We start from the raw sequence: 55,881 nt of genomic DNA on the forward strand, positions 1-55,881 counted from the left end.
CCACGATCACGGCCGGGCCGGTCATCTCGATCTCGCCGTCGGGCCGCTCGGTGATCACCAGGGTGCCGCCGGGGACGTCCACGGTGTACGTCGCCGGAACGCCGGTGGCCGCGGGGTCGGCACCGTCGCGCCGGGCGGTGGCCACGGCGACCGCGCACGCGCCCGTGCCGCAGGAGCGGGTCTCGCCGGAGCCGCGCTCGTGCACACGCATCGCGACGTGCCCGGGGGCTCGGTCGATCACGAACTCGACGTTCACACCGTCCGGGTAGGCGGCGGCCGGGCTGAAGGGCGGCGGGGAGAGCAGGTCACCCGCGTGGGACAGGTCGTCCACGAAGGCGACGGCGTGCGGGTTGCCCATGTTGACGTTCCGCGCGGGCCAGCTGCGCTCGCCGACGCTCACCGTGACATCGCCCTCGGGGAGCAGCGCCCTGCCCATGCCCACGGTGACGTCACCGTCCTTGGCGATGTGCACGGCCTTCACGCCCCCGCGCGTGGCGACGGCGATGTCTCCTTCGGTCACGTGCCCTGCGCGCTGGAGGTAGCGCGCGAACACCCGCACGCCGTTGCCGCACATCTCCGCGATCGAGCCGTCGCCGTTGCGGTAGTCCATGAACCACTCCGCCTCGGCCGCCAGGTGCCGGGCCTCGGGGTGCGCGGCGGAGCGCACCACGTGCAGCAGGCCGTCGCCGCCGATGCCCGCGCGGCGGTCGCACAGGGCGGCGACGGTGGCCGGGGGCAGGTCGATGGTGTTCTCGGGGTCCGGGACGATCACGAAGTCGTTCTCGGTGCCGTGGCCCTTGAGGAAGGCGATCCGCGTGCGCGTGCTCATGCCTCGATCGTACGGGCTGCTCCACGGGGAGGGCCTTGGGAGGGGCCGGAGCTGTGAGTCCGTGCGGGTGCGTCGTGGCTGGTCGCGCCCACGCGGCGGAGCCGCGTATTCGATGCAGCCCCGCGCCCCTTAAGGGGCGCGAGCTAGCGGAGCCTTGCCACGCGCCAGACGGCGAGGACCACCACGACGCCCACGACCAGGGCGTACGCGAGGGCGACGCGCCAGTCCGGTCTGCGGCCGGAGCCGCGGGCCGGCAGGCCCGGCCAGGTGTAGCCGACGCGGCGGGCGGCCATCATGCCCCAGCCGGCCGCGCACGAGCAGATCAGCAGTCCGAGCATGGCGATGACGGCCCCGCTGTCGCCGAAGTCGAAGGCGAGCGGGAACGCGAACATCAGGGAGCCGAGGGCGGCCAGGCCCACGATGGGCGCGAGCTGCCAGATGCGCATCCGGCGCTGCGGGCGCAGTTCGACCTCGACCTCCTCCGCGAACATCTCGTCGGGCTCGGGGCCGTCGTCCGTCACACCCTGCGTCTCGTCGTCGGGCCCGTCGGAGCTGAGACGGTCGGTCTCCTGCTCGGGTCCGTCCCGGTGCTCCGGTCCGTCCAGACGCTCCGGTTCATCCCGGTCGGCGGTGATGTGATCGGTGCTATGTGCGGTGTCGCGAGGGCCGGCCTCCATCGCCACGCGCCCTCCCAACTAGGACTCACTCGGTCGATCGAAGCTCGATGATGGCACGCCGCCGCAGGCCCGGATGACGGCCTGGGCGTCCCGATGCCATGACGTGATCAGGCTGTAACCGGTCGTTCGACCAAGGACAGTGCGAGCTGCGGAAGTTCTGTGAGATCGGCCGCAGCCCCACTCAACCAGTGCACCCGCGGGTCGCGCCTGAACCATGAATCCTGACGGCGCGCGAAGCGCTTGGTGGCACGTACGGTCTCGGCCCGCGCTTCCTCGATCGTGCACTCCCCGGCAAGCGCCGCGAGGACCTGCTGGTAGCCGAGCGCGCGCGAGGCCGTACGCCCTTCTCGCAACCCCTGCGCCTCCAGTGCGCGCACCTCGTCCACGAGGCCGGCGTCCCACATCCGGTCGACCCGGCGCGTGATGCGCTCGTCGAGCTCGGGGCGGGCCACGTCGACGCCGATCTGGAGGGTGTCGTAGACCGAGTCGTGGCCGGGGAGGTTGGCGGTGAAGGGCTTGCCGGTGATCTCGATCACCTCGAGGGCCCGGACGACCCGGCGGCCGTTGCTCGGCAGGATCGCGCGAGCGGCCTCGGGGTCGGCGGCGGCCAGACGGGCGTGCAGCGCGCCCGGGCCGCGCAGCGTGAGTTCGTCCTCCAGGCGGGCGCGGACCTCGGGGTCGGTGCCGGGGAACTCCATCTTGTCGACGGCCCCGCGCACATACAGTCCGGAGCCGCCGACCAGGATCGGCCAGCGACCCTCGGCGAGCAGCACGTCGATCCGCTCCCGGGCGAGGCGCTGGTACTCGGCGACGGACGCCGTGACGGTCACGTCCCAGATGTCCATGAGGTGGTGCGGGACGCCACCGCGCTCCTCGGGCGTCAGCTTGGCGGTGCCGATGTCCATCCCTCGGTAGAGCTGCATGGAGTCGGCGTTGACGACCTCGCCGCCGAGACGCTGAGCCAGGAAAACGCCCAGATCGGACTTTCCGGCCGCAGTTGGTCCGACGACGGCGATGACGCGGGGGGCGGGGGGTGCACTGCTCACCGACACAGTCTCGCAAACCTCGAACCCCGGCCTCGAACGAGTTACGTGACGCGACGGCTCTGGGGTCGTTGCCCGTTGCGAGGTTCCTGCCGCCGGATCACGGAGGCGGTGGCCCGGGTCGCGCAAACGGACGCACCGGGCAACGCGGGATTTCGCCCGCACGAGTAACGTATGGAGTGGATATGGGCGTTTTTGCACGACTTCTCCGGCGGTCGAAGGCCACGCCTGAGGCGCCTGCCGCCGAGGCTCAGGCAGACACGGCGAAGGCCGGGCCAGAGGCGGAGGCGGCGGCCGAGTCCCCGGAGACGAAGGGGGCCGACGGAGCCACGGAAGCAGCCGAGGCGAGCGCCGAGGCCCCCGCCGAGGCCACCGAGGGCGAAGGCGTCGACATCCCCAAGCAGCAGTCCACCGACAAGGCGGCCGACAACGAGGCCGGCGAGGGCGCCCGTACGTGATCGCCCCGCGCGAGGGAAGGTGAAGCGAGTGGGTCTCCTGGACAACATGAAGGCCAAGCTGGGCCCGGCCAAGGGCAAGGTCTCGGACCTCGCGCAGCGGCACGAGGGCAAGGTCCACCACGGTCTCGAGAAGGCGGCGCATGCCGTCGACAAGAGGACCAAGGGCAAGTACAGCGACAAGATCCATTCGGGCACGGGCAAGGCCAAGGACGCCATGGGCCGACTCGCGCACCAGGGCGACAGCGGACCTGACGCGGCGGGCACGACACCGCCGCGGGATGCGGGTGGCACGACGCCACCGCCGAACGCGGGCGGCACCGCGCCGCCGGACGGACCACCGCCCACTTCCTGAGTGCGCCTCGGCGTACCGCAGGTTCTGAACGCATTAAGTCGACAACGCAATAACGCAATGCTGAAGGGCACATCGGCGGACGGCCGCGGAGCACTGGGGCTCCCGGCCGTCCGCCGTTTCCCGCGCCCTGCCGCCCGGGCTACGACCAGCCGGCCACGAGGTATCCCACGCCGTACGGCGCGTCGTCGTACAGCAGTGATCCGCCGAGGTCCGCGCCCTCGGCCGCGCCCGCCAGGACCTGCCAGGGGGCCCGGCCGGACGCCTTCAGTTCGTGCGCCAGCCGCGTGTCCAGCGTCATGAGGCCGGCCGTGTCCGCCGCGCCGAGCGCTCGCGCGACCTCCGCGTCGAAGGGCGCCGACCGTTCGTCCAGATAGCCCGGGGCCTTGAGCGTCCGGCACGCGCCGGCGTCCCCCATCACCAGCAGCGCGACCCGCTCGGCCCGTGCGGCGATGTCCCGTCCGGTCCGGGCACAGTTCTCGGGCGTGAGGGATTCCCCGACACCGAGCCCCTCGACCGGGGTGTCGGACCACCCGGTCCGCTCCAGCAGCCAGGCGGCCACGGCCAGCGAGTACGGCAGCCGCTGTTCCCCGTGCGGGCTCGCGGCCGACCCCAGTCGTACGTCGAGATCGACACCGAAGCCCCGGAACGAGCCCCGTGTGCCCTGCGGGTAGGGCTCGGGCCCGGCGTTCTCCCCCGGCCCGACGACCACGAGCCGGTCGGGCCGTGCGGCGGCGAGCACACCCAGGGCGTCCGTGCAGGCGGCCCGCGCGGCGTCCAGCTCCGGTGCGGCGCCCGCGGCGACCTCGGGGACCAGAAGGGGCGGGCAGGGGCAGACAGCGGCGGCGACAAGCATGATCGGCAGGGTAACCCCGGGGACCCGCTCGCACGCATCCCGTGCCCGGCGAACGGGCTGTGGGTCGCCCCGGGTGGGACCGGTCAGTCCAGGGCGCAGCCGCTCGTCGCGACCGGGAGCGGCTCGGGCACGCCGATCTTCGGCAGGCCGAGCAGCACTCCGGCCGGTGCCGGCTTGCCCGCCTTCTCGGCGTTGCGCTTCTCCCAGGCGTCGCCCGCGCGCGTGCGGCGCACGTCGACCACGGCGCCCTCGGCGAGGAGGTGGTGCGGAGCGGCGTAGGTGATCTCGACCGTCACCACGTCACCGGGGCGGACCTCCTGGTCCGGCTTGGTGAAGTGGGCGAGGCGGCTGTCGGGGGCGCGGCCGGACAGGCGGTGGGTGGTGTCGTCCTTGCGGCCCTCGCCCTCGGCGACCATCAGCTCCAGGGTGCGGCCGACCTGCTTCTTGTTCTCCTCCCAGGAGATCTCCTCCTGGAGGGCGACGAGACGCTCGTAGCGCTCCTGGACGACCTTCTTGGGGATCTGGCCGTCCATCTCGGCGGCCGGGGTGCCGGGGCGCTTGGAGTACTGGAAGGTGAAGGCCTGGGCGAAGCGGGCCTCGCGCACCACGTGCAGCGTCTGCTCGAAGTCCTCCTCGGTCTCGCCGGGGAAGCCCACGATGATGTCGGTGCTGATCGCCGCGTGCGGGATGGCGGCGCGGACCTTCTCGATGATCCCGAGGAAGCGCTCCTGGCGGTAGGAGCGGCGCATGGCCTTCAGGACCGGGTCCGAGCCGGACTGCAGCGGCATGTGCAGTTGCGGCATCACGTTCGGCGTCTCGGCCATGGCGGCGATGACGTCGTCGGTGAAGTCGCGCGGGTGCGGGGAGGTGAAGCGGACGCGCTCCAGGCCGTCGATCCTCCCGCAGGCGCGCAGCAGTTTGCTGAAGGCCTCGCGGTCGCCGATGTCGGAGCCGTACGCGTTGACGTTCTGGCCGAGCAGCGTGATCTCGGAGACGCCCTCGCCGACCAGGGCCTCGATCTCGGCGAGGATGTCGCCGGGGCGGCGGTCCTTCTCCTTGCCGCGCAGGGCCGGGACGATGCAGAACGTACAGGTGTTGTTGCAGCCGACGGAGATCGACACCCAGGCCGCGTACGCGCTCTCGCGGCGCGTCGGCAGCGTCGAGGGGAACTCCTCCAGCGACTCGGCGATCTCGACCTGCGCCTCTTCCTGCACGCGGGCGCGCTCCAGCAGGACCGGCAGCTTGCCGATGTTGTGGGTGCCGAAGACGACGTCCACCCAGGGCGCCCGCTTCACGATGGTGTCGCGGTCCTTCTGCGCCAGACAGCCGCCGACCGCGATCTGCATGCCGGGGCGGCTCGCCTTCTTCGGCGCGAGGTGGCCCAGGTTGCCGTACAGCTTGTTGTCGGCGTTCTCCCGCACCGCACAGGTGTTGAAGACGACGACGTCCGCCTCGCCGTCGGAACCCTCGGGGGCGCGCACATAGCCCGCGTCCTCCAGCAGACCGGACAATCGCTCCGAGTCGTGGACGTTCATCTGACATCCGTAGGTGCGAACTTCGTATGTCCTGGATGTCTGCTTATCCACTGCCGGGCTCCGGTCGCTGCTGATGGTCATGGCACAAGGGTAGGCGCTCCCGGACGAGGCCCGCGTACGGACCGGTTCAGGACGCCTGCAGCACCGACGGTCCCTCCTCGAGGATGCGGTCGACGACCTCGGGCGGAAGACCGTCGTCCGTCACGATGGTGTCGAGCCCGTTGAGGGGGGTCACGTTGAACCGCTCGACGATGCCCCACTTGGTGCTGTCGGCGAGCAGGGCGACCGAGGTCGCCGCCCGCATCGCCGTCTGCTTGAGCAGCACCTTGTCGGTCGAGGGGCTGGTCACGCCGTGGGCCAGGTCCCAGGAGCCCGCGCTCAGGAAGCAGACGTCGATGTTCAGCGCCCCGACGGCCTGGGCGGCGAGCGGCCCACTGCTCGATCCGCTCGACACGTCGATCTCGCCCCCGGTGTGAATGGCGCGGATCTCCGGATGGCCGCAGAGGGCGATCGCGGCGTGGAAGTCGTTGGTGACGACGGTGAGGTCCTTGCGGCCGGCCAGGAACGGGACGGTGGACTGGCAGGTCGTTCCCGCGTCGAGGAAGACCGCCATGCCGTCCTCGACGAGGCCCGCCGCGGTCTCGGCGATGGCCTGCTTGCGGGGAAGTTCCAGCTGGGCCCGGGACGCCCGCTCGCGGGGCGGGGCGTGCCCCGTCCAGTCCGCCAGCCTGACGCCGCCCTGGACCGAGATCACCTGGCCGCTCTTCTCCAGGGCGGCGATGTCACGGCGCACCGTCATGTGGGAGACGTCCAACCGCGTCATGAGCTCGCGGATGCTCAGCACGCCGGTGCTCCGCAGCAGGCGCAGCAGCTCCTGGTGCCGCTGTTCCGGAATCAGCGGTGCCCTGACCATCACGTCTCCTCCAGAACGGTACCGAGGGAGATCAGATTAACTTCCCGCTTCCGACCTAGTGACAATATGTGAATCCATGTTCTAGCGTGTTCCGCCATGGTAACGAAGTTTCAATCTCTTGACGCGATCGTCCGCACCGGAGCCCTGCTGATCGTCCGGCTGGACAGCGCGGAAGAGGCCCTGGCCGTGTCCGAAGCCGCGATCGAGGGCGGTGTGCGCGCACTGGAGATCACGCTCTCGGTGCCGGGCGCGCTGGACGTCATCTCGAAGCTGTCCGAGCGCTACGGCAAGGACGGCGTGGTCATCGGCGCCGGGACGGTCCTGGACGAGCAGGCGGCCCACGCCTGTGTCTCGGCCGGGGCGAACCTGCTGGTGAGCCCCAATCTGAACCCGGCGATGATCGCGGCCGCCAACCGCTATCAGGCCGTCACCGTCAGCGGTGCCTTCACCCCGACGGAGATCGTCGACACGATGCAGGCGGGCGCCGACATCGTGAAGCTCTTCCCCGCCGAGTTCATGGGCCCCGAGTACGTCCGGACCGTCAAGGCTCCCCTCCCCCAGGCACCGCTCATGCCTGCGGGCGGCGTCTCGCCCGACAACGTGAAGGCGTGGTTCGACGCCGGTGTCGTCGCGGTCGGCGTCGGCAGCTCCGTGACCAAGGCCGCCCGTCCCGACGGTGACTACCGGCGTGTGACCGAAGCGGCCCGGACCGTTCTGCGGTCCATCGAAGACGCCCGGGCCTGAGGCCCGGGCCCCCGACTCCGCCCACCCCCCACTCCTGCCCCTTGCGGTGTCTCGTCCCCCTCCCCAACCCTTGTGGTGATCCCCCAGGAGCCCCCCATGTCCCATCCGCTCTCCGATGCCCAGGTTCCCGAGAGAACTGACGCCGACGCCCCGCGGTCGATCAGGATCCGCTGGGTCCTGGTCGCCCTCCTGGTGATCGGCGGCGTCGTCAACTACCTCGACCGCTCCAACCTGAGCGTCGCGAACACGACCGTCGCGAAAGAGTTCGACCTGAGTTCCACCCAGATGGGACTCCTGCTCGCGGCGTTCGCCTGGCCCTACGCGCTGGCCAACCTCCCGGCCGGCTACCTCGTCGACCGCTTCGGGCCCAAGCGCATGTACGCCTGGGCGGCCGCGCTGTGGTCACTGGTGTCGATGCTCTCCGCGACCGCGAGTTCGTACGGCTTCATGTACGCGGCCCGGGTGGCTCTCGGTGTTGCCGAGGCCCCCTTCTTCACCGCCAGCCTGAAGGTCAACCAGCGGTGGTTCGCCCAGCACGAGCGCGCCCTGCCGATCTCGATCGTCAACACGGGCTCTCAGATAGCCAACGCGATCGCCCCGCCGCTGCTCACCACGCTGATGCTGCTGCTCGGGTGGCGCGGCATGTTCGTCACCATCGGCGCGCTGGGCGTCGTGCTCGTGCTGGTGTGGCTGCGTGTCTACCGTGACCCGACGGTGCGCGAGCAGGCCGCCATCCTGGGCGAGGCGTCCACGCCCCCGGCGCCCGAGGCCGAGGCGAAGGCCAAGGCCGGGTGGGGGCAGCTGTTCCGGCAGCGGAACACGTACTTCATGATCCTCGGCGCCTTCGGCATCTTCTACACGGTGTGGGTGTACCTCACCTGGCTGCCCAGCTACCTGGAGACCTCCCGCGGCTTCAGCCTCACCGCGACCGGCTGGCTGGCATCCCTGCCGTTCCTGTGCGGTATCGCGGGCGTGCTCTTCGGCGGCTACCTCTCCGGGCGCCTGATCAGCCGCGGAGTCTCCGCCGTCACCTCGCGCAAGATCCCGATCGCCGGCGGCGCGGCCCTGGCGGCGGCCGCCGTGCTTCCCGTGGCCTACGTCGAGAGCACCCCGCTCGCGATGGTGCTGCTGTCGGTGGGCTACTTCGCCGCGCAGGTGCCGATCGGCTGTCTGTGGACCCTGGCGTCCGACGTCGCGGAGCCGCACCAGGTGGCCTCGCTGGGTGCCATCCAGAACTTCGGCGGCTTCCTCGGCGCCACGCTGGCTCCGATCGTCACCGGGAGCATCCTGGATGCCACCGGAGGCAGCTACAACCTCGTCTTCCTGGTCGGCGGGGTGCTGCTGCTGGTCGGCGGTTCCTCTTACCTGTTCTTCGTCAAGGACCGCAGGTCCCCGAAGGAGAGCCTCGCATGACTGTTCCACGGGCCTACTTCGTGATCGGGCCGGCCGGGTCGGGAAAGAGCACCGTGGCCCAGGTGCTCGCCCGGCTGACCGGGGCGGCCTACATCGACAAGGACACGGCCTGCACCCGATTCACCGAGGCGCTCCTGAAGCTCGCAGGCACGGACCCGTCCGAGCGGGACCTCAACCCGTACTACCAGTCGGCGGTGATGGAGCTGGAGTACCTGACCGTCCTGGACCTGGCGCGCGACAACCTCGCGGTGGGCCGGCCGGTCGTCCTGGACGCCCCGTTCGGACGGTACTTCTCCCGCCCGGACTACCTCGCCGAAGTGGCCGAGCGTCACTCCTGGCCCCGCCACGCCGAGCCCGTGGTGGTGCGGGTCGAGACCGACTCCGACACCGCCCGGGCCCGCGTTCGCGCCCGCGGCTGCGCACGGGACCTGTCCAAGCTCGCCGACTGGGACGCCTTCTGGCGGAAGTCCCAGGACAACGCGTGCCAGTGGTCGAGCCGTCACAGCCTGGTGTTCGACAACCGGGCCGACGGCGTCACTCCTGACGTGGTCGCACGCGCTCTGGGCGGGCTCGCCGAGGACACCGCGCGGGGGCTCACGGCTCGATGAGCCCGGCCCGGATCGCGTACCGGGTCAGCTCCAGGCGGTCGCGCATGCCGAGCTTCTGGAGGAGGTTGGCGCGGTGGCGTTCGACCGTCTTGGCGCTGATGAAGAGGAGTTCGCCGATCTCCTTCGAGGTGTGGCCCTCGGCGACCAGCTTGAGGATCTCCTCCTCGCGCTCGGTGATGGCCCGTTCCGGCAGGCCGTCGCCCCGGTGCAGCCGCTCCAGGTAGGAGCGGACGAGGGCCCGCTCGGCGCCCGGGTATATGAACGGCTCGTCGCGCACGGCCGCCCGGCAGGCCTCGACCAGGTCGCGGTCGGCGACGGACTTGAGGACGTAGCCGCTGGCTCCGGCCCTGAGCGCCTCGAAGAAGTACTCCTCGTTGTCGTACATCGTCAGGATCAGGATGTGCAGGTCGGGCAGCCGGCGGGAGAGTTCGCGGGCCGCCTGGAGGCCGGTCATGCGGGGCATGGCGACGTCGAGGACGGCCAGGTCCACGGCGGTCTCCCGGGCCTTGGCGACAGCCTCGGCACCGTCCCCGGCCTCGGCGACGACCGTCAGGTCCGGCTCCCCGTCCAGGATCAGGCGCACTCCCCGGCGTACGAGGGTGTGGTCGTCGGCGAGCAGGACACGGATCGGGGTGGAGGCGGACATCACGGGGCTCCTCGGCCTGACCGGTGCGGACACATCACTGGGCTCCTCGGCCCGACGGGTGGGGACACATCAGCGGGCTCCTTCCGTCACCGGTACGCGCAGGCGTACGTCGGTCCCCCGGCCGGGGGCCGCCGGTTCGACGGTGAGGGCGGCGCCGATCAGGAGGGCGCGTTCGCGCATGCCCGTGATGCCGGCGCCCTCCGGGGCGTCACCGACGCCCGTGCCGTTGTCGCGTACGAGGAGTTCGACGCCGTCGGGGACCTGCCGGAGGCGGAGTTCGGCGCGGTCGGCGCCGGCATGGCGGGCGGTGTTGGTCAGGCCTTCCTGGGCCACCCGGTAGACGACGAGTTCCGCTTCCGGGCTCAGGGTGGGGAGGTCGCCGGTGACCTGGTGGCGCACGGTCAGCCCATGGGTCGTGAACTCGGAGGCGAGCGAGCGCAGGGCGCTGGCCAGCCCGAGTTCCTCCAGGACACCGGGGCGCAGCCGGCGGGCGATCCGGCGGATCTCGTCCAGACCGGCCCGGGTCGCCTCCTGTGCCTGGCCCACCTCCTCGCGCAGTTCCTCGGGCGCCCGGTCGGCGACGCGCTTGAGCTGGAGCAGGACGGCGGTCAGGGTCTGCCCGACCTCGTCGTGGAGCTCGCGGGCGATCCGGTGGCGTTCGCGCTCCTGTGCGGACAGGGCCCGGGCGGCGCCCGCGGCCCGCTCGGCCTCCAGCCGGTCGAGCATCGTGTTGTACGTCGCGATCAGCGCGGCCGTCTCCGCCGGGCCGGCGACCACCGGGCGGGATCCCGGACGCAGCAGATCGGCGGTGGCCATGGAACTGCCGAGCCGTTGCAGGGGCGCGAGGCCGAAGCGCAGCACGAGCGCGTTGCCCGCCAGCAGCATCACCAGGCCGCCGAGCAGGACGAGCGCCTCGCCCGCCAGGACGGGGGTGGACACGGTGACCGGGCCGAGCAGCAATGCCGTGGCCACGACCAGGCCCGCGGCGTTGAGCGAGAAGATCCGCCAGAACAGCGACACGTTCCTGGATCCGCCCCTTCCGGCCTTCGCGTACGGCACCTCCCGCTCCACCCTTTCCGGCGACCGGCCGCTGTGTATATCCGTCACAACACCCATGTCGTCACCGTACGGGCGGATGGCAGCATGCGGACTTGACCCGTCCGTTGATCTACACCGTTCACGACACCGACACAGCAACACCAACAAGACAAACAAACCAAACAAGACGAAAAAGGGGAAGCAACGTGTCAGCTCCGCGCCTGAGGGCGACGCCGCTGCCGGGGATCGGGGTCCAGTACGACCTGGAGACCCGGGAACACCGCCATCTGTCGGTGGTGGCGCACCGCGACGGCACGCGCACGGTCAACGTGTACCGGGCCGACGATCCCGACTCCTGCGCGCATTCGCTGCGGCTGACCGGCTCGGAGGCGGGTTCGCTGATCGACGCGCTGAAGCCGTCCCACCACAGCCCGAGCCTGCTCTACACCACGGACCTGGGGCTGGTGGCCGAGCGGATCGAGGTGGCCGCGACCTCGCGCTGGAACGGGCGGGTGCTGGGCGACATGAAGATGCGGACGGAGACCGGCGCGTCGGTCGTGGCGGTGCTGCGCCGGGCCGAGGCCATTCCGTCGCCCGCGCCGGACTTCCGGCTGGCGGGCGGTGACACGCTGATCGTCGTCGGGACCCGTGAGGGCGTGGACGCCGCCGCGACGATACTCGGGCGGGAGTGAGCCTGTGCACTCCGCGGTCCTGCTCATCGAGTTCGGTTCCATCATCCTCGGCCTCGGCCTGCTCGGCCGGTTCGCCGCCCGTTTCCGGCTCTCGCCGATACCGCTGTACCTCCTGGCCGGTCTGGCCTTCGGCGAAGGCGGGCTGCTGCCGCTGGGCGCGAGCGAGGAGTTCATCGCCACGGGTGCCGAGATCGGCGTCATCCTCCTGCTGCTGATGCTGGGCCTGGAGTACACGGCGAGCGATCTGGTCTCCAACCTCAAGACCCACTACCCCTCCGGTCTGGTCGACTGCGCGCTCAACGCCCTGCCGGGAGCGGCGGTGGCCCTGCTGCTCGGCTGGGGGCCGGTGGCCGCCGTCGTCCTGGCCGGTGTCACCTGGATCTCCTCGTCCGGCGTGATCGCGAAGGTGCTCGGCGACCTGGGCCGGGTCGGCAACCGTGAGACACCGGTGATCCTCAGCGTGCTCGTGCTGGAGGACCTGGCGATGGCGGTGTACCTGCCCATCGTCACGGCACTGGTGGCGGGCGTCGGGCTGATGGCCGGCAGCGTGACCCTGGCGATCGCGCTGGGCGCGGCCGGGCTCGTGCTGTTCCTGGCCGTGCGCTACGGCCGGCTCATCTCGCGGTTCGTCTCCAGCGACGACCCGGAGAAGCTGCTGCTGGTGGTGCTGGGCCTGACGATCCTGGTCGCGGGCGTCGCACAGCAGCTCCAGGTGTCGGCCGCGGTGGGTGCCTTCCTGGTGGGCATCGCGCTCTCCGGAGAGGTGGCGGAGGGTGCGCACACCCTGCTCAGCCCCCTGCGGGACCTGTTCGCGGCGGTCTTCTTCGTCTTCTTCGGACTGCACACCGACCCGTCCAGCATCCCGCCCGTCCTGCTGCCCGCCCTCGCGTTGGCCGTCGTCACGGCCCTGACGAAGATCGCCACCGGGTACTGGGCGGCCCGGCGCGCCGGGATCTCCGTCAAGGGCCGCTGGCGGGCGGGAGGTGCGCTGGTGGCCCGCGGGGAGTTCTCGATCGTCATCGCCGGCCTGGCGGTCGCGGCCGGCATCGAACCGTCCCTCGGCCCCCTGGCCACGGCCTACGTCCTCATCCTGGTCGTCCTGGGCCCGCTCACCGCGCGCTACACGGAGCCGGTGGCGATGTGGTGGAGCGGCCGCCGCGAGGCCCGTCGGGGAACCCCGGAGCCCGCGCCCCGGAAGGCCGAGGCGGAGGCGCCGGTGGGCGACTGAGGACGGGGTGGGTCACCTCGGGGGCCTCTGGTCACCGCCGGGAGCCCACCCCTGCCTCCGCAGCACCCCCGGCACATCCGGTGCCTCATAGTGCTCGCCCTTGAGGACCTTGCCGTCCTCGCGTCGGGAGACCGCCCCGTCGGGGCCGATCTTGGTCATGTTGGAGCGGTGGATCTCGGTCAGTACCGAGTCGAGGTCGATGCCGTGGACGAGGGCGGTGCCGTACGCGACGTAGACGACGTCCGCCAGTTCGTGGGCGAGCCGGTCGAGCGGGCCCCGGACCGACACCTCGGCGACCTCCGCGGCCTCCTCCGCGAGGAGTTCGCCGCGGTGGGCGGCGAGTTCCGGGGAGATCTCCGTCGGGGTACTGCGGGCGTCCAGGCCGAAGGCGAGGTGGAATTCACGGACCAGGTCAGCGGGCGAGGAGCTCATGGGAACGACAGTAGCGGCCGCCACTGACACTCCTCCCCGCCCCGTTGCCGACCGCCGCCCCTGGTCAGCGGGGCACCAAGGCTGGCAGGATCTCGCGCATGTCCAAGATGTTCCCCCGTATCGGCAGGCGCCGGGCCCTGCAGGGCGGCACCGCCTCCCTCCTGGTCCTCGGGCTGCTGCTGTGGTGGCTGCGCCCCTGGGCCGAGGAGCCTCCGGGCGGGGCGATCACCTTCAGCACGGGCACGCGCGCCGGGGTCTACCACGAGTACGGCGAACTCCTGCGCACCGAGATCGACCAGGACATGCCGGACCTCAGCGTGCGCCTGCTGACCAGCGCCGGTTCGCAGGAGAACGTCTCGGACGTGGCGACGGGCCAGGCCGACTTCGCGATCGCGGCGGCGGACGCGGTCGCCACGTACAAGCTCGACCACGGCGCGGGCGCCGGGCGGCTGCGCGGCATGGCCCGCCTCTACGACGACTACCTGCAGCTCGTCGTACCGCCCGACTCGGACATCCGCTCCGTCGCGGACCTGCGGGGCAAGCGCGTGGCCATAGGGCTGCCGAACTCCGGGGTGCGACTGATCGCGAACGGGGTGCTCAAGGCGGCCGGGATCGACCCGGAGAAGGACATCAAGCCCTCCTCGGACGGCATCGACACCGGTCCCAGGCGGCTGGGGCACGGCCTCGACGCGTTCTTCTGGTCGGGCGGACTGCCCACGGACGGGCTCAGCCGCCTGGCCAAGAAGTCGGCCTCCGCCTTCCGGTTCGTGCCGATCGACGCCGGGCTCGTCGCCAAACTGCACGACCAGGGCGGTGCCACGCGGTACTACCGCGCCACCAAGATGCCGGAGTCGGCGTACCCCACCATCCAGCGCGGTGACCCGGTGCCGACCCTGGCGGTGTCCAACCTGCTGGTCACGCGCAGCGACATGGACCCCCGGCTCACCGAGTGGCTGACCCGTACGGTGATCGACAGCCGGGACGGCATCGGCGCGACCGTCCACTCCGCCCAGCTGGTCGATGTCCGCACCGCGATCTACACCGACCCGCTCCAGCTGCATCGCGGGGCCCAGCGCTACTACCAGTCGGTCAAGCCGTAGGGCCCGACCTCGGCACTCTCACCGTCACCCGCAGCCCGTGCGGCTCGTGACGGTCGTAGGCGATCGAACCGCCGCCCGCCGTGAGCAGCGCCCGCGAGATGGACAGTCCGAGGCCCGAGCCCTTGATGTTCTGGTGACGGCTGCTGCGCCAGAAACGGTCGCCGACGCGGGCCAGTTCCTCGTCGGTGAGGCCGGGTCCGTGGTCGGTGACGACGACGGTGGAGGTGTCGCCGTTGGAGGCGACGGTCACCTCGACGGTCTGGTTCTCGGGCGTGAACTTCACCGCGTTGTCGATGATCGCGTCCAGCGCGCTGGACAGCGCGACCGGGTCGGCCCACGCGGTCGTGGGCGGGCAGTCGCCGACCAGGCGCACGCCCTTGGCCTCGGCGGTCGGGGCCCAGGCCGCGAGGCGTTCGGCGGCGAGCTCGCCGATGTCGGTGATCCTCAGGTCGGCCTCGGTGTGCTCGGCCAGCGCCAGGTCCAGCAGGTCGTCCAGGACCTGCGCGAGGCGCTTGCCCTCGCCCTGGACGGAGGCGATCTCCTTGTTGCCCTCGGGCAGTTCGAAGGAGAGCAGCTCGATGCGCAGCAGCAGCGCCGCGAGCGGGTTGCGCAGCTGGTGGGAGGCGTCGGCGACGAAGGCGCGCTGCTGCTCCAGCACGTCCTCGACGTTGTCCGCCATCTCGTTGAACGACCGGGCCAGACGCCTGAGTTCCGGCGGACCGCCGGCGGCCGCGACCCGGGACTTGAGCCGCCCGGTGGCGATGTCGTGGGTGGTGGCGTCGAGGACGCGCACCGGCCGCAGGACCCAGCCGGTCAGCCGCAGGGCGGCGCCGACGGCCAGCAGCATCGCGGCGCCCTCGCCCGCTCCGATGACCAGCCAGCCGTGCAGGGTGCGCGAGCGCATCTGACCGGTGGGCGAGTCGGTGACCACGACCGCGACGACGTCACCGTCCCGGATGACCGGCGAGGCGACCACGAGGTTGTGCCGCTGCCAGGGCCAGACCTGCTTCGGGTCGTGGCTGCGGCGGCTGAGCAGTGCCTCGTCGAACGCGTCACGCACCTCGCCCTCTTCCGGCAGGGACCACCTGGCCGGTGCATGAGCCATGGCACTGCCGCTGCGGTAGAAGACACCGGCCCGGATGCCGTAGACGTCGTAGTAGCTGTCGAGTTCGCTGCTGAGCGTGGCCAGGCGCTCGTTCTCGAACGCGCCGGAGGTTCCGGTGGGCGAGTCGGTGACGAACTGGGCGAGGGCGGCGAAGCGCGCGGTGTCGTCGATGCGGTCGACGACGACCTTCTGCTGCTGGGCCCCGGCCAGACTGACGGCGAGCGGGACCCCGAGCGCGAGCAGCACGGCCGCCATCAGGATGATCAGCAGCGGGAGCAGGCGAGTGCGCACCCGGCCCCGCTATCCGGCAGGCGCGACGAGCCGGTAGCCGACGCCGCGCACGGTCTCGATGAGGGCGGGCATGCGCAGCTTGGCGCGCAGGGACGCGACATGCACCTCCAGGGTGCGCCCGGTCCCCTCCCAGCTGGTCCGCCACACCTCGCTGATGATCTGCTCCCGGCGGAAGACCACCCCGGGCCGCTGCGCGAGCAGGGCCAGCAGGTCGAACTCCTTGCGGGTCAGCTGGACCACCGACCCGTCGACGCTGACCCGGCGCGTGGGCAGCTCAATGTGCACGGGTCCGAGACGCAGCTCGGTCTCGATGCCGCTGGAGGTGTCCTCGTGGGAGGTGCGCCGGCTCACGGCGTGGATGCGGGCGAGCAGTTCCCCGGTGTCGTACGGCTTCACCACGTAGTCGTCGGCGCCGAGGTTGAGGCCGTGGATGCGGGAGCGGACGTCGGAGCGCGCGGTGACCATGATCACCGGGGTGGCGGTGCGTTTGCGGATCTTGCCGCAGACCTCGTACCCGTCCTGGTCGGGCAGGCCGAGGTCGAGGAGGACGACACCGAAGCAGTCGCTCTCGGGGACGAGCGCCTGGAGGGCCTCCTCACCGCTGCGCGCGTGCGTGACGTCGAATCCGTGCCGCGCCAGGACAGCCGACAGGGCGGCGGCGACGTGGTTGTCGTCCTCGACGAGCAGCAGTCTCATCCGGTCCCCCTTCGGTTCACTGGCCGTACGATCTGACTGTGTACAAAAAGCGTGCACGCGCGCGTGCACGCACTGCAGTCACGCTGATGGATGAGGACGGCGTCAAGAGGGTTCCGGTTGCGGAGCGCTTCCGTTACCCGGCCGATATGAGCGCTGCTCACAAGTGCTACGACACGTGTCCGATTGCTATCGGATCGTGATGCTCAGATTCCCCTCAGATGTAATGACGCAGGTCGTAGAGGGTTACTACTGTCCTCCGAAACCGAGGAGGACGGAGCCTGAGAGCGATGACCGAAGTATCGGTGGCCAAGGAAGATGTGGCCGCGACCGGCGAACTGGTCGTCCTGAAGAGCGTCAACAAGCACTTCGGCGCGTTGCACGTACTCCAGGACATCGACATGACGATCGCCCGCGGCGAAGTCGTCGTGGTCATCGGACCCTCCGGGTCCGGAAAGTCCACCCTGTGCCGCACCATCAACCGCCTGGAGACGACCGACTCCGGCACGATCACGATCGACGGCAAGCCGCTGCCCCACGAGGGCAAGGAGCTGGCCAAGCTCCGGGCCGACGTCGGAATGGTCTTCCAGTCCTTCAACCTCTTCGCGCACAAGACCGTGCTCGAGAACGTGATGCTCGGCCAGATCAAGGTCCGCAAGAAGGACAAGAAGGCGGCCGAGGAGCGGGCTCGGGCCCTGCTCGACCGGGTCGGCGTGGGCGCGCAGGCCGAGAAGTACCCCGCACAGCTCTCCGGCGGCCAGCAGCAGCGCGTCGCGATCGCGCGGGCGCTGGCCATGGAGCCGAAGGTCATGCTCTTCGACGAGCCGACCTCCGCGCTCGACCCCGAGATGATCAACGAGGTGCTGGAGGTCATGCAGCAGCTCGCCCGCGACGGCATGACCATGATCGTCGTCACCCACGAGATGGGCTTCGCACGATCGGCTGCAAACCGCGTGGTGTTCATGGCGGACGGCCGAATCGTCGAGGAGGCTGCGCCCGACCAGTTCTTCAGCAATCCGCGTAGTGACCGTGCCAAGGACTTCCTGTCGAAGATCCTGCACCACTGACGGCGCACTCCGCGCGACGCCACCGGCGTTGCCGCCTGACGGCCCGCATCTCTTTCACCAGCCAAAGGATGTTCATCATGAAGCTCCGCAAGGTCACCGCCGCCTCGGCCACCGTGTTCGCCCTCGCCCTCACCGCCACCGCCTGCGGCGGCGACAACAGCACGGGCGGCGACTCCGGCTCCGGTGGGGGCAAGACGATCACGGTCGGCATCAAGTTCGACCAGCCCGGCCTCGGCCAGAAGACGCCGCAGGGCTACGCCGGCTTCGACGTCGACGTCGCCACGTACGTCGCGAAGAAGCTCGGTTACGACGCGGACCAGATCGAGTGGAAGGAAGCGAAGAGCGCCGACCGCGAGACCATGCTGCAGCGTGGTGACGTCGACTTCATCGCCGCGACCTACTCGATCACCCCGGAGCGCCAGGAGAAGGTCGACTTCGCCGGTCCGTACCTGCTGGCTCACCAGGATGTGCTGGTCCGCGCCGACGACAACAAGATCAAGTCGCCGAAGGACCTGAACAACGCCAAGCTCTGCTCGGTGACCGGCTCCACCTCCGCGCAGAACGTGAAGGACAAGCTGGCGCCGAAGGCTCAGCTGCAGCCGTACCCGACGTACTCCGCCTGTCTGCCCGGTCTGCAGAACGGTGCCGTCGACGCGCTGACCACCGACGACTCCATCCTCGCCGGTTACGCCGCCCAGTCGCAGTTCAAGGGCAAGTTCAAGCTCGGCGGCTTCAAGCTGACCAACGAGAACTACGGCATCGGCGTCAAGAAGGGCAGCGACCTGAAGGCCGACATCAACAAGGCCCTCGAGGCCATGGTCGCCGACGGCGCCTGGCAGAAGGCCGTGGACAAGAACCTCGGCCCGGCCAACTACAAGAACGAGCCCGCGCCGAAGATCGGCGACATCAAGAGCTGAGGCAACGCCTGACGGGTGCGCCGCCCTGCGAGGCGGCGCACCGGGGCATCCCTATACGCGGAAGCGCGGGAGATCGTGTTCGACTTTCTTGAGGATTACGACCTGCTGGGAGCCTTCTGGACGACAGTGCAACTCGCTGCGCTGTCCGCCGTCGGCTCTCTCATCTGGGGCACCATGCTGGCCGCCATGCGCGTCGGCCCGGTGCCGCTGATGCGCGGTTTCGGGACCGCGTACGTGAACATCGTGCGGAACATCCCGCTGACCGTCATCATCCTGTTCACGTCGCTGGGCCTGAACCAGACGCTGGGTGTCTCCCTCGGCGCCGATGACGTCGAGACGATCAACTTCCGGCTGGCGGTCCTGGGCCTGATCTTCTACACCTCGTCCTTCGTGTGTGAGGCGCTGCGCTCCGGCATCAACACGGTGCCGGTCGGGCAGGCGGAGGCGGCCCGGGCGATCGGTCTCAGCTTCCGCCAGGTGCTGGGTCTGGTCGTGCTGCCGCAGGCGTTCCGTTCGTCGGTCGTCCCGCTGGCGAACGTGCTGATCGCCCTCATCAAGAACACCACGGTCGCGGCCGCCATCGGTGTCGCCGAGGCGGCGGTACTGATGAAGGAGATGATCGAGAACGAGGCCCAGCTGCTGCTGATCGCGGCGATCATCGCGTTCGGCTTCGTGGTTCTGACGCTGCCGACCGGTCTGATCCTCGGTTGGGTGGGCAAGAAGGTGGCGGTGAAGCGATGAGCTCCGTTCTGTACGACGCCCAGGGCCCTCGCGCCAAGCGGCGCAACGCCGTCCTCACGGTGGTCTTCGTGGCCGCCGCGGCGGCCCTGCTGTGGTGGGTGTTCGGCACCCTCAAGGACAAGGGCCAGCTGGAATGGGCCCTGTGGGAGCCGTTCTTCTCCGGCACCGAGGCCTGGTCCACCTACATCTGGCCGGGTCTGCTGAACACGCTGAAGGCCGCCGCCCTCGCGGTGATCATCGCGATGCCCCTCGGCGCGGTCCTCGGCATCGCCCGCCTCTCGGACCACGTGTGGGTCCGGGTTCCGGCCGCGGTCGTGGTCGAGTTCTTCCGGTCCATCCCCGTGCTGGTCCTGATGATCTTCGGTCTCGCCCTGTTCGCCGAGTACACCAACGTCAGCTCCGACGACCGTCCGCTCTACGCGGTCGTCACCGGCCTGGTGCTGTACAACGCGTCCGTCTTGGCCGAGATCGTCCGCGCGGGCATCCTGGCCCTGCCCAAGGGCCAGGCCGAGGCTGCTCAGGCGATCGGTCTGCGCAAGGGTCAGCTGATGCGCCTGATCCTCCTGCCGCAGGCGGTCACGGCGATGCTCCCGGCCATCGTGAGCCAGCTCGTCGTCATCGTGAAGGACACCGCGCTCGGCGGCGCCGTTCTCACCTACTCCGAGCTGCTCTCCGCCGCGAACACGATGAGCGGCTACTACGGCGCGAACATCATCGCCAGCTTCACGGTCGTGGCCGTCATCTTCATCGCGCTCAACTTCGCCCTCACGTCTTTCGCGAGCTGGCTCGAGCGCCGGCTGCGGCAGGCCAAGAAGTCGACGGGAGCGGTCGTGGGCGCCAACGACGCACAGATCGCCGGCACCACCGGGACCGGCACCGGAGGCATCTGACACTCGGTCAACCCGGATGACATACTCAGGGGCAGTGGCATGATCGCCACTGCCCCTGGTCACTTGACGCAAGCACCGGCAATGGGTTGCATACGTTCTGTGATCGTGCACCCTGCTCCAACTTCGTGTTCACCTGCGTCCCTCAGGACGTCACCACGGGCAGGGGGCGCCGCGCCGTGGACCCGGTGATCGTCGTCGGAGCGGGGCCCGTCGGGCTCACGCTCGCCCTGGCCCTGGCGCGTCAGGAGGTGCCCTGCGTGGTCCTCGACGAGGGGCCGGGCAAGGACGAACCCCGTGCGTCGCGCACCGTGGTACTGCGCGAGGACACCACCGCCCTCATCGAACGGCTGACCGGCGTCCCCATGGACCGGGTCGGCGCCCACTGGGCCGGATGGCGGTCGGTGCGGCGCAAGCAGGTGATGCGCGAGGTCTTTTTCGACGGCACCGAGCCCGTCCCGCTGCACATCGCCCAGCACGTGCTGACCGACGTCCTGCGCGCGGCCCTCGCGGGCGAACCGCTCGTCAAGATCGCCGTGGAGAGCCGGCTCGACGGCATGGAGCAGGAGTCCTCGGGCGTCACGGCCCACACCCGCGGGCCCAAGGGCACATGGTGGCGCGGCAGTTACCTGGTCGGCTGCGACGGCCCCCGCTCGACCGTGCGCAAGCTGCAGGACATCCGCTTCCCCGGCCGTACGGCGGTGGAACGTCACGCCGTCGCCGCACTGCGGACGGAACTGCCCTGGTACAACGAGGCGTTGCTGCACCGCCTGCCGCCGTGGCGCATGTCGGGTCCCTCGGCCGGCGAGGTCACCGCGCGCCCCCTGCCGGACGGCGTCTGGCGTCTGGACTGGCTCCTGCCGCCCGGAAAGGACCTGGTCACACCGGAGCTGCTGCTGACCCGCGTCCGGGAGACCCTGGCGGGTTGGTCGGGCGGCACGACCCCGCCCTACGAGCTCCTGGACACCGGTGTGCACACCGTCCACCACCGGCTGGCCCGCCGCTGGCGCGCCGACCGCGTCTTCCTCGCCGGGGACGCGGCGCACCTCCACGGCTCGCTGGGCACGCACGGGCTGGACGAGGGCCTGCGGGACGCCGACAACCTCGCCTGGAAACTGGCCCTGGCCTGGCATCACGGGCCGCACGAGGCGCTCCTCGACAGCTACCAGACCGAACGCCGGGCGATCGTGGCGGCCCGGCTCCGCGCGGCCGACCAGGCCCTGCCCCTGCTGCGTGGCGGCGGAGGCCTGCGCTCCTACGTCCCCGGCTCGGCCCGGGGCCACGACTCGCTCCTCACGGACGGCCACCTGGGGCACGGCCAGCTGGGCGCGCCGGGGGCGTACGCCGACTCGCCGCTCGCTCCCCCACCCCTCGAAGGAGAGGTCCCGGTCCGGACATCGCCCGGCTCGTCGGTCATCGACGTACGGGTCACCGCGGAGGACGGCACCTTCGTCCGGCTGCGGGACCGGCTCGGCCGCGGCGCGCTGCTCGTCGTGCTGATCGCCCCCGGCACGGGCGTGTGGGAGCGCAGGCACTGGGTGAGCGCCGGCATCATGCCCCAGCTCGCGGCCGCGGTCATGGCGCTGCCGCACCACGCCGAGCTGCTGGTCGCCGAGAGCTATCCCGGCGCTGCCGCGCACACGGTGCTCCTGGTACGCCCCGACGGCCATCTCGTGACCGCGCTGGGCGGGGTGCGCCCGGCCGATCTGTACACGGCGACCGAGGCCGCGCTGGGCGGTCCGGCCAAGGCGCAGGCACAGGCCGGTGCCTCGGCCGGTTCGCGCTGATCTCGGGTACCGGAGGAGGACGGGGACGGGACGTGCTCTCTGTCACAGTGCGTCCGCATGGTGACAGTGAGTTGACCGGCTCGGACGGCCGTGGTGTACTCCGGTGCGTGACTGACACCTGTGTGCGCCTGTGGCGGAGGGTCCATATGGACCTCCTCCGCTATGCGGGCTGCGTGTGTCGCCCGTCCTGCTGACTTCGCATCCTTCTTTCCTCCGCGCGCGCCGCGCTCTTCATGCCGGCCGACGCGCCTCCCGTGCGAACCCCGCATCAGGACCTCCAGGACGGCACCCGTGTCTGTATCCCCCTCCGCATCCCCTTCCCCTGTCTCCACGTCCGTCTCCTCCGCCTCCTCCGGGCCCACCCAGGCCGACCTCTTCGACTTCGTCCGGCGTACGGCCGCCGACACCGAGCTGATCGACTCCCTGCCGCTCGACCCGGAAGGCCGCACCTGGGTGCGGCTGGAGGGGCCCGGCGGCAGCGAGGCCTGGCTGATCGGCTGGCCGCCCGGTTCGGGCACCGGCTGGCACGACCACGCCGAATCCGTCGGCGCCTTTCTGACCGCGTCGGGAGAGCTCAAGGAGAACTCGCTCGCCGTGCGACTGCCCAGCGACGGCTGGAAGACCCTGGAACTCTCCGACGGTGTGGACCGGGAACGCCGCCTGTCGTCCGGCCAGGGCCGCGCCTTCGGCCGGCACCACGTCCACGAGGTGCTCAACGAGTCCCCCGAGCAGCACGCGATCTCCGTCCACGCCTACTACCCGCCCCTGCCGCAGATCCGCCGCTACAGCCGCAGCGGGCCGATCCTCCGGCTCGAGCAGGTCGAGCGGCCGGAGGACTGGCAGTGAGCGCCGGAACGCACCAGCCGGTGAGCAGCGGCAGCGGCGATGCCCAACCCCCCGTCGGCATCGACGAGTTGCTGGAGCGCGTCCGCGCGGGCTACGAGCGGATCGAGCCGCAGCAGGCGTACGAGGCCGCCGAGGCCGGTGACGCGCTGCTGGTGGACATCCGCTACGCGGCGCTGCGCGAGCGCGACGGCCTCATCCCCGGCGCGCTCGTCGTCGAGCGCAACGAACTGGAGTGGCGTCTCGACCCGCAGGGCAGCCACCGAGCCGCCGAGGCCACGAGCCACTCCCTGCGTGTCGTCGTGATCTGCAACGAGGGCTACGCCTCCAGCCTGGCGGCTCAGTCCCTGCACCAGCTGGGCCTGCACCGGGCCACCGACCTGGTCGGCGGGTTCCAGGCGTGGAAGGCGTCGGGGCTTCCGGTCGTGTGATGACGCCGGAGCATCCGAACGGCCCGTCCCGGAAGCGCGGATCTCAGAACGGCTCGTCGCGGAAGCGCAGGTCTCAGAACTGCTCCTCCCCGAGAAAGTCCGTGTCCTCGCCCTCCTCCTCCAGCGCCTGCCGGACCACGCGCAGGGCCATGCCCTCGGAGTAGCCCTTGCGGGCGAGCATGCCCGCAAGGCGGCGGAGTCGCTTGTCGCGGTCGAGCCCACGGGTGGAGCGGAGCTTGCGCGCGACGAGCTCACGCGCGGTCTCCTCCTCCTGTTCGGGCTCGAGCTGGGAGACGGCCTCGTCGATCAGCGTGGAGTCGACGCCCTTGGTCCGCAGCTCCCGGGCGAGCGCACGCCGCGCCAGCCCCCGGCCGCGGTGGCGGGACTCCACCCAGGCGTCCGCGAAGGCGCTGTCGTTGATGAGGCCGACCTCTTCGAACCTCGACAGCACCTCCTCGGCGGCATCGTCCGGGATCTGCCGCTTGCGCAGGGCGTCGGCGAGTTGCCTGCGGGTCCGCGGGGTCCCGGTGAGCAGGCGCAGGCAGATCGCCCGAGCCTGCTCGACCGGGTCCCCTGGAGGCTCTCCCTGCTCGGCCCTCGACGAGGAGGGGGAGCCTCCGTCTTCGGTAATCACCTCACCGAAGCCCTGCCGGCGACGTCCACGCCCACGCCGCGCCCCGCCGTCACGCGAGCCGTCCCTGCGTGAGCCGCCTCCGCGTGAGCCCGTACCGCCCGTGCCGGGTGAGTCGCTGCCCTGGGAGCCGCCCCCGTGCGGCCCCTCGTCCTCCCCGAACGGCCCGTCGGTCCCGTACGCGCCGTCACCGTCCACGGCCGAGCCCGCGTCGTCTCCGGTGCCCCTCCCCCGTGGGGCACCGGAGGCGGCGTACTCGTACTCCGCCCAGTCGGTTCGTCGTGTCACGGGTCAGCTCTTGGCTGCGGCGGCCTTGGACTTGGCGGTCTTGACCGCTGCCGGGGCGGGCACCGCGGGCGCGGCGTCGGCCGGAGCGGCGGAGACCGCGGCGTCCGTGCCCGGCTCGGCGGCCGGCTCCTCGGGACGCACGCCGACGCCCAGCTTCTCCTTGATCTTCTTCTCGATCTCGTTGGCCAGGTCGGGGTTGTCCTTCAGGAAGTTGCGCGCGTTCTCCTTGCCCTGGCCGAGCTGGTCGCCCTCGTACGTGTACCAGGCGCCTGCCTTGCGGACGAAGCCGTGCTCCACGCCCATGTCGATCAGGCCGCCCTCGCGGCTGATGCCCTGGCCGTAGAGGATGTCGAACTCGGCCTGCTTGAAGGGCGGCGCGACCTTGTTCTTGACGACCTTGCAGCGGGTGCGGTTGCCGACCGCGTCCGTGCCGTCCTTCAGGGTCTCGATGCGGCGGATGTCGATGCGCACCGAGGCGTAGAACTTCAGCGCCCGGCCACCGGTCGTGGTCTCCGGGGAGCCGAACATCACGCCGATCTTCTCGCGGAGCTGGTTGATGAAGATCGCGGTGGTCTTGGACTGGTTGAGCGCGCTGGTGATCTTCCGCAGGGCCTGGCTCATCAGGCGGGCCTGCAGACCCACGTGGCTGTCGCCCATCTCGCCCTCGATCTCCGCGCGCGGGACGAGCGCGGCGACGGAGTCGATGACGATGAGGTCGAGGGCGCCGGAGCGGACCAGCATGTCCACGATCTCCAGGGCCTGCTCGCCGTTGTCCGGCTGGGACAGGATCAGGTTGTCGATGTCGACGCCGAGCTTCTGCGCGTACTCGGGGTCGAGGGCGTGCTCCGCGTCGACGAAGGCGACCTGGCCGCCGGACTTCTGCGCGTTCGCCACCGCGTGCAGGGTCAGGGTCGTCTTACCCGAGGACTCCGGGCCGTAGATCTCCACGACACGGCCACGCGGCAGGCCGCCCACGCCGAGGGCCACGTCGAGGGCGGTCGACCCGGTCGAGATGACCTCGATGGGCTCCTTCGTCCGGTCACCCATGCGCATGACCGCGCCCTTGCCGAATTGCCGTTCAATCTGTGCGAGTGCGGCATCCAGGGCCTTCTCGCGGTCGGTTCCTGCCATGGGTTCCACCCGATTTGCTTGAGTCGATCGCTTCACGTCAAAGACGCTAACGCCTGCCACTGACAATGCGCCCCGACGCACGTCCGGCCTGTGGATAACTCGGGCACTTCCCTACCCAAAGTACGTCGAAATGCTCGCCGTTGAACCGTGCCGGAGACTCCATAAGAATGGATGTTCGATTTTGGTGTCAAGCGCACCACGCGGCACACCCGGGACCGAGCCGGCCCGACGGCGGGATCAGACGGAGCCCTGCCCGGGCCCTCCGCCCTCCGGCCCCTCCGGCCGTTCCGCCTCCGGCCGTTCCGCCCCCGGCCGCCGTGCCCACAGCTGCCTCGTGCGCGCTATCAGGCCCGGCCCTGCGCCCCGCCAGCGATGGCCGTGCACGCGCGGGTCGTCCGTGACGTCGTAGCGCTTCACGTACGCCCCCAGGAAGGCCTGGAGGGTGGCGATGGCGGGGATGGCGATCAGCGCGCCGACGGCGCCGAGGAGCGCGGTGCCCGCGATGACCGAGCCGAAGGCGACCGCGGGGTGGATGTCGACGGTCTTCGAGGTCAGCTTGGGCTGCAGCACGTAGTTCTCGAACTGCTGGTAGACCACGACGAAGATCAGCACCCACAGCGCGTACCAGGGGTCCACCGTGAACGCGATCAGCATGGGCAGGGCGCCCGCGAGATACGTGCCGATGGTGGGGATGAACTGCGACACCAGGCCCACCCACACCGCGAGCACGGGCGCGTAGGGCACGCCCAGTATCTGCAGCAGGACGAAGTGCGCCGCGCCGGAGATCAGCGCCATCAGGCCGCGTGAGTAGATGTAGCCGCCGGTCTTGTTCACGGCGATCTCCCAGGCGCGCAACACCTCGGCCTGGCGGGCGGGCGGCAGGACGGAGCAGAGCGCGCGGCGCAGTCGCGGGCCGTCCGCGGCGAAGTAGAACGAGAACAGCCCGATCGTCAGCAGCTGGAAGAGGCCCCCGAGAACCTGGGCGGACACGTCCAGGACGCCCGTGGCGCTGTTCTGCACGTAGTTGCGCAGCCAGTCGGAGCGGAGCACACCCTCCTGGATGTCCACGCGCTTCAGGTCGGTCTTGAAGTGGGTGTTGATCCAGTGGATGACGGAGTCGAGGTACGCCGGGAAGCCCTCGATCATCTTGATGATCTGGTCCGCGAGGATGGAACCGAGCAGCGTGACGAAACCCGCCGACACGATCACCACGCCGATGAAGACGACGAACGCGGCCAGTCCTCTGCGCATGCCGCGCGAGGCCATCCAGCCCACCGCCGGCTCGATGGCGAGCGCCAGGAAGAACGCGATGAGGATGTTGACCAGCAGGCCGGTGACCTGGTGAAAGGCCCAGCTGCCCAGCTGGAACGCAGCGACGAGGGCGAGCGCCAGCACCATGGCGCGCGGCAGCCAGCGCGGCATGCGGCCGTTCGGCCCGGTGGTTCCGCCGGAGGCGGGGGGCCCGGGCGGCGGCGTCGTACCGAAGGGGGAGGACTGCTGGGCTTCCTGCCCGGTCTCGTCAGTGGGTGCCACGAACCAAGTCTCACCCACGCCACCGACAGCCGTCTGCCCGCCTGCGATCTTCGTGACCCGTCAGCGATCCGCGCGGCCGCCCGACCGTCCTCCGCGACCGGTCGACGCCCTCGGCGCCGGGTCGGTCAGCGCCTCTCCCGAGGCACGTCCATCACCGAGCAGACCACCTGCCAGACTTCCTTCGCGTCCCAGCCGGCGTCCAGCGCCCCGTGCACGGTGCGCCCGCCGAGCTCCGTCATCACGTGATCGCGCGCGAAGGTGTCGGCGTAACCCGGACCGAAGTGTTCCGCCATTCGCTGCCAGAAGACCGTCAACCGCATGACTCCAGTATCCCGCCCCTGGGGGTGGGCCTGAGCCAGGACCGCCTGCCGGCGCCGCTTTGCGCCCTACGGTCTGACCCATGGCCGAAACAGGAGCTTCCACACTCCCCCCGACGCCCGCGCCGCACAGCCCTGTCACGCGCGCGGAGCGCTTCGTCTGGCTCACCGCACGCGTGCTGGAGCAGCGCCTCTTCGCCCACCACTTCCGTGGCGCCGCCGCCGACCCGGTGGAGACGGCGCTGGACGCCTACCGCAACGAGGACGGCGGGTACGGCCACGCGCTGGAGCCCGATCTGCGCGGCCCGGTCAGCCGGCCGCTGCACATCGCCCACGCCCTGCGCGTCCTGGACGCCGTGGCGCGCTGCGCCGGCCAGCGCGTGGAACGCATGTGCCGCTATCTGACGTCCGTCTCCACGGCGGACGGCGCACTTCCGGCGATCCCTCCCGGCCGGCGCGAGGATCCGACGGCTCCCTTCGTGCCGGTCGCGGCCGACCCGCCCGGCGACCTCCTGGCCACCGGGCAGGTGGTGGGGCTGCTGCACCGCAACGAGGTGTGGCACGCCTGGCTGTTCCGGGCCACGGACTTCTGCTGGCAGGCGGTCGAGTCGCTGGAGAAGTCGCATCCGTACGAGATCGAGGCCGCCCTGACCTTCCTGGACTCCGCCCCCGACCGCCCGCGCGCGGAGGCGGCCGCCGACCGCCTGGGCCGCCTGGTACGCGCACACGGCCTCGTGGCCCTGGACCCCGACGCCCCGGACGGGTCTCCGACCTCTCCCGGCTACGCCTCCGGCGAGCAGCACTTCCCCTACGACTACGCGAGGAGGCCGCGCTCCCTCGCGCGCGCGTGGTTCACGGACGACGAGATGACCCGCTCCCTGGACCACCTCGCGGCCCGGCAGCAGGAGGACGGCGGCTGGCCCGTCCGATGGCGCCACGGGGCCCCGGCCCCCGTCCTGGAGGCCCGCCCGGTCGTGACGATCGAGGCCCTGCGCACCCTCAGTGCCCACGGCCGCACCATCGACTGATCACCACGCCCCTATGGCCCGCACCCCCGCGGTCACCACCACGGCCGCCGCGACGACGAGCAGGAACGGGGCGCGCAGCAGCAGGGCCACAGCCGCCGCTCCGAGCCCGGCGGCCCGCGCGTCCAGCACCAGCGCCTGCCCGTCGGCGAAGGTCTGCTGGGCCGTGAGGGCCGCGAGCAGCGCGACGGGCAGCAGCGCGGCGAGACGCTTGACGACGGGCCGCTCCAGGGCTCCGGCCGGCACCAGCAGCCCGGCCAGCTTGACGGCGTAGCACCCGAGGACGGTCACACCGATGGCGATCCAGACGTTCACGCCTCGTCCTCCCCGGAAGCGGGCGCACCCCTGCGCCGGCCGTCCGCCCAGAGGACGACCGGCGCCGCCAGCGCGGCCAGCAGCACCGGCACCCCGGCAGGCAGTACGGGCAGCAGCCCGAGCCCCAGCAGCACGGCCAGCCCGGCGACGGCGCGCTCGGTGCCGGTCTTCAGCATCGGCGCGAGCAGGGCCAGGAAGACCGCGGGCCCCGCGGCGTCCAGCCCCCACGCGTCGGTGTCTCCGATGGCCTCGGCGCCCAGGGCGCCGAGCAGCGTGGTCAGGTTCCACAGGACGTACAGGGTCAGCCCGGTCACGAAGAACCCGATCCGCGCACCGCGCCGGGTGGGCTGAGCCAGCGCGACGGCGGCCGTCTCGTCGATCACCCACTGGGCGGCGAACGGCCGCACCGCGCGCGGGAGGGCCAGCAGCTGCGACAGCCGCAGGCCGTAGAAGGCGTTCCGCACGCCCAGGAAGAAGGCGCCGGCAGCCGCCGTGAACGGACTGCCTCCCGCCGCGAGCGCGCCCACCAGGGCGAACTGGGACGCCCCGGTGAACACCAGAAGACTGAGCGCGCATGTCTGCATCAGCGTGAGTCCGCCGCCGGCCGACGTCACTCCGAAGGCGAACCCGGACAGCCCGACGGCCACCCCGACGCCCAGTGCGTCCCGTACGACGGCCCGGTCCTCTTTCGCACCGGTCCCTGTATCTCTGAGAGCTGTCCGATCCACCACGCCCCGCACGCTACGAGCAGCCGCTACCGCGGGTCTTGTACGTTCTTGCGCTCGCGCTGATACGCCCCCGGCGGCACCCCGACCATCCGGCTGAAGTGCCGGTTGAGATGCGGCTGGTCGGTGAACCCCACGGCCACGGCGACCTCCGAGGGCGCCGTCCCGAGGTCCAGCAGCCGCCGCGCCCGCCGGACTCGCGCGTCCGTGAGCCACGCGTGCGGGGGCATCCCGTAGGCATCCCGAAACGCCCGCAGCAGAGCGAACGGACTGGTCCCGAGATCGGCCGCCAGCTGCTCCAGGGTCGGCGGCCGCGCCATCCGTTCCTCCAGCACTCCACGCGCGCGTGCCGCGATCCGGGTCCCGGCCGTCCGCACCTCACGCCGTGGCATGGGCCCGCCGTTCAGCCGCAGCAACCTGGTCACGGCGACCCGCAGCAGCGTGTCCGCGGCCAGGGCGTTGCCCTCGTCGGCGGCCCGCAGCACCTGGTGCACCAGACCGACGGCGTACGGATCGTCCACCACGGGGCTGACGAAACCCGGCGTTCCCCGCAGTGCCGTCGTCTCGGCCGCGATCTCCGCCACCACGTCGGCCGAGGGATAGACGGCCCCGTACCGCCACCCCTCGGGCACACCGGCCCGCCCGGTGTGCGGAGTATCGGGATTCACCAGCGCGAGAGCCCCTGCCCCGGCGTACTGGTCACCCCCACCGTGGTGGAACACCTCCACCCCGTCGGCGATGGCGGCGATCACGAAGTTCTCGTGCGTATGCCGGACGAACGTCTTCCGCACGTACCGGGCCCGCAGCAGATCCACCCCGGGCAGCTCGTCGTACTGCCAGTGCCGCGCGCGCTCCGTCATAAGGCCATTGTCCGCCGCCCCGCCCGCGGCTCCCGGGCCCCCGTCCCGGCACCCGCAACGCCGAGGCCCCAGGTCAGACCGCCGCAGGGCCCCGTTGTCAGTGCCGAGGTGCACGATGGACGCATGCCCAGCAATGCGCACCGAGCCCTGGACGGCTTCTCCCCCGCGACCCGCGCCTGGTTCACGGGTGCCTTCCCCACGCCCACCACCGCCCAGGCCGGCGCGTGGCAGGCCATCCACGAGGGCTCGGACGTGCTGGTCGTCGCCCCCACCGGTTCCGGCAAGACCCTGGCCGCCTTCCTGGCCGCCCTGGACCAGCTCGCCTCGGCCCCTCCCCCCGCCGATCCCAAGAAGCGCTGCCGGGTCCTGTACGTCTCGCCCCTCAAGGCCCTGGCCGTGGACGTCGAGCGCAATCTCCGCAGCCCCCTGACCGGCATCCGCCAGGAATCCGTGCGGATGGGCCTGCCCGAGCCCGAGGTCAAGGTGGGCATCCGCTCGGGCGACACCCCGCCCGCCGAGCGCCGCTCCCTGGCCACCCGCCCGCCGGACATCCTGATCACGACCCCCGAGTCGCTGTTCCTGATGCTGACCTCGGCCACGCGCGACGCGCTGACCGGCATCGAGACGGTGATCCTCGACGAGGTGCACGCGGTCGCCGGCACCAAGCGCGGCGCGCACCTGGCGCTCTCCCTGGAGCGGCTGGACGACCTCCTGCCGAAGCCGGCCCGCCGCATCGGCCTCTCCGCGACGGTCCGCCCGGTCGACGAGGTGGCCCGCTTCCTCTCGCCGCAGCGCAAGGTGGAGATCGTCCAGCCGGAGTCGGGCAAGGAGTTCGACCTGTCCGTGGTCGTCCCGGTCGAGGACCTGGGCGAGCTGGGCGGCTCCCCGGTGGCGGACGGTTCGGAGGGCGCCGAGCGTCCGTCGATCTGGCCGCATGTCGAGGAGCGGATCGCCGACCTCGTCCAGTCCCACCGCTCCACGATCGTCTTCGCGAACTCCCGCCGCCTCGCGGAGCGCCTGTGCAACCGCCTGAACGAGATCGCGTACGAGCGGGCCACGGGCGAGCCTCTCGACGAGCACCACTCCCCCGCCGAGCTGATGGGCGGCTCGGGGGCCGCCCAGGGCGCACCGCAGGTCATCGCCCGCGCCCACCACGGCTCGGTCTCCAAGGAACAGCGCGCTCTGGTCGAGGAGGACCTCAAGGCGGGCCGGCTGCCCGCGGTGGTCGCCACGTCCAGCCTGGAGCTGGGCATCGACATGGGCGCGGTGGACCTGGTCGTCCAGGTCGAGTCCCCGCCCTCGGTCGCCTCCGGCCTCCAGCGCGTGGGCCGCGCGGGCCACCAGGTGGGCGCGGTCTCCACCGGCGTCGTCTTCCCCAAGTACCGAGGCGACCTGGTCCAGGCGGCGGTGGTCACCGAGCGCATGCGCACCGGCGCCATCGAGTCCCTCAGGGTCCCCGCCAACCCCCTGGACGTCCTGGCCCAGCAGGTCGTCGCCATGACGGCCCTGGACACCTGGCAGTTCGACGACCTGCTGGCAGCCGTCCGCCGGGCCGCCCCCTTCGCCTCACTGCCCGAGTCCGCCTTCACGGCGGTGCTCGACATGCTCGCGGGCCGCTATCCGTCCGACGCCTTCGCCGAGCTGCGCCCGCGCGTGGTGTGGGACCGCGTCACCGGCGAGATCACCGGCCGCCCCGGCGCCCAGCGCCTCGCCGTCACCTCCGGCGGCACGATCCCCGACCGCGGCCTCTTCGGTGTCTTCCTCGCGGGCGCCGATCCCAAGAAGGGCGGCGGCCGGGTCGGCGAGCTCGACGAGGAGATGGTCTACGAGTCCCGGGTCGGCGACGTCTTCACGCTCGGCACGAGTTCCTGGCGCATCGAGGACATCACCCGCGACCGCGTCCTGGTCTCCCCCGCCCCGGGCGTACCGGGCCGGCTGCCCTTCTGGAAGGGCGACCAGCTGGGCCGCCCGCTCGAACTGGGCCGGGCGCTGGGCACGTTCCTGCGCGAGGTCGGTTCCCTGCCCAAGGACGACGCCCGCCTCCGCCTCGTCGCCGCGGGCCTGGACGCCTGGGCGGCGGACAACGTGCTCTCGTACCTGGAGGAGCAGCGCGAGGCCTGCGGCCATGTCCCGGACGACCGGACGATCGTCGTGGAGCGCTTCCGCGACGAGCTCGGCGACTGGCGGGTGGTCGTGCACTCCCCCTTCGGCGCCCAGGTGCACGCCCCATGGGCACTCGCGCTCGGCGCCAAGCTCTCCGAGCGGTACGGCATGGACGCGCAGGTCATGCACGCCGACGACGGCATCGTGCTGCGCCTGCCGGACGCCGACCTGATGAGCCTGGACCTGCTGGACCAAGAGCCGGTCAAGATGGGCCGGGAGTACGACGCCGATCAAGCCCCCGTGGGCGCCGCCGACGTGGTCTTCGACAAGGGCGAGGTCGACCAGGTCGTCACCGACCAGGTGGGCAGCTCGGCCCTGTTCGCGTCCCGCTTCCGCGAGTGCGCGGCCCGCGCGCTGCTCCTGCCGCGCCGCAACCCCGGCAAGCGCACACCCCTGTGGCAGCAGCGGCAGCGCGCCTCCCAGCTGCTGCAGGTGGCGAGCGAGTTCGGCTCGTTCCCGATCGTCCTGGAGGCGGTCCGCGAGTGCCTCCAGGACGTCTTCGACGTTCCCGGACTCGTCGAACTGATGAGCGACCTGGAGTCCCGCAAGGTGCACCTCGTCGAGGTCACCACCGCCGAACCTTCGCCCTTCGCGCGTTCCCTCCTCTTCGGCTACGTGGCCCAGTTCCTGTACGAGGGCGACTCCCCGCTCGCCGAGCGCCGCGCCGCCGCCCTGTCGCTGGACTCGCGGCTGCTGGCCGAGCTGCTGGGCCAGGCGGAGCTGCGCGAGCTGCTCGACGCGGAGGTGCTGACCGAACTGGAGCGCGAGCTGCAGTGGCTCACCGAGGACCGCCGCGTCAAGGACGCCGAAGGAGTCGCTGACCTCCTCCGCCTCCTCGGCCCGCTCACGGACGCGGAACTGGCCGAGCGGGGCGCCGAACCCCAGTGGGCTCAGGAGCTGGCCGGTGCCCGCCGTGCCATCCGGGTCCGGATCGCGGGCGGAGACCACTGGGCGGCGATCGAGGACGCGGGCCGGCTGCGCGACGCGCTGGGGACGGCCCTGCCGGTCGGTGTCCCGGAAGCGTTCACGGAGCCCGTCAAGGACCCGCTCGGCGACCTCCTCGCACGCTATGCCCGCACCCACGGCCCGTTCACCTCGACCACGGCGGCGGCCCGTTTCGGCCTGGGTGTGGCCGTCACCGAGGGCGCCCTCCAGCGGCTCGCCGCTGCGGGCCGGATCGTCCAGGGCGAGTTCCACCCGGCCGGGATCGGCCAGGAGTGGTGCGAGGCGGCCGTGCTGCGCCGGCTGCGCCGCCGCTCCCTGGCCGCCCTGCGGCACGAGCTGGAGCCGGTGGCGCCCGCCGCGCTCGCCCAGTTCCTCCCGCAGTGGCAGCACATCGGCAAGAGCCACTCCCTGCGCGGCATCGACGGGCTGGTGCGCGCCATCGAGCAGGTGCAGGGCGCGTCCGTGCCGGCCTCCGCCCTGGAGAAGCTCGTCCTGCCCTCCCGGGTCGCGAACTACAGCCCGGGGATGCTGGACGAGCTCACCGCCGCGGGCGAAGTGGTGTGGGCCGGGGCCGGCTCGCTCCCCGGCAAGGACGGCTGGGTCTCCCTCTACCTGGCGGACGCGGCCCCCCTGCTCCTGCCGCCCCCGCACCCCTTGGAGCTGACCGCCCTCCACCAGTCCGTCCTGGACACCCTCTCCGGCGGCTACGGCCTGTTCTTCCGCCAGATCGCCGACCAGGTCCGCGCCACCACACACCCCGACGCCACCGATCCCCAGCTGGCCGACGTGCTCTGGGACCTGGCCTGGTCCGGCCGCCTGACGAACGACACGCTCACCCCCATGCGCTCCCTGCTCGGCTCGGGCCGTACGGCCGGCTCCACGGCCCACCGCGCCAAGCGCGCGGTCCCGCGCGGCCGGTACGGCTCCCTGACGGCCGCGGCCCGTCCCGCCGTGTCCCGCTCCGGTCCGCCGACCGTCGCCGGCCGCTGGTCCCTGCTCCCGTCCCACGAGCCGGACCCCACGGTGCGCGCCCACGCCCTCGCCCGCACCCTGCTCGACCGGCACGGCGTGGTGACCAGGGGCGCGGTCTCGGCGGAGGGCGTCGAGGGCGGGTTCTCGGCGACGTACCGCGTCCTGTCCGTCTTCGAGGAGAGCGGCCAGGCCCGCCGCGGCTATGTGGTGGAGGGGCTCGGCGCGGCTCAGTTCGCGATGGACGGTGCCGTGGACCGCCTGCGCGCGGTGTCCAACGCCCGCGACCGGGGCGAGGACCTGCCCGGCCCTCCTCCGGGCCCCGACCTCGATCCGTTCCCGGCCCATGACTTCGCCGAGCCGGACGACGCGCCCGGCTCCAACGGCCACACCGACACCCCCGGCTCCGACGGCTTCCCCGACTTCGGCCCCGCCTACGACGCCACGGCACCCCGGCCGTCCCCGGGCGACTACGTCTCGCCTCGCGACTACCCCCCGCAGGCCGCCCCGCCCTGGCAGAACGGCGGACGCGCGGCGTACGACACAGGGTTCCCGGGCCGCCGTACCCGCCCGGACCCCGTGTCCAGGGCCGTCGTCCTCGCCGCCGCCGATCCGGCGAACGCGTACGGCGCCGCCCTGCCCTGGCCCGAGCCCCCGACCGGCGCCGGGCACAAGCCGGGCCGCAAGGCGGGCTCCCTGGTGGTGCTCGTCGAGGGCGAGCTGACGCTCTACATGGAGCGCGGCGGCAAGACCCTGCTCGCCTGGGCCGCCGACCCGGACGGCGCCCCCACCGACGACCCCCGCCTGCGCACCGCGGCGGAGGCACTCGCCGCAGCCGCCCGCGCGGGCTCCCTCGGCACGGTCACCGTGGAGCGGGTCAACGGCACCCAGGCCCTGACCTCCCCCATCGGCACCCTCCTGGAAGGAGCGGGCTTCATCGCGACCCCCCGCGGACTCCGCCTCCGCGCCTGACCCCACCGCTCCCACACTCCCGGCGCACCCGCGAACGCCCCGTGCCACCCTTGACCCATGCCCGAAGGCGACACGGTCTGGCAGACCGCGAAGCGGCTGCACGGCGCCCTCGCGGGCAAGGTGCTGACCCGCAGCGACCTGCGGGTGCCCCGGTTCGCCACGGCCGACCTCACGGGCCGTGCGGTCCTCGACGTCACCCCACGCGGCAAGCACCTCCTGACCCGTGTGGAGGGCGGCCTGACGCTCCACTCCCATCTGCGGATGGACGGCGCCTGGAAGGTCTACGCGAACGGCCGGCGCTGGAGCGGCGGCCCCGGCCACCAGATCCGCGCGATCCTCGCGAACGCCGACAGCACGGCCGTCGGCTACCGCCTCCCCGTCCTGGAACTGCTGCGCACCACCGACGAGCACCGCGCGGTGGGCCACCTCGGCCCGGACCTCCTGGGCCCGGACTGGGACCCCGACCGCGCCCTCGCCAACCTCTTCCAGGACCCCACTCGCCCCCTCGGCGAGGCCCTGCTCGACCAGCGCAACCTCGCCGGCATCGGCAATGTCTACAAGAGCGAGCTCTGCTTCCTGCTCGGCGTCACCCCTTGGCTCCCCGTGGGCGATCTGCCCCCGGAACGCGCCGCGAAGCTGCCCGCGCTGGCCAAGAGACTGCTGGAGACCAACCGCGACCGCCCGGTCCGCAGCACGACGGGCCGCCGCGGCCAGGACCTCTTCGTCTACGGCCGGGCTCCCCGCCCCTGCCTGCGCTGCCGCACCTCCGTCCGGGTCGCCGACCAGGGCGACGGCTCCCGCGAACGCCCCACCTACTGGTGCCCCACCTGCCAGCCGGGCCCCGCCCCGGCCCGGTCCAGACGCATCCGGCCCGACCCAGACAATTGACGACCCGTCAGTTCCGCTCGTACGGTCCCTACATGTCCGTCACGGCGTACGACCTCACCGGACGCACCGTGTTTGTCACCGGGGCCGCGAGCGGTATCGGCCGCGCCTCGGCCCTCCTGCTCGCCGAGGCGGGCGCGACCGTGCACTGCGCGGACCGCGACACCGAGGGCCTGCACGAGACGGCGACCCTGATCAAGGACACCGGCGGCACCGCCCACCCGCACCCCCTCGACGTCACCGACCGCTCCCAGTTGAGGCAGGCCATCACCTCCTGCGAACGTCTGGACGCCCTGGCCGCGATCGCCGGCATCATGCACAGCAGCCCCGTGCTGGAGACCCGGGACGAGGACCTCGACCGGGTGCTCGCCGTGAACTTCAAGGGAGTGCTGTACGCCTGCCAGGAGGCGGCCCGACTGATGATCGCCACCGGCACCCGGGGCAGCATCGTCACCATGGCCTCGGGCGCCGTCGACACCGGCGGCCCCGGGCTGCTCTGCTACGGCGCGGCGAAGGCGGCGGTGGTCCAGCTGACGAAGACCCTCGCGACGGAGGTCGGCCGGCACGGCATCCGCGTCAACGCGGTCGCCCCCGGCTGGATCCGTACGCCGATGACCGACCGCCACGACAGCGAGGCCCAGACGCGCACGGAGTCCGTCATGGCCCGCATGTCACCCCTGGGCCGGGTGGGCGAGCCCGAGGACATCGCGCACGCGGTCCTGCACCTGGCATCCGACGCCTCGGCCTTCACCACAGGCCAGATCCTCCGCCCGAACGGGGGCGTGGCGATGCCGTGGTAGCGCGAGCCCCGCTTTCACCCCATGCGAGTCCCGCGATCCCCCCGCATCCCCCATGCCCTGCGCCACCGCCCCGAACCGACCACCCCGCTCGCCCGCCCCTTCGGCACACAGTGCACCGGCAGCACGCTCAGCCCCCACCCCCCGGCCGCGACCGCCGCCTCCAGCGCCCCGGCCCCGGGCACGACCGCCAGCCGGAGCACGGCCCACCACCACAGCACCCCCAGCCCGAGCACGGCCCCGCGGACCCCCCAGCCCCAGTCCCCCCAGCGCCCTATCCCCGCCATGGCCGCCACCTCCAGCCCGACGCTATTCGGTCGCTCGGACCCGCCGGCAGGGCGCACCCACGGCACACAGGCGCACCGCGCACCCCTCGAAGCCGGGCGGCATCGCGCCCGGCCGGCTCGTCACCGGGTTCCGTCACCTCACCCGTTCTCGGCCTGGAACATCCAGTGATGCTTCTCCAGGTCGGCGGTGATCCCGATGAAGATGTCCTGGCTCACCGGGTCCGGCTCGCCGGTCGTCTCGACCCGCTCCCGCATGCGCGCGATCACCGCGCCCAGCGCCTCGACGAGCGTCCTCACGGCGGTCGTGTCATCGACCCACCCTTCCGGGGTCACGCCGATTCCGCTGCCGACGGCCACCGTCGCGGCACGCCCGTCAGGGGAGACACCGAGCGCCGCGGCACGCTCCGCCACGGTGTCGGAGTACTTCCGCGCGGTGTCGACGACCTCGTCGAGCTGGAGATGCACGGAGCGGAAGCGTGGTCCCACCACATTCCAGTGGATCTGCTTCGCCACGAGGGCGAGATCCACCAGGTCCACCAGGGCGCCTTGCAGCGCCTCCGACACGGTCTTCAGGCTCGCATCGGACAACGGGCTCTTCACGACGTACATCCGCACCTCCGTGGACTGCCCCCCGCCATCCCCTCAACGATGACCGCCGCACGCCACACCGGCAAACGCACACGAAACGGACACCAGCGCCGGACTGGCCGCGCGCAAGCGAAAACCCCGGACGGGCACCCCTCCGGATCTCCCGGAGAGGCCCGGCCGGGGCCTCAGCACTTCTCAACGCCTGGTCGGCGCCGTTCGTCTCATGCCGCGTACGCGAGAAGGCTCACGCGGCGACGACGTCCACCGCCTCGGCGGGCGCCTTGATGGTCACCCGTTCCGGTGGCACACCGGTCACCGAAACGGAACCCAGCATCGGACGAACCGGCGTGGGTACAGGCTCGCTGGGGGTGGCCGCAGCAGACTGGGCCAGCTCGGCGAGGGCGAGCTCGTCGCTCACTTCCCGCATGAGCTCGGACATCCGTACGTCCAGCGCGTCGCAGATGGCGGAGAGCAGCTCGGAGGAAGCCTCCTTCTGCCCCCGCTCCACCTCGGAGAGATAGCCGAGTGAGACTCGGGCGGACGAGGAGACTTCGCGCAGAGTACGGCCCTGGCGCTGGCGCTGCCGACGCAGCACGTCACCCAGCAGGCGACGGAGCAGAATCATCGGTGGCTCCCTCCTCGGACCGCGTAGCCGCATCCATTACGCCCCACCGTACCGCCTTGCGCCGCGGCCGTGCGGGGAGCGATGTCGTGTTCACTCAGGGCTGCAAACATCAAAACCCCCCGTTCCGTTCCGTATCCTGTGCCCGCTCATTCCCAGTCTGTTCGCCCGCACGCCCCTCCAGGAGCAGTGCGAGTACGCTCCGTACACTCTCTCTACGAATTTCCTCGCGGTCGCCGTTCAACCGCAGAGCCTCCACTTTTCCGCCGCAGGCAGAACCGGAATCGAGCCCGGAGGGCCCGTTCCCGGCGACGAAGGCCGTCCCGACGGCCTGTTCGCCCTGCGGCTCGGGACCCGCGATACCGGTGGTCAGGCCGGTAGGACAGGCGGTCACGGAGCCCCGGAAGCCCTGGGACGCAATGGGAGCCGATGTGACCTCCGCCGCGACGCGGCCACCGGTCGGCGACTCCGCGACGGCGAGCGTCCCGCTCTTCACCGTGAGTGATCGCACCACGTCAGTGGCCGTGGAACTCACGCTTCCTTCTCCTCCAACGCGGCCTTGCGCTCGGCGATTCCCTGCCTGCGCAGCACAATGGCCTGTTTCACATAGTCGAGCCCGGTCACCACGGTCAGCACGACCGCGGCGGCCATCACCCACCACCTCAGGGTGGCCAGCCACCCCGTCAGCGCCAGCACGTACATGCCCACGGCCACGCCCTGGGTGAGGGTCTTGAGCTTGCCTCCGCGGCTGGCCGGGATGACGCCGTACCGGATGACGATGAAACGCAGCAGGGTGACCCCGAGTTCCCGCCCGAGGATGACGCTGGTCACCCACCACGGCAGATCCCCGAGCGCGGACAGACAGATCAGCGCCGCCCCCATGATCGCTTTGTCGGCGATGGGGTCGGCGATCTTCCCGAAGTCCGTGACCAGGTTGTACGTGCGTGCCAGATGACCGTCGAAGATGTCCGTGATCATGGCGATGGCGAAGGCCGCCCAGGCGAGGGCCCGCCATGCCGGGTCGTATCCGCCGTCCGCGAGCATCAGCGCCACGAAGGCCGGGACGAGGACCAGCCGGAGCATGGTCAGGAGGTTGGCGACGTTCCAGACACTGGCCTGGTTGACGGCCGCCGCCGTCAGCTTCCCGCCCCGCGCGCCCTTCTCCTCGCCCTGGGCGTCGACGCCGGCACCGTCCGAGCCCTCACCGACGACGGCCCCGCCGCCAGCCGCACCGTGTCCCGTACCGGACGTCCCGCCCTCGGCCGACCGCGCGGCCGTACGGCCGAGCGCCGACCCGGGCACCTTCCCCGAGGCCGCGCCGGACGCGGCCCTCCTCGCGCCGGAGGCGCCTCCCGCCGCGGCTGCCGGGACACCGGTCATCTGCCCGCCTCCTCACTCCACGCAGGCGACGCGAACGAGCCCTGCAGGGGCTCGGCCACCAGGTCGACACCCTCCGTACCGACCACCTTCGCCTCGACCATACGACCGCTGCGGAGCCCCGCGCCGCTCGTGAGCTGCACCTGGCCGTCCGTCTCGGGCGCCTGGTGCGTGGCGCGGCCGTACACGCCCTCCTCGTCGACGGACTCGACGAGCACGTGCACCGTCTGTCCGACGCGCTCCTCGGCGCGCTGCGAGACGAGTTCCTCGGCCAGCCGCGAGACCCGGGCCAGCCGCTCGGCGACCACGTCCTCGTCGAGCTTGTTCTCGTAGGTCGCCGCCTCGGTGCCCTCCTCGTCGGAGTAGCCGAAGACGCCGATGGCGTCCAGCCGCGCGCCGTTGAGGAACCGCTCCAGTTCGGCGAGGTCGGCCTCGCTCTCGCCGGGGAAGCCGACGATGAAGTTGGAGCGCACACCTGCCTCGGGCGCCTTGCTCCGGATGGTGTCGAGCAGCTCCAGGAAGCGGTCGGTGTCGCCGAAGCGGCGCATCGCGCGCAGCACACCGGGTGCGGAGTGCTGGAAGGAGAGGTCGAAGTAGGGCGCGACCTTCGGGGTGGACGTCAGGACGTCGATCAGGCCGGGCCGCATCTCCGCGGGCTGCAGGTAGCTCACCCGGACCCGCTCGATGCCGTCGACCTCGGCCAGCTCGGGCAGCAGCGACTCCAGCAGGCGGATGTCGCCCAGGTCCTTGCCGTAGGAGGTGTTGTTCTCGGAGACCAGCATGATCTCCTTCACGCCCTGCTCGGCCAGCCAGCGCGTCTCGTTCAGCACGTCGCTCGGGCGGCGGGAGATGAAGGAGCCGCGGAAGGAGGGGATGGCGCAGAAGGAGCAGCGCCGGTCGCAGCCGGAGGCGAGCTTCACGGAGGCCACCGGGGCGCCGTCCAGACGGCGGCGCAGGGGCGCGCGGGGACCGGAGGCCGGAGCGAGGCCTTCCGGAAGGTCGGCCGGGGCGTGCCCGGGCAGCGCGACCTCGGCTGCGGACTCCTGCCGCTCCGCCGGGCTGATCGGCAGCAGCTTGCGCCGGTCGCGCGGGGTGTGCGAGGCGTGGATGCCGCCGTTGAGGATGGTCTGGAGCCGGTCCGAGATGTCCGTGTAGTCGTCGAACCCGAGCACGCCGTCGGCCTCGGGGAGCGCCGAGGCGAGTTCCTTGCCGTACCGCTCGGCCATGCAGCCCACCGCCACCACGGCCTGGGTTCTGCCGTGCCCCTTGAGGTCGTTGGCCTCCAGGAGGGCGTCGACGGAGTCCTTCTTGGCGGCCTCGACGAAGCCACAGGTGTTCACGACGGCGACGTCCGCGTCCTCGGCGGCTTCCACGAGCTGCCAGCCGTCCGCCTCCAAACGGCCTGCGAGCTCCTCGGAGTCCACCTCGTTACGGGCGCAGCCAAGGGTGACCAGTGCGACGGTACGGCGTTCAGGCATGGGCTCAAGAGTACTTCGTCCCACTGACACCCCACGTCGACGGGGTTGGCCGATCCCGGCCAACCCCGTACGTCGGACACCCCTCGGGCGCGGTCACCCGGCCTCGGGGTCGCCCTTCGTGTACGTGAGACGTTCCACGGAGCCGGGCTGGAAGTCGTCCTCGATCTTCTTGCCGTTGACGAAGAGGTCGATCGCGCCGGCGTCCCCGAGGACGAGGTGCACCTTCGAGCTGTCCTGGAAGGTCTTGGAATCGCCCTGCTTGAGGACACCGTCGAAGATCATCCGGCCGTTGTGGTCCTTGGCGGCGATCCAGCTGCGGCCGTCGGCGGCGGCCACCCGGACCGTCACCTTGTCCTGGGGCGCGGCCGCGATGGCGCTGTCGGAGGGTTCGGGCTTGGGTTCGGCGGGCTTCTTGGACTTGGTGGTCGGGGAGACGGACGCACCGGGCGTGGAGCCCTCGGCCACATTGGCCTCGTCGGCGCCGTCGTCGCCGCCCTGGAACATGGTGAACCCGACGAAGCCGATCACGACGACGATCGCGGCGACCATGGCCGCGGTCCAGTTGGGCCCCCGCCGCTCCGGACGGATGCGTTCCGCCTCGAACAGGGGAGCTGCCGGGGTCGGTGCCGGACGTCCGCCGTGCGCGTCGCCGTACTGGGCGAGCAGCGGCGCCGGGTCGAGGTGGACGGCCTTGGCCAGGGTCCTGATGTGCCCGCGGGCGTAGACGTCCCCGCCGCAGGCGGTGAAGTCGTCCGCCTCGATGGCGTGCACGATGTTCATACGGACCCGGGTGGCGCTGCTGATGTCGTCGACGGTCAGTCCGGCGGCGATACGCGCCTGCTGCAGGACACGGCCGATGGAGGGGCGGGCTTCCTCGCGGTCGTCTTCGACGCGCTCGTTTTCGAACGGACGCTCGTCTTCAGGGGAGTTGCCGATGGACACGGGGGCGCCTTTCGAGCGTGTAGCCGCCTGTGCAGGAAGTTCAGTCTAGGGGGGGTATGAAAGGGTGGGGCAACCGGGCGGTGTCAGTTTGTACGCCATCGGAATGGCCCGACATTCCGATGGTGGGGTCGGTGCTTTTCGCCTCCCTCAACTTGACGTACGCCGGAGGGAAACGGTTGCTCAATGATCCCTAACGGGTGAGTCACGATCCGGACACCCGATCGGCGGACCCGCCCCGCGAGGCGACCACCGCTTCCCTACCCTTCAGACTCCCCCCGGATCAGCGCGAGCACGCCATCCAGCTCATCAGGCTTCACAAGAACGTCACGAGCCTTCGAACCCTCGCTCGGTCCGACGATGTTCCGGGACTCCATGAGGTCCATCAGCCGACCGGCCTTGGCGAAGCCGACGCGCAGTTTGCGCTGGAGCATGGACGTCGACCCGAACTGCGTGGAGACGACCAGTTCGGCGGCCTGGCACAGCAGGTCGAGGTCGTCGCCGATGTCCTCGTCGATCTCCTTCTTCTGCTTGGTGCCCACGGTGACGTCGTCCCGGAAGACGGGCGCCATCTGGTCCTTGCAGTGCTGGACGACGCCCGCGATCTCCTCCTCGGTGACGAAGGCGCCCTGCATACGGGTGGGCTTGTTGGCCCCCATCGGCAGGAACAGTCCGTCGCCCTTGCCGATGAGCTTCTCGGCGCCCGGCTGGTCGAGGATGACCCGTGAGTCGGCCAGCGACGAGGTGGCGAAGGCCAGCCGGGAGGGCACGTTGGCCTTGATCAGGCCGGTGACGACGTCGACCGACGGCCGCTGCGTGGCGAGCACCAGGTGGATGCCGGCCGCGCGCGCGAGCTGGGTGATGCGCACGATCGCGTCCTCGACGTCCCGCGGCGCGACCATCATCAGGTCGGCGAGCTCGTCCACGATGACCAGCAGATACGGGTACGGCTGCAGCTCCCGCTCGCTGCCCTCGGGGGGCTTGACCTTGCCCGCGCGCACGGCCCGGTTGAAGTCGTCGATGTGCCGGTATCCGTAGGCCGCCAGGTCGTCGTAGCGCAGGTCCATCTCGCGTACGACCCACTGGAGCGCCTCGGCGGCCCGCTTGGGGTTGGTGATGATCGGCGTGATCAGGTGCGGGATGCCCTCGTATGCGGTCAGCTCGACCCGCTTGGGGTCGACGAGGATCATCCGGACGTCCTCGGGGGTCGCCCGCATCATGACCGAGGTGATCAGGCAGTTGATGCAGGAGGACTTGCCGGAGCCGGTGGCGCCGGCGACCAGCATGTGCGGCATCTTCGCCAGCGAGTGCATGACGAAGCCGCCCTCGACGTCCTTGCCGAAGGCGACCAGCATCGGGTCGTCGTCCTCCGCGGACTCCGCCAGACGCAGGACGTCACCGAGGTTGACCATCTCCCGGTCGGTGTTCGGGATCTCGATGCCGACCGCGGACTTGCCGGGGATCGGGCTGATGATCCGCACGTCCGGGGAGGCGACGGCGTAGGCGATGTTCTTGGTCAGCGCGGTGATCCGCTCGACCTTCACGGCGGGGCCCAGCTCCACCTCGTAGCGCGTGACCGTCGGCCCGCGGGTGAAGCCGGTGACGCTCGCGTCCACCTTGAACTCGGTGAAGACGGTGGTCAGCGACTCGACGATGGCGTCGTTGGCGGCGCTGCGGGCCTTGCCCGGGCCGCCGCGCTCCAGCAGGTCGAGCGACGGCAGGGAGTACGTGATGTCGCCGGAGAGCTGCAGTTGCTCCGCGCGCGGGGGCAGGTCGCGGGGCTCGGAGGGCGGGGCCTTCGTGAGGTCGCGGACGCCCGCCTTCGGCTTCTCCCGCTCGGGCTCGTCATGCTTGAGAAGCTTGTCCTGCTTGGGCTTGGCCTTGTCCTGCTGGGGGCGGGCGGCCGGGACGGGCGTCGGCGTGGTCGCCTCGCGGTCCCCCACCCGCACGCCCTGGGTGAGGTCGGCGACGATCGGCGAGGGCGGCATCCCGTGCATGACGGCACCGTCGAGCGCGGCGGCGGCCGCGGCGGCGACATCCACGGCGTCCATGGGCCGGTCCATGTCGGGCTGCGGCACGGCGGACCGCCGGGGACGGCCGCGGCGCCGGGAAAGGGCCTCCTGCTCGGCGCTGTCGGGGTCGTACTCCGCGGGCGCCGGCGTGCGCCTGCCGCGCGGCCGGGCGGGCAGCGCCTCCCGCCACTGCTCGTCGTAGCGCTCGTCGTCCTCGCCGAACTCGTCCTCGGCCGGGTCGCGGACGATCCCGAGCCGCACCCCGAGCAGCCGCAGCCGCTGCGGAATGGCGTTGACGGGAGTAGCCGTGACGACGAGCAGCCCGAAGACCGTCAGCAGCACGAGCAGCGGTACGGCGAGCACATGGCCCATGGCGTACGACAGCGGCGTCGCCATGGCCCAGCCGATGAGCCCGCCGGCGTCCCTTATGGCCTGCATGCCGGCGCCGCGCGCGGGCGAGCCGCAGGCGATGTGGATCTGGCCGAGCACGCCGATGACGAGCGCGGACAGGCCGATGACGATGCGTCCGTTGGCCTCGGGCTTCTCCGGGTGACGGATGAACCGCACGGCGATGACGGCGAGCAGTATCGGCACGAGCAGGTCGAGCCGGCCGAAGGCTCCGGTCACCAGGATCTCGACCAGATCGCCCACGGGGCCCTTCAGATCGGCCCAGGTGCCCGCGGCGACGATCAGCGCGATGCCGAGCAGCAGCAGCGCCACACCGTCCTTGCGGTGCGCCGGGTCGAGGTTCTTGGCGCCCTGCCCTATGCCGCGGAACACGGCACCGACGGCATGCGCGACACCGAGCCACACCGCGCGCACGAGCCGGTAGATGCCTCCGGTCGGGCTGGGTGCCGGTTTGGGCGCGGGCTTCTTCGCCGCGGCCTTCTTGGCGGGCGCCTTCTTCGCGGGAGCCTTTTTGGCAGCGGCCTTCTTCGCCGGAGCCTTCGCTGAAGCGGCCGCCTTCTTCGCGGGCGGCTTCTTGGCTGCGGAGGAACGTGAGGCCATGGGTGTGAGGTTACCGGTGGAGACGACAGGGGACACGTGTGCCTACGGCTTCACCCGTTCGTGTCGCTCCGGGAGAGGCGCGAAACTGACGCGTATTCATGGACGGGCAACCACGCCCGCCCGCACGTCAGTTCTGCGAGGGCACCGAAGACGTGCTCCCGGTGCCCGGCTCCAGCGCGTCCAGCGCCCGCCGCAAACCCGTGAGCTTGCGCTCCAGATGAGCCGCCGTGGCCACCGCGGCCGCGTCCGTCGACTCGTCGTTCAGCTGCTTGGTCAGCGCCTCGGCCTGCTCCTCGACGGCCGCGAGCCGTGCGGAGAGCTCCGCGAGCAGCCCGGCCGACTCCTTGGCCTCGCCGCCCGCGCTCTTGTCGCCGCCCTCCAACTGGAGCCGCAGCAGCGACGCCTGCTCACGCAGCTGGCAGTTCTTCATGTAGAGCTCGACGAAGACGGAGACCTTCGCGCGCAGCACCCACGGATCGAACGGCTTGGAGATGTAGTCGACCGCGCCCGCCGCGTACCCCCGGAAGGTGTGGTGCGGGCCGTGGTTGATCGCCGTGAGGAAGATGATCGGGATGTCCCGGGTCCGCTCACGCCGCTTGATGTGCGCCGCCGTCTCGAAGCCGTCCATGCCCGGCATCTGGACGTCCAGCAGAATGACCGCGAAGTCGTCCGTGAGCAGCGCTTTGAGTGCTTCCTCCCCGGACGATGCCCGCACCAGCGTCTGATCGAGCGCAGAGAGGATCGCCTCCAGCGCCAGCAGATTCTCCGGCCGGTCATCGACCAGGAGGATCTTGGCCTTCTGCACCATGGCCCGCCCTCCTCGCCCCGGCGTGGGGCCTCCCCTGTCCGCAGGACCTGAGGATGCACCGGTGGGTGCCGCCCCAGGGGACGACTCCCTTACGTCGCCCGTCCTTGTGCCGGTCATCGTAGCCGCACCCTGCCTGTCGCCACACCCTGTCACCGTGATGTCACTGTGCACGTAGCGGAAACGCAGCAGGAGACCAGAAGGTTCCCCAGATCTTGTACTTCTACACGACTATGCGCACATCGAGTCGGCAACTCCGTGTGAACACCGAACCTTCCCGGCATGGTTGCGTATCGACCCGACGTTCCCCTCATTCCCCTCGCATCCACTGATCCATCACCGTGAGCAGGTGATCGGGGTCGACCGGCTTCGTGACGTAGTCGGAGGCACCCGACTCGATCGCCTTCTCCCGGTCGCCCTTCATGGCCTTCGCCGTCAGCGCGATGATCGGCAGCCCGGCGAACTGCGGCATCCTGCGGATCGCTGTGGTCGTCGCGTACCCGTCCATCTCGGGCATCATGATGTCCATCAGGACGACCGCCACATCGTCGTGCTGCTCCAGCACCTCGATGCCTTCACGGCCGTTCTCGGCGTACAGCACGGACAGGCCGTGCTGCTCCAGGACGCTGGTCAGGGCGAAGACGTTGCGGATGTCGTCGTCGACGATCAGGACCTTCTGGCCGCCGAACCGGATGCCGCGCTGCGTCTTCGGCGCCGGCTGCTGCTCGGCGGGCGTCCACTGCTCCGGCGGCGCGGGGCGCGCCTCCAGCTCGGGCATCCTGCGGCGCCGCCGGAACAGGGCCGCCGGTCCGTTCTGCGTGTCGCGGTACGACTTCACCTCCGCCGGAGTGTCGACCTCCACCTCGGACAGCTCCGACAGGTCGGACGACGACACCAGGTCACCGGCCTCCAGGGCCGGCAGCTGCTGCTGGTAGCCCTGCGGCGGCAGTTCGCTGGGGTGCAGCGGCAGGTACAGCGTGAACGTCGAGCCGCGGCCCGTCTCGCTCTGCGCGTAAATCTCACCGCCGAGCAGCTGGGCGATCTCCCGCGAGATGGACAGCCCGAGGCCCGTACCGCCGTACTTGCGGCTGGTCGTGCCGTCGGCCTGCTTGAACGCCTCGAAGATCACCCGCATCTTGCTGGAGGCGATGCCGATCCCGGTGTCCGTCACGGAGAACGCGATCAGCTCGGCCTCCGGGTCGGTCAGCGACCCGGTCTCCAGCAGCTGCTCCCGGATCCGCTGCGGCACGTCGTCCCGCGCCGGCCTGATGACCAGCTCCACCGACCCCGAGTCGGTGAACTTCACCGCGTTCGACAGCAGGTTGCGCAGCACCTGCAGCAGCCGCTGCTCGTCGGTGTGCAGCGTGGCGGGCAGCTCCGGCGACACCCGTACGGACAGGTCCAGACCCTTCTCCGCGGTCAGCGGGCGGAACGTGGCCTCCACGTAGTCCACGAGCTGCACGAGCGCGATACGCGTCGGGGAGACGTCCATCTTGCCCGCCTCGACCTTCGACAGGTCGAGGATGTCGTTGATGAGCTGGAGCAGGTCGGAACCGGCCCCGTGGATGGTCTCGGCGAACTCGACCTGCTTCGGGGAGAGGTTCCCCTCGGCGTTGTCGGCGAGCAGCTTGGCCAGGATCAGCAGCGAGTTGAGCGGCGTACGCAGCTCGTGCGACATGTTCGCCAGGAACTCGCTCTTGTAGCGCATCGACACGGCGAGCTGCTCGGCGCGCTCCTCCAGGACCTGCCGCGCCTCCTCGATCTCGGTGTTCTTCACCTCGATGTCGCGGTTCTGCTGGGCCAGCAGCTCGGCCTTCTCCTCCAGTTCGGCGTTGGACGCCTGGAGTGCCTTCTGCCGCTGCTCCAACTCCGCCGACCGCTCACGCAGTTGCTCGGTCAGCTCCTGCGACTGCGCCAGCAGCAGCTCGGTCTTGGTGTTGACGGAGATGGTGTTGACGCTCGTCGCGATCATCTCGGCGATCTGGTTGAGGAAATCCTTCTGGATCTGCGTAAAGGGAGTGAAGGAGGCCAACTCGATGACCCCGAGCACGCTGCCCTCGAACAGGACCGGCAGCACGATCACCTGCGCGGGCGGCGCCTCGCCGAGCCCCGAGGAGATCTTCAGATAGCCGCTGGGCGCGTTCTCCACCAGGATCGTGCGCTTCTCCTCGGCGGCCGTCCCTACCAGCGCCTCACCCGGCTGGAACGATGTCGGCATGGAGCCCATCGAGTAGCCGTACGAGCCGAGCATGCGCAGCTCGTACTGGTCGTCGCCCGCGGCGTTCTTGTCCTCGCCGTCGACGAGCGGCATCGCCAGGAAGAACGCGCCGTGCTGCGCGGACACCACCGGCGTCAGCTCGCTCATGATCAGCGAGGCCACGTCCTCCAGGTCGCGGCGGCCCTGCATCAGCGCGGAGATACGGGCCAGGTTGCCCTTGAGCCAGTCCTGCTCCTTGTTGGCGATCGTGGTGTCACGCAGGTTGGCGATCATCTTGTTGATGTAGTCCTGGAGCTCCTGGATCTCCCCGGACGCGTCCACGTCGATCTTCAGATTCAGATCGCCACGGGTCACCGCGGTCGCCACGCGCGCGATGGCCCGCACCTGCCGGGTCAGGTTCCCGGCCATCTCGTTCACGGACTCGGTCAGGTCGCGCCACGTCCCGTCGACGTCACGCACGCGTGCCTGCCCGCCGAGCTGCCCTTCCGTGCCCACCTCGCGGGCGACCCGGGTGACCTCCTCGGCGAAGGAGGACAACTGGTCGACCATCGTGTTGATGGTCGTCTTCAGCTCCAGGATCTCACCGCGCGCGTCGATGTCGATCTTCTTCGTCAGGTCACCCTTGGCGATGGCCGTGGTCACCATGGCGATGTTGCGCACCTGGCCGGTCAGGTTGGACGCCATGCCGTTCACGGACTCGGTGAGGTCCTTCCACGTACCGGCCACACCCGGCACATGCGCCTGACCGCCGAGGATGCCGTCCGTACCCACCTCACGGGCCACCTTGGTGACCTGCTCCGCGAACGAACTCAGCGTCTTCACCATCGTGTTGATGGTGTCGGCGAGCTGCGCGACCTCACCGCGCGCCTCGATGGTGACCTGGCGTGTCAGGTCACCGTTGGCGACCGCCGCCGAGACCTGGGAGATGTTCCGCACCTGCGTGGTGAGGTTCTTGGCCATCAGGTTGACGTTGTCGCTCAGGTCCTTCCAGATGCCCGTGACACCCGGCACGTGCGCCTGTCCGCCCAGGATGCCCTCGGTGCCCACCTCACGGGCCACCCGGGTCACCTGCTCGGCGAAGGAGGACAACTGGTCCACCATCGTGTTGACGGTCGTGACGAGCTCGAGGATCTCGCCCTTGGCGTCGACGGTGATCTTCTTCGACAGATCGCCCCGGGCGACCGCGGTCGTGACCTCGGCGATGTTGCGCACCTGGATGGTCAGGTTGTTCGCCATGCCGTTCACGGACTGGGTGAGGTCCTTCCAGGTGCCGGAGACACCCTGTACCTCGGCCTGGCCGCCCAGGATGCCCTCCGTACCCACCTCACGGGCCACACGCGTGACCTCCTGGGCGAACGACGACAGCTGATCCACCATCGTGTTGAGGGTGTTCTTCAGCTCCAGGATCTCCCCGCGCGCGTCCACGTCGATCTTCTGCGACAGATCACCCCGGGCCACCGCGGTCGCGACCTGGGCGATGTTGCGCACCTGGGCGGTGAGGTTGCCGGCCATGCCGTTCACGGAGTCCGTCAGGTCACGCCACACACCGGCGACCCCGGGCACCTGCGCCTGACCGCCCAGCCGGCCGTCCGTACCCACCTCACGGGCGACCCGGGTCACCTGGTCGGCGAAGGCCGAGAGCTGGTCGACCATCGTGTTGATGGTGTTCTTCAGCTCGAGGATCTCCCCGCGCGCGTCGACGTCGATCTTCTGGGACAGGTCGCCCCGGGCCACGGCCGTCGTCACCTGCGCGATGTTGCGAACCTGGGAGGTGAGGTTCCCGGCCATCGAGTTGACGGAGTCGGTGAGTTCCTTCCAGGTGCCCGACACACCGTCCACCCGGGCCTGGCCGCCGAGACGGCCCTCCGTGCCCACGTCCCTGGCCATCCGGGTCACCTGGTCGGCGAAGCTCGACAGCTGGTCCACCATCGTGTTCACGGTGTTCTTCATCTTGAGCATCTCGCCGGAGACGTCGACCGTGACCTTCTGCGAGAGGTCACCGTTGGCCACCGCCGTCGTCACCTGCGCGATGTTCCGCACCTGTCCGGTGAGGTTCCGGAACGCCGTGTTGACGGAGTCCGTCAGGTCCTTCCACGTCCCGGCCACACCCGGCACCTGCGCCTGACCGCCCAGCTCACCCTCGACACCGATTTCACGTGCCACACGGGTCACTTCTGCACCGAAGGCGGACAGCTGGTCGACCATCGTGTTGACGGTGTTCTTCAGCTCCAGCATCTCGCCGGCCACATTCACGGTGACCTTCTGCGACAGGTCACCGTTGGCCACCGCCGTCGTCACGGCGGCGATGTCCCTCACCTGAGTGGTCAGATTCCGGAAGACCGTGTTCACCGAATCGGTGAGGTCCTTCCACGTCCCCGCCGCACCCGGCACGTTCGCCTGACCACCGAGCCGCCCCTCGGCCCCGACCTCGTTGGCCACACGCGTGACCTCGTCCGCGAAGATCCGCAGCGTCTCGGTCATCTGGTTGATCGTCTCGGCGAGCTGCGCGACCTCGCCCCGCGCCTGCACGGTCACCTTCCGCGACAGGTCACCGTTGGCGACCGCCGTCGTCACCTCCGCGATGCCGCGCACCTGGGCCGTGAGGTTCCCGGCCATGGTGTTCACCGAATCGGTGAGTTCCTTCCACACACCGTCGACCCCGGGCACCTGCGCCTGCCCGCCCAGAGCGCCCTCCGTGCCCACTTCGCGGGCCACCCGGGTCACCTCGGAGGAGAACGCCGACAGCTGGTCCACCATCGTGTTGACGGTGTTCTTCAGCTCCAGCATCTCGCCGGCCACCTGAACAGTGACCTTCCGCGACAGATCGCCCTTGGCGACTGCCGTCGTCACCAGCGCGATGTCCCTCACCTGGGCCGTCAGCCGGTACGCCATCGTGTTGACGGAGTCCGTGAGATCCCGCCACGAACCCGACATGCCACGTACGCGCGCCTGCCCGCCCAGCTTGCCCTCGGTGCCCACCTCACTGGCCACACGCGTGACCTCGTCGGTGAACGTCGACAGCTGGTCGACCAGGTTGTTGACCGTCCGCCCGACCTTCAGGAACTCTCCGCGCAGCGGATGCCCGTTCCCGTCCGGGGCCTGCGTCCGCAACTCCATCCGCGGTGACAGATCACCCTCGGCAACCGCGGACAGCACCCGGCTGACCTCGGAAACCGGCCGCACCAAGTCATCCACCAGGGCGTTCGAGTTGTCGATCGCCGTCGACCACGAGCCCTCGCAGGCCCCGGTCTCCAGCCGCTCGGTGAGCTTGCCCTCACGGCCCACCATCCGCCGCACCCGGGCCAGCTCGCCCGTCAGATGCAGATTGCGGTCGGCCACTTCGTTGAAGACGGCCGCGATCTCGGCCATCACGCCGTCCCCGGACACCGTGAGCCGCTTGCGGAAGTTCCCGTCCCGCATCGACACCAGGGCCGCCATCAGACGGTTCAGGGCTGCCGTGTCCACCTCTGTGGTGCCATTACGCGCTTTGCCCTGGTTACCCGGGGACTGTTTGCCCTGGTTGCTCGGGGACTGTCCGCCTTTCGCGCGCGTCTTCGTGCCACGCGTCGCTGCGCCAGACTCCACTGTGTCCCTCCCGCAGGGGTCGACCGTCACTGCTGTGCTCGGGTACCGCGCTCGGCGTACCAGTTACTACTGCGTATTCTCTGCCCTGCATATCAGGCTCTTGCCAGAGGGCTGCTGCCCGCCGTACGCCTTGGGCACTCAGTTTGCCCGGACCTTCACAAGAAGCTTGCCCAGTGTTTCACCCCGGCCGAACCAGGCCATAACAGTTCGGCAGCTTCGCACATCGTCCGCACACCCTCCGGACGGAAACACTGCAGACCGGCATCCGAATGGACCGCGAAGGTAAGTAACCTTGCATCCGGCTGTCCAGCCGCGCCGGTCCGTCCGGCCTGGGCGGTGGCACGAAGACGAGCGGGCATCGGAGGGGCGGCCGCACACATGACCACCGGACTGATCCCGGGGGGACAGCCCCCGGACCCCCGGCCGACGGGCAGCCTGCCGCAACAGCGGCGCGAGCCGGTCGGTCACGCAGCCCAGCACGTCGAGAACCGGTCAAGGAGTTCTGTGATCACCGCGCGCGCGGCCGCCAGTTTCGAGCCCGTCGGGCGATCGGTCGCGAGCGCCCGCTCCTTCGTTCGCGACACCCTCCAGGGCTGGGGCTTCGCCGACATCGTCGACGACGCCGTGGTTCTCACGAGCGAACTGGTGACCAACGCCGTGGTCCACGCCGGCACCTCCGCCGACCTGCTGTGCCTGCGCAGCGACGAGGGCGTGCGCATCGAGGTGGCCGACCGGTATCCCGAGCGCGAGATCCCGCTCCAGGGCGCGGCCATCAACATGGGCAGCCCCGACCGCGAAGGCGGCCGCGGCCTCCAGCTCTGCGCGGCCCTCGCCGGCCGCTGGGGCGTCGAGTACACCCCCACGCACAAAACCGTCTGGTTCCAACTCGACCTGCCCGCACGCGCGGTCGGCACCCGAGCGGCCGGACCGGCCCTCCCCGCCGACCTCCTCCCCCTCGCCGACGGCCGGGTCCGCGTGGCCGTCATCCAGATCGACCGCACCGGCCACATCAGCGCCTGGAGCGAGGACGCCGAGGAGCTCTTCGGCTACCCGGCCGAGCAGGTCACCGGCAAGCCCCTGACCGACCTCGCGGCCTGGCCGCACACCCCGGGCACCAGCACCGGCATCGCCGAGGCACTCCAGCTCTCCCGCTGGGAGGGCAGTTACGGCATCCGCGCCGCCACCGGCCGCGTCACCCCCGTCTACGCCTCCCACCTGCGCGTCCGCGACACCGGCGGCGAACCGTCAACCGTGTGCCTCCTCGTGAGGGACCACGAAAGGGCCGTTCTGCAGACGCCCCTGCGCGTCCCCGCCTCCGACACCTCGGCCACCTCCGAGGGCCAGGGCACCGACCCCTTCGAGGTGTTCATCGGCTACCCCGCCCCGGACGACCTCGACGGCCTCCTCCAGCGCACAGTGGAGCGCGCCCGCGACATGCTCGACGGCGACTCGGCGTTCCTCCTGCTGGCCACCGACGACGAGACGGAGCTGGAGGTCCGCGCCTCCACAGGCCTGCCCTCGGCACGCCAGCGCTTCGCCCGCGTCCCCGTCGAGGCGGGCCCCGGCCGCTACGGTTCGGCCCGCATGCCGGCCGTCCACGACGACCTGACGGCGGTCCCCGGCGCGGTGCCGTTGCTGAACGGCACGGGCATGCGCTCGATCGTCACGGTCCCGCTGAAGGTCGAGGGCCGCCTCACCGGCTCCCTCGGCGTCGCCGCCGAAGCCCCCGCCAGATACTCCAACGAGGAGGCTCTGCGCCTCCAGTTCGCCGCCGACCGCATCGCACTCGCCGTCGAATCGGCCCGCCTCGGCGAACTGGAACGCCTGCGCCGCGGCTCCCTGAACTTCCTGGTCGAGGCCTCCGACCTGCTCGCCGGCACCCTGGACCGCGACCAGACCCTGGCCTTGATGGCCCAGATGACGGTCCCCACCCTCGCCACCTGGTGTGCCGTCTACACCATCGCCCACCAGGCTTCGGAGCCGTACCTGTCGTACGTCCTGCACGAGGACGAGGAACTCATCGACGGCATCAAGTCCCTGCTGTCGAAGGTCCCCCCGCCCGACCCGGTCCCCACTCCCGGCGCCCGCGTCTGGACGGCCCCCGGCGAAGTGGCCCACCAGGCAGCCCTGCGCAGCTCCATGCGCAGCCTCGGCCTCAGCGGCGGCCCGACCCGCCAGGTCACGCCCGGCATCGGGCCGACCCTGGCCACAGCCTCGGCCGTGGGCGGCGAGACGGTCGTTCTCCCCCTGGTCGCCCGTAACCGCGTCATCGGCATGCTGACCCTCGGCAAGCCGACCGACGAGCACTTCCGCCAGGAGATCCTGGAACTCGCCGAGGACCTCTCCCGCCGAGCCGCTCTGGCCCTCGACAACGCCCGCCTCTACTCGGAGCGCACGGCGATCAGCCAGGCCCTCCAGCGCAGCCTCCTGCCCCCGGAGCTCCCCGTGATCGCGGGCGTCGAGGTCGAGGTCATCTACCGCGCCGCCGGCGAGGGCAACGAGGTCGGCGGCGACTTCTACGACGTCTTCCCCATCAGCGACGGCGCCTACGGCTTCGCCATCGGCGACGTCTGCGGTACGGGCCCGAACGCCGCAGCCGTCACCGGCCTGGCCCGCCACGCCCTGCGTCTCCTGGCCCGCGAGGGCCTCAGCGGCCCGGCGGTCCTGGAACGCCTCAACTCCGCAATCCTCGACGAGGGCGCCCGCAGCCGCTTCCTCACCCTCCTCTACGGCGAGATGCGGCCCCAGGAGGACGGCAGCGCGGAACTGAAGGTCGTCTGCGCCGGCCACCCTCTCCCGCTGCGCCTGCGCCAGGACGGCTCGGTCGAACCCGCGGCCGAACCCCAGCCGCTCCTCGGCGTCATCGAGGACCTGGAGCTCTACGAGCAGACGGTCACCCTCGACCCGGGCGACGTCCTCCTGTGCGTCACGGACGGCGTCACCGAACGCCGCGAAGGCGCCCGCATGCTGGGCGACGACGGCCTCGCCGACGTCCTCACGACCTGCACGGGCCTGACAGCCGGAGCGGTCGCGGCCCGCATCATGCGCGCGGTGGAACGCTTCGCGTCGGACGCTCCGTCCGACGACATGGCGATCCTGGCCATGCGCGTCCCGGGCCTTCACAAGGACTAGGACATGCGAAAGGCCCCACCCGTATGGGTGGGGCCTTTTCTGCTGGAGCCCCCAAGCGGAATCGAACCGCTGACCTTCTCCTTACCATGGAGACGCTCTACCGACTGAGCTATAGGGGCCTGTCGCGTTGCGGTTTCCCGCGCGGCAACGGAATAGATCATACCCCGAACAGACCCGTGCTCCCAACCACGTCAGAAGGCGGGCTGCAGCAGCCCTCCGAGGGCATTGCAGGCGGACACGATCCGCTGCATGTCACGCTTGGTCAGCGCCGCGTCAACCGGCAGCGCCAGCGTCTCGTCAGCGGCTCGCTCCGTCTCCGGGAGGGAAACACACCGCCGGAATTCGGGCAGCCGATGCACCGGGGTCTTCACCGGCACCCGGCATTCAACTCCCTTGGCCCGCACAGCGCGCGCGAAGGCATCCCGGTCCGGTCGCCCGTTGCCCGGAACCCGCACGACGTACTGCTGGTAGGTGTGCCCGTCACCGTCGTCCGGCGTCCGCACTCCCCTCAGCTTCGCGTCGAGGTAGCCCGCGCGCTCCCTGCGCTGAGCTATCTCGTCGTACGGCGCCTCGGACTCTCCCTGTTCCAGCACGAGCAGTCCGTGCCGCGCTCCCAACGTGTGCAACCGCGCGATGTCGGCGAGCCGCCCGAAGCGGTGCACGACAACCACGGCCGCGGTGCGCGGAGTTACCGCCGCTTCCACAGCGACGGCGTCGAGGCAGTAGGTGACAGGATCTATGTCGGCGAACACCGGCATCGCCCCGGCCATGGCTACGGCCTCGGCGACCTCGACGTTCCCGAACGCCGGCACGACGACCTCGTCACCGAGTCCGACTCCGGCGGCCCTGAGCATTGCAGCAGTACCCATGCTTTGGATGCTGAGCGCGCAACGTGAACTTCAAGTGACGCGGAACAAAAAAGGGCCGGTCCCGTAACCAAAGTTACGGGAC

50 protein-coding genes and 1 tRNA gene (1 of these 51 cut by a window edge) are annotated in these 55,881 nt (G+C 70.9%); 21 read left to right on the forward strand and 30 right to left on the reverse strand.

Annotated features, from left to right (window positions below; genetic code table 11):
- The 3 genes from dapF to miaA form a co-directional block, all read right to left on the reverse strand.
- On the reverse strand, nt 1-829 hold the 5' portion of the coding sequence (gene dapF / locus ACFT4A_RS21570; protein ID WP_382832463.1) for a diaminopimelate epimerase. 50 nt of this gene lie to the left of the window's left edge; the window shows 829 of its 879 coding nt (coding positions 1-829); the start codon lies at nt 827-829; the stop codon falls past the left edge of the window.
- Between the two features lie 143 nt (nt 830-972).
- Complete coding sequence (locus ACFT4A_RS21575) at nt 973-1,506, reverse strand: hypothetical protein (RefSeq protein ID WP_382832534.1); 534 nt, start codon at nt 1,504-1,506, stop codon at nt 973-975.
- Nucleotides 1,507-1,613: 107 nt separating this feature from the next.
- Nucleotides 1,614-2,552 carry a tRNA (adenosine(37)-N6)-dimethylallyltransferase MiaA gene (gene miaA, locus ACFT4A_RS21580; protein ID WP_382832464.1) on the reverse strand — a complete coding sequence of 313 codons (939 nt, stop codon included), beginning with the start codon at nt 2,550-2,552 and terminating at the stop codon, nt 1,614-1,616.
- 182 nt (nt 2,553-2,734) lie between these two features.
- Between miaA and ACFT4A_RS21585 the strand changes: the two genes are divergently transcribed.
- A complete protein-coding gene (locus tag ACFT4A_RS21585; RefSeq protein WP_382832466.1) occupies nt 2,735-3,007 on the forward strand; it encodes a hypothetical protein in 273 nt (90 codons plus the stop codon).
- 28 nt (nt 3,008-3,035) lie between these two features.
- Nucleotides 3,036-3,359 (forward strand): antitoxin, encoded by a 324-nt coding sequence (locus tag ACFT4A_RS21590; protein WP_382832468.1) that lies wholly within the window; start codon nt 3,036-3,038, stop codon nt 3,357-3,359.
- 139 nt (nt 3,360-3,498) lie between these two features.
- Here ACFT4A_RS21590 and ACFT4A_RS21595 read toward each other — a convergent pair whose 3' ends face one another.
- From ACFT4A_RS21595 to ACFT4A_RS21605, 3 genes are all read right to left on the reverse strand, one after another.
- Nucleotides 3,499-4,212, reverse strand: a complete 714-nt coding sequence (locus ACFT4A_RS21595; protein WP_382832470.1) for a class III extradiol dioxygenase subunit B-like domain-containing protein — start codon at nt 4,210-4,212, stop codon at nt 3,499-3,501.
- An 83-nt stretch (nt 4,213-4,295) separates the two neighbouring features.
- Nucleotides 4,296-5,828, reverse strand: coding sequence for a tRNA (N6-isopentenyl adenosine(37)-C2)-methylthiotransferase MiaB (gene miaB, locus ACFT4A_RS21600; protein WP_382832471.1), 1,533 nt, complete (start codon nt 5,826-5,828; stop codon nt 4,296-4,298).
- A gap of 46 nt (nt 5,829-5,874) precedes the next feature.
- Nucleotides 5,875-6,660 carry a DeoR/GlpR family DNA-binding transcription regulator gene (locus ACFT4A_RS21605; RefSeq protein ID WP_382832473.1) on the reverse strand — a complete coding sequence of 262 codons (786 nt, stop codon included), beginning with the start codon at nt 6,658-6,660 and terminating at the stop codon, nt 5,875-5,877.
- Nucleotides 6,661-6,756: 96 nt separating this feature from the next.
- Between ACFT4A_RS21605 and ACFT4A_RS21610 the strand changes: the two genes are divergently transcribed.
- The 3 genes from ACFT4A_RS21610 to ACFT4A_RS21620 all read left to right on the forward strand — a co-directional run bounded on the left by ACFT4A_RS21610 (nt 6,757) and on the right by ACFT4A_RS21620 (nt 9,425).
- Complete coding sequence (locus tag ACFT4A_RS21610) at nt 6,757-7,404, forward strand: bifunctional 4-hydroxy-2-oxoglutarate aldolase/2-dehydro-3-deoxy-phosphogluconate aldolase (protein ID WP_382832475.1); 648 nt, start codon at nt 6,757-6,759, stop codon at nt 7,402-7,404.
- Nucleotides 7,405-7,500: 96 nt separating this feature from the next.
- On the forward strand, nt 7,501-8,817 hold the full coding sequence (locus ACFT4A_RS21615) for an MFS transporter (RefSeq protein ID WP_382832477.1): 1,317 nt from the start codon (nt 7,501-7,503) through the stop codon (nt 8,815-8,817).
- On the forward strand, nt 8,814-9,425 hold the full coding sequence (locus tag ACFT4A_RS21620; RefSeq protein ID WP_382832479.1) for an AAA family ATPase: 612 nt from the start codon (nt 8,814-8,816) through the stop codon (nt 9,423-9,425). The genes ACFT4A_RS21615 and ACFT4A_RS21620 overlap by 4 nt, the downstream gene beginning before the upstream one ends.
- On the opposite strand, the gene ACFT4A_RS21625 is transcribed toward ACFT4A_RS21620, so the two are convergent.
- Entirely contained in the window at nt 9,412-10,071 is a 660-nt protein-coding gene (locus ACFT4A_RS21625) for a response regulator (RefSeq protein WP_382832480.1), read from the reverse strand. The genes ACFT4A_RS21620 and ACFT4A_RS21625 overlap by 14 nt on opposite strands.
- 69 nt (nt 10,072-10,140) lie before the next feature.
- On the reverse strand, nt 10,141-11,187 hold the full coding sequence (locus ACFT4A_RS21630) for a sensor histidine kinase (protein ID WP_382832482.1): 1,047 nt from the start codon (nt 11,185-11,187) through the stop codon (nt 10,141-10,143).
- A gap of 128 nt (nt 11,188-11,315) precedes the next feature.
- On the opposite strand from ACFT4A_RS21630, the gene ACFT4A_RS21635 reads away from it, so the two are divergent.
- Both ACFT4A_RS21635 and ACFT4A_RS21640 read left to right on the forward strand, forming a co-directional pair.
- Nucleotides 11,316-11,801, forward strand: a complete 486-nt coding sequence (locus ACFT4A_RS21635; RefSeq protein WP_382591311.1) for a cation:proton antiporter regulatory subunit — start codon at nt 11,316-11,318, stop codon at nt 11,799-11,801.
- Between the two features lie 4 nt (nt 11,802-11,805).
- Entirely contained in the window at nt 11,806-13,029 is a 1,224-nt protein-coding gene (locus tag ACFT4A_RS21640; protein ID WP_382832484.1) for a cation:proton antiporter, read from the forward strand.
- A 12-nt stretch (nt 13,030-13,041) separates the two neighbouring features.
- On the opposite strand, the gene ACFT4A_RS21645 is transcribed toward ACFT4A_RS21640, so the two are convergent.
- On the reverse strand, nt 13,042-13,461 hold the full coding sequence (locus ACFT4A_RS21645; RefSeq protein ID WP_382832485.1) for a MazG nucleotide pyrophosphohydrolase domain-containing protein: 420 nt from the start codon (nt 13,459-13,461) through the stop codon (nt 13,042-13,044).
- A 98-nt stretch (nt 13,462-13,559) separates the two neighbouring features.
- Between ACFT4A_RS21645 and ACFT4A_RS21650 the strand changes: the two genes are divergently transcribed.
- Entirely contained in the window at nt 13,560-14,561 is a 1,002-nt protein-coding gene (locus ACFT4A_RS21650) for a TAXI family TRAP transporter solute-binding subunit (RefSeq protein WP_382832487.1), read from the forward strand.
- Here the strand turns inward: ACFT4A_RS21650 and ACFT4A_RS21655 are convergent.
- Both ACFT4A_RS21655 and ACFT4A_RS21660 read right to left on the reverse strand, forming a co-directional pair.
- Nucleotides 14,551-15,957 (reverse strand): sensor histidine kinase, encoded by a 1,407-nt coding sequence (locus ACFT4A_RS21655; RefSeq protein WP_382832489.1) that lies wholly within the window; start codon nt 15,955-15,957, stop codon nt 14,551-14,553. The two genes, ACFT4A_RS21650 and ACFT4A_RS21655, sit on opposite strands and share 11 nt — an antisense overlap.
- Before the next feature lie 9 nt (nt 15,958-15,966).
- A complete protein-coding gene (locus tag ACFT4A_RS21660) occupies nt 15,967-16,653 on the reverse strand; it encodes a response regulator transcription factor (protein ID WP_189721866.1) in 687 nt (228 codons plus the stop codon).
- 287 nt (nt 16,654-16,940) lie between these two features.
- On the opposite strand from ACFT4A_RS21660, the gene ACFT4A_RS21665 reads away from it, so the two are divergent.
- The 8 genes from ACFT4A_RS21665 (at nt 16,941) to ACFT4A_RS21700 (ending at nt 23,323) form a co-directional block, all read left to right on the forward strand.
- Nucleotides 16,941-17,717 carry an amino acid ABC transporter ATP-binding protein gene (locus tag ACFT4A_RS21665; RefSeq protein ID WP_382498637.1) on the forward strand — a complete coding sequence of 259 codons (777 nt, stop codon included), beginning with the start codon at nt 16,941-16,943 and terminating at the stop codon, nt 17,715-17,717.
- Between the two features lie 77 nt (nt 17,718-17,794).
- Nucleotides 17,795-18,634, forward strand: a complete 840-nt coding sequence (locus tag ACFT4A_RS21670; RefSeq protein ID WP_382832490.1) for a glutamate ABC transporter substrate-binding protein — start codon at nt 17,795-17,797, stop codon at nt 18,632-18,634.
- 75 nt (nt 18,635-18,709) lie between these two features.
- Nucleotides 18,710-19,375, forward strand: a complete 666-nt coding sequence (locus ACFT4A_RS21675; RefSeq protein WP_193476363.1) for an amino acid ABC transporter permease — start codon at nt 18,710-18,712, stop codon at nt 19,373-19,375.
- Nucleotides 19,372-20,265, forward strand: a complete 894-nt coding sequence (locus tag ACFT4A_RS21680; protein ID WP_382832492.1) for an amino acid ABC transporter permease — start codon at nt 19,372-19,374, stop codon at nt 20,263-20,265. Before ACFT4A_RS21675 ends, ACFT4A_RS21680 begins: the two co-directional genes overlap by 4 nt.
- A 176-nt stretch (nt 20,266-20,441) precedes the next feature.
- Nucleotides 20,442-22,049 carry an FAD-dependent monooxygenase gene (locus ACFT4A_RS21685; RefSeq protein WP_382832494.1) on the forward strand — a complete coding sequence of 536 codons (1,608 nt, stop codon included), beginning with the start codon at nt 20,442-20,444 and terminating at the stop codon, nt 22,047-22,049.
- Between the two features lie 122 nt (nt 22,050-22,171).
- The gene (locus ACFT4A_RS21690) at nt 22,172-22,243 is read left to right on the forward strand and encodes a putative leader peptide (RefSeq protein ID WP_310851512.1); all 72 of its coding nucleotides are present in this window, start codon (nt 22,172-22,174) and stop codon (nt 22,241-22,243) included.
- A gap of 97 nt (nt 22,244-22,340) precedes the next feature.
- On the forward strand, nt 22,341-22,895 hold the full coding sequence (locus tag ACFT4A_RS21695; RefSeq protein WP_382832495.1) for a cysteine dioxygenase: 555 nt from the start codon (nt 22,341-22,343) through the stop codon (nt 22,893-22,895).
- Complete coding sequence (locus ACFT4A_RS21700) at nt 22,892-23,323, forward strand: rhodanese-like domain-containing protein (RefSeq protein ID WP_382832496.1); 432 nt, start codon at nt 22,892-22,894, stop codon at nt 23,321-23,323. The genes ACFT4A_RS21695 and ACFT4A_RS21700 overlap by 4 nt, the downstream gene beginning before the upstream one ends.
- Before the next feature lie 73 nt (nt 23,324-23,396).
- On the opposite strand, the gene recX is transcribed toward ACFT4A_RS21700, so the two are convergent.
- The 4 genes from recX to ACFT4A_RS21720 all read right to left on the reverse strand — a co-directional run bounded on the left by recX (nt 23,397) and on the right by ACFT4A_RS21720 (nt 27,226).
- On the reverse strand, nt 23,397-24,242 hold the full coding sequence (recX, locus tag ACFT4A_RS21705; protein WP_382832498.1) for a recombination regulator RecX: 846 nt from the start codon (nt 24,240-24,242) through the stop codon (nt 23,397-23,399).
- Nucleotides 24,243-24,245: 3 nt separating this feature from the next.
- A complete protein-coding gene (recA, locus tag ACFT4A_RS21710; protein WP_382832500.1) occupies nt 24,246-25,373 on the reverse strand; it encodes a recombinase RecA in 1,128 nt (375 codons plus the stop codon).
- 237 nt (nt 25,374-25,610) lie between these two features.
- On the reverse strand, nt 25,611-26,906 hold the full coding sequence (locus tag ACFT4A_RS21715; RefSeq protein ID WP_382832501.1) for an AI-2E family transporter: 1,296 nt from the start codon (nt 26,904-26,906) through the stop codon (nt 25,611-25,613).
- A gap of 125 nt (nt 26,907-27,031) precedes the next feature.
- Complete coding sequence (locus tag ACFT4A_RS21720) at nt 27,032-27,226, reverse strand: DUF3046 domain-containing protein (protein WP_382832503.1); 195 nt, start codon at nt 27,224-27,226, stop codon at nt 27,032-27,034.
- 80 nt (nt 27,227-27,306) lie between these two features.
- Between ACFT4A_RS21720 and ACFT4A_RS21725 the strand changes: the two genes are divergently transcribed.
- Nucleotides 27,307-28,251 carry a hypothetical protein gene (locus ACFT4A_RS21725; RefSeq protein ID WP_382832505.1) on the forward strand — a complete coding sequence of 315 codons (945 nt, stop codon included), beginning with the start codon at nt 27,307-27,309 and terminating at the stop codon, nt 28,249-28,251.
- Here the strand turns inward: ACFT4A_RS21725 and ACFT4A_RS21730 are convergent, their stop codons facing one another.
- The 3 genes from ACFT4A_RS21730 to ACFT4A_RS21740 are packed head-to-tail and all read right to left on the reverse strand — an operon-like array spanning nt 28,252 to nt 30,148.
- On the reverse strand, nt 28,252-28,563 hold the full coding sequence (locus tag ACFT4A_RS21730) for an AzlD domain-containing protein (protein WP_382832507.1): 312 nt from the start codon (nt 28,561-28,563) through the stop codon (nt 28,252-28,254).
- On the reverse strand, nt 28,560-29,294 hold the full coding sequence (locus ACFT4A_RS21735) for an AzlC family ABC transporter permease (RefSeq protein WP_382832509.1): 735 nt from the start codon (nt 29,292-29,294) through the stop codon (nt 28,560-28,562). Before ACFT4A_RS21735 ends, ACFT4A_RS21730 begins: the two co-directional genes overlap by 4 nt.
- A gap of 23 nt (nt 29,295-29,317) precedes the next feature.
- The gene (locus tag ACFT4A_RS21740) at nt 29,318-30,148 is read right to left on the reverse strand and encodes an AraC family transcriptional regulator (RefSeq protein ID WP_382832511.1); all 831 of its coding nucleotides are present in this window, start codon (nt 30,146-30,148) and stop codon (nt 29,318-29,320) included.
- A gap of 123 nt (nt 30,149-30,271) precedes the next feature.
- Between ACFT4A_RS21740 and ACFT4A_RS21745 the strand changes: the two genes are divergently transcribed.
- The 3 genes from ACFT4A_RS21745 to ACFT4A_RS21755 are packed head-to-tail and all read left to right on the forward strand — an operon-like array spanning nt 30,272 to nt 36,882.
- The gene (locus ACFT4A_RS21745) at nt 30,272-35,197 is read left to right on the forward strand and encodes an ATP-dependent helicase (protein WP_382832512.1); all 4,926 of its coding nucleotides are present in this window, start codon (nt 30,272-30,274) and stop codon (nt 35,195-35,197) included.
- Between the two features lie 57 nt (nt 35,198-35,254).
- Nucleotides 35,255-36,085, forward strand: coding sequence for an Fpg/Nei family DNA glycosylase (locus tag ACFT4A_RS21750; protein ID WP_382832514.1), 831 nt, complete (start codon nt 35,255-35,257; stop codon nt 36,083-36,085).
- 32 nt (nt 36,086-36,117) lie between these two features.
- Nucleotides 36,118-36,882 (forward strand): SDR family NAD(P)-dependent oxidoreductase, encoded by a 765-nt coding sequence (locus ACFT4A_RS21755; protein WP_382832516.1) that lies wholly within the window; start codon nt 36,118-36,120, stop codon nt 36,880-36,882.
- Nucleotides 36,883-36,896: 14 nt separating this feature from the next.
- Here the strand turns inward: ACFT4A_RS21755 and ACFT4A_RS21760 are convergent, their stop codons facing one another.
- The 10 genes from ACFT4A_RS21760 to ACFT4A_RS21805 all read right to left on the reverse strand — a co-directional run bounded on the left by ACFT4A_RS21760 (nt 36,897) and on the right by ACFT4A_RS21805 (nt 51,798).
- Nucleotides 36,897-37,166, reverse strand: a complete 270-nt coding sequence (locus ACFT4A_RS21760; RefSeq protein ID WP_382832517.1) for a hypothetical protein — start codon at nt 37,164-37,166, stop codon at nt 36,897-36,899.
- 138 nt (nt 37,167-37,304) lie between these two features.
- Complete coding sequence (locus ACFT4A_RS21765; protein ID WP_382832519.1) at nt 37,305-37,775, reverse strand: Dps family protein; 471 nt, start codon at nt 37,773-37,775, stop codon at nt 37,305-37,307.
- A 223-nt stretch (nt 37,776-37,998) separates the two neighbouring features.
- Entirely contained in the window at nt 37,999-38,379 is a 381-nt protein-coding gene (locus tag ACFT4A_RS21770; RefSeq protein ID WP_003993396.1) for a helix-turn-helix domain-containing protein, read from the reverse strand.
- Nucleotides 38,380-38,488: 109 nt separating this feature from the next.
- The gene (locus tag ACFT4A_RS21775) at nt 38,489-38,911 is read right to left on the reverse strand and encodes a CinA family protein (RefSeq protein ID WP_382832521.1); all 423 of its coding nucleotides are present in this window, start codon (nt 38,909-38,911) and stop codon (nt 38,489-38,491) included.
- Nucleotides 38,908-39,756, reverse strand: coding sequence for a CDP-diacylglycerol--glycerol-3-phosphate 3-phosphatidyltransferase (gene pgsA / locus ACFT4A_RS21780; RefSeq protein WP_382832522.1), 849 nt, complete (start codon nt 39,754-39,756; stop codon nt 38,908-38,910). The genes ACFT4A_RS21775 and pgsA overlap by 4 nt, the downstream gene beginning before the upstream one ends.
- Entirely contained in the window at nt 39,753-41,231 is a 1,479-nt protein-coding gene (rimO, locus tag ACFT4A_RS21785) for a 30S ribosomal protein S12 methylthiotransferase RimO (RefSeq protein ID WP_382832524.1), read from the reverse strand. The genes pgsA and rimO overlap by 4 nt, the downstream gene beginning before the upstream one ends.
- Nucleotides 41,232-41,324: 93 nt before the next feature.
- Nucleotides 41,325-42,173, reverse strand: coding sequence for a helix-turn-helix domain-containing protein (locus ACFT4A_RS21790; RefSeq protein WP_382832525.1), 849 nt, complete (start codon nt 42,171-42,173; stop codon nt 41,325-41,327).
- A gap of 257 nt (nt 42,174-42,430) precedes the next feature.
- The gene (locus tag ACFT4A_RS21795; RefSeq protein ID WP_382832526.1) at nt 42,431-45,190 is read right to left on the reverse strand and encodes a DNA translocase FtsK; all 2,760 of its coding nucleotides are present in this window, start codon (nt 45,188-45,190) and stop codon (nt 42,431-42,433) included.
- 127 nt (nt 45,191-45,317) lie between these two features.
- Nucleotides 45,318-45,998 (reverse strand): two-component system response regulator, encoded by a 681-nt coding sequence (locus ACFT4A_RS21800; RefSeq protein ID WP_189721890.1) that lies wholly within the window; start codon nt 45,996-45,998, stop codon nt 45,318-45,320.
- 307 nt (nt 45,999-46,305) lie between these two features.
- Nucleotides 46,306-51,798, reverse strand: a complete 5,493-nt coding sequence (locus ACFT4A_RS21805; RefSeq protein WP_382832528.1) for a HAMP domain-containing protein — start codon at nt 51,796-51,798, stop codon at nt 46,306-46,308.
- A 378-nt stretch (nt 51,799-52,176) separates the two neighbouring features.
- Between ACFT4A_RS21805 and ACFT4A_RS21810 the strand changes: the two genes are divergently transcribed.
- On the forward strand, nt 52,177-54,930 hold the full coding sequence (locus ACFT4A_RS21810; RefSeq protein ID WP_382832530.1) for a SpoIIE family protein phosphatase: 2,754 nt from the start codon (nt 52,177-52,179) through the stop codon (nt 54,928-54,930).
- 43 nt (nt 54,931-54,973) lie between these two features.
- Here the strand turns inward: ACFT4A_RS21810 and ACFT4A_RS21815 are convergent.
- Nucleotides 54,974-55,049: transfer RNA gene (locus tag ACFT4A_RS21815), tRNA-Thr, on the reverse strand.
- 72 nt (nt 55,050-55,121) lie between these two features.
- Complete coding sequence (locus ACFT4A_RS21820; protein ID WP_382832536.1) at nt 55,122-55,784, reverse strand: DegT/DnrJ/EryC1/StrS family aminotransferase; 663 nt, start codon at nt 55,782-55,784, stop codon at nt 55,122-55,124.
- Nucleotides 55,785-55,881 lie beyond the last annotated feature (97 nt).

Origin of the sequence: Streptomyces sp. NPDC057099 (genome assembly GCF_042671245.1) — a bacterium.
GTDB lineage: Bacteria > Actinomycetota > Actinomycetes > Streptomycetales > Streptomycetaceae > Streptomyces > Streptomyces purpurascens.

Coding starts and splice junctions, on each gene's coding strand:
- ACFT4A_RS21720 (WP_382832503.1), bottom strand. CDS start 27,226: ATGCGGTTGACGGTCTTCTGGCAGCGAATGGCGGAACACTTCGGTCCG.
- ACFT4A_RS21670 (WP_382832490.1), top strand. CDS start 17,795: ATGAAGCTCCGCAAGGTCACCGCCGCCTCGGCCACCGTGTTCGCCCTC.
- rimO (WP_382832524.1), bottom strand. CDS start 41,231: ATGCCTGAACGCCGTACCGTCGCACTGGTCACCCTTGGCTGCGCCCGT.
- ACFT4A_RS21585 (WP_382832466.1), top strand. CDS start 2,735: ATGGGCGTTTTTGCACGACTTCTCCGGCGGTCGAAGGCCACGCCTGAG.
- ACFT4A_RS21605 (WP_382832473.1), bottom strand. CDS start 6,660: ATGGTCAGGGCACCGCTGATTCCGGAACAGCGGCACCAGGAGCTGCTG.
- ACFT4A_RS21665 (WP_382498637.1), top strand. CDS start 16,941: ATGACCGAAGTATCGGTGGCCAAGGAAGATGTGGCCGCGACCGGCGAA.
- ACFT4A_RS21745 (WP_382832512.1), top strand. CDS start 30,272: ATGCCCAGCAATGCGCACCGAGCCCTGGACGGCTTCTCCCCCGCGACC.
- ACFT4A_RS21680 (WP_382832492.1), top strand. CDS start 19,372: ATGAGCTCCGTTCTGTACGACGCCCAGGGCCCTCGCGCCAAGCGGCGC.
- pgsA (WP_382832522.1), bottom strand. CDS start 39,756: ATGACCGGTGTCCCGGCAGCCGCGGCGGGAGGCGCCTCCGGCGCGAGG.
- ACFT4A_RS21645 (WP_382832485.1), bottom strand. CDS start 13,461: ATGAGCTCCTCGCCCGCTGACCTGGTCCGTGAATTCCACCTCGCCTTC.
- ACFT4A_RS21630 (WP_382832482.1), bottom strand. CDS start 11,187: ATGGGTGTTGTGACGGATATACACAGCGGCCGGTCGCCGGAAAGGGTG.
- recA (WP_382832500.1), bottom strand. CDS start 25,373: ATGGCAGGAACCGACCGCGAGAAGGCCCTGGATGCCGCACTCGCACAG.
- ACFT4A_RS21595 (WP_382832470.1), bottom strand. CDS start 4,212: ATGCTTGTCGCCGCCGCTGTCTGCCCCTGCCCGCCCCTTCTGGTCCCC.
- ACFT4A_RS21625 (WP_382832480.1), bottom strand. CDS start 10,071: ATGTCCGCCTCCACCCCGATCCGTGTCCTGCTCGCCGACGACCACACC.
- ACFT4A_RS21620 (WP_382832479.1), top strand. CDS start 8,814: ATGACTGTTCCACGGGCCTACTTCGTGATCGGGCCGGCCGGGTCGGGA.
- ACFT4A_RS21760 (WP_382832517.1), bottom strand. CDS start 37,166: ATGGCGGGGATAGGGCGCTGGGGGGACTGGGGCTGGGGGGTCCGCGGG.
- miaB (WP_382832471.1), bottom strand. CDS start 5,828: ATGACCATCAGCAGCGACCGGAGCCCGGCAGTGGATAAGCAGACATCC.
- ACFT4A_RS21800 (WP_189721890.1), bottom strand. CDS start 45,998: ATGGTGCAGAAGGCCAAGATCCTCCTGGTCGATGACCGGCCGGAGAAT.
- ACFT4A_RS21650 (WP_382832487.1), top strand. CDS start 13,560: ATGTCCAAGATGTTCCCCCGTATCGGCAGGCGCCGGGCCCTGCAGGGC.
- ACFT4A_RS21740 (WP_382832511.1), bottom strand. CDS start 30,148: ATGACGGAGCGCGCGCGGCACTGGCAGTACGACGAGCTGCCCGGGGTG.
- ACFT4A_RS21575 (WP_382832534.1), bottom strand. CDS start 1,506: ATGGAGGCCGGCCCTCGCGACACCGCACATAGCACCGATCACATCACC.
- ACFT4A_RS21725 (WP_382832505.1), top strand. CDS start 27,307: ATGGCCGAAACAGGAGCTTCCACACTCCCCCCGACGCCCGCGCCGCAC.
- ACFT4A_RS21755 (WP_382832516.1), top strand. CDS start 36,118: ATGTCCGTCACGGCGTACGACCTCACCGGACGCACCGTGTTTGTCACC.
- ACFT4A_RS21820 (WP_382832536.1), bottom strand. CDS start 55,784: ATGCTCAGGGCCGCCGGAGTCGGACTCGGTGACGAGGTCGTCGTGCCG.
- ACFT4A_RS21660 (WP_189721866.1), bottom strand. CDS start 16,653: ATGAGACTGCTGCTCGTCGAGGACGACAACCACGTCGCCGCCGCCCTG.
- ACFT4A_RS21795 (WP_382832526.1), bottom strand. CDS start 45,190: ATGGCCTCACGTTCCTCCGCAGCCAAGAAGCCGCCCGCGAAGAAGGCG.
- ACFT4A_RS21770 (WP_003993396.1), bottom strand. CDS start 38,379: ATGATTCTGCTCCGTCGCCTGCTGGGTGACGTGCTGCGTCGGCAGCGC.
- ACFT4A_RS21750 (WP_382832514.1), top strand. CDS start 35,255: ATGCCCGAAGGCGACACGGTCTGGCAGACCGCGAAGCGGCTGCACGGC.
- ACFT4A_RS21810 (WP_382832530.1), top strand. CDS start 52,177: ATGACCACCGGACTGATCCCGGGGGGACAGCCCCCGGACCCCCGGCCG.
- ACFT4A_RS21610 (WP_382832475.1), top strand. CDS start 6,757: ATGGTAACGAAGTTTCAATCTCTTGACGCGATCGTCCGCACCGGAGCC.
- ACFT4A_RS21765 (WP_382832519.1), bottom strand. CDS start 37,775: ATGTACGTCGTGAAGAGCCCGTTGTCCGATGCGAGCCTGAAGACCGTG.
- ACFT4A_RS21615 (WP_382832477.1), top strand. CDS start 7,501: ATGTCCCATCCGCTCTCCGATGCCCAGGTTCCCGAGAGAACTGACGCC.